Annotated in this window: 36 protein-coding genes and 3 tRNA genes (1 of these 39 running past the window's edge); 22 read left to right on the forward strand and 17 right to left on the reverse strand. The window is 72.6% G+C overall.

The window, feature by feature from the left end; genetic code table 11:
- Positions 1 to 412 carry the final stretch of a glycoside hydrolase family 6 protein gene (locus ABD330_RS15605; RefSeq protein WP_344465232.1) on the forward strand. 563 nt of this gene lie to the left of the window's left edge, so the window shows 412 of its 975 coding nt (coding positions 564–975); its start codon lies beyond the left edge, outside the window; it ends in the stop codon at positions 410 to 412.
- A 185-nt stretch (positions 413 to 597) separates the two neighbouring features.
- On the opposite strand, the gene glxA is transcribed toward ABD330_RS15605, so the two are convergent.
- The 4 genes from glxA to ABD330_RS15625 all read right to left on the reverse strand — a co-directional run bounded on the left by glxA (position 598) and on the right by ABD330_RS15625 (position 6,881).
- Positions 598 to 2,574: a radical copper oxidase GlxA gene (gene glxA / locus ABD330_RS15610; RefSeq protein WP_425555538.1), complete on the reverse strand. Its 1,977-nt coding sequence runs from the start codon at positions 2,572 to 2,574 to the stop codon at positions 598 to 600.
- On the reverse strand, positions 2,571 to 4,385 hold the full coding sequence (locus ABD330_RS15615) for a glycosyltransferase family 2 protein (protein ID WP_344465234.1): 1,815 nt from the start codon (positions 4,383 to 4,385) through the stop codon (positions 2,571 to 2,573). Before ABD330_RS15615 ends, glxA begins: the two co-directional genes overlap by 4 nt.
- Before the next feature lie 372 nt (positions 4,386 to 4,757).
- Positions 4,758 to 6,008, reverse strand: coding sequence for a polysaccharide deacetylase family protein (locus ABD330_RS15620; RefSeq protein ID WP_344465235.1), 1,251 nt, complete (start codon positions 6,006 to 6,008; stop codon positions 4,758 to 4,760).
- Positions 6,009 to 6,284: 276 nt separating this feature from the next.
- Positions 6,285 to 6,881 carry a DedA family protein gene (locus tag ABD330_RS15625; protein ID WP_344465237.1) on the reverse strand — a complete coding sequence of 199 codons (597 nt, stop codon included), beginning with the start codon at positions 6,879 to 6,881 and terminating at the stop codon, positions 6,285 to 6,287.
- 542 nt (positions 6,882 to 7,423) lie between these two features.
- Here ABD330_RS15625 and ABD330_RS15630 point away from each other — a divergent pair.
- A complete protein-coding gene (locus tag ABD330_RS15630) occupies positions 7,424 to 8,494 on the forward strand; it encodes an LLM class flavin-dependent oxidoreductase (protein ID WP_344465239.1) in 1,071 nt (356 codons plus the stop codon).
- A gap of 50 nt (positions 8,495 to 8,544) precedes the next feature.
- Here the strand turns inward: ABD330_RS15630 and ABD330_RS15635 are convergent, their stop codons facing one another.
- Entirely contained in the window at positions 8,545 to 10,629 is a 2,085-nt protein-coding gene (locus tag ABD330_RS15635; RefSeq protein ID WP_344465241.1) for a putative bifunctional diguanylate cyclase/phosphodiesterase, read from the reverse strand.
- Positions 10,630 to 10,936: 307 nt separating this feature from the next.
- Positions 10,937 to 11,362 (reverse strand): OsmC family protein, encoded by a 426-nt coding sequence (locus ABD330_RS15640; RefSeq protein WP_344465243.1) that lies wholly within the window; start codon positions 11,360 to 11,362, stop codon positions 10,937 to 10,939.
- 257 nt (positions 11,363 to 11,619) lie between these two features.
- Here ABD330_RS15640 and ABD330_RS15645 point away from each other — a divergent pair, with 257 nt between their 5' ends.
- The gene (locus tag ABD330_RS15645) at positions 11,620 to 11,967 is read left to right on the forward strand and encodes a chorismate mutase (protein WP_344465245.1); all 348 of its coding nucleotides are present in this window, start codon (positions 11,620 to 11,622) and stop codon (positions 11,965 to 11,967) included.
- Positions 11,968 to 12,367: 400 nt separating this feature from the next.
- A complete protein-coding gene (gene lepB, locus ABD330_RS15650) occupies positions 12,368 to 12,976 on the forward strand; it encodes a signal peptidase I (RefSeq protein ID WP_344465247.1) in 609 nt (202 codons plus the stop codon).
- 44 nt (positions 12,977 to 13,020) lie between these two features.
- On the opposite strand, the gene ABD330_RS15655 is transcribed toward lepB, so the two are convergent.
- The 3 genes from ABD330_RS15655 to ABD330_RS15665 form a co-directional block, all read right to left on the reverse strand.
- Positions 13,021 to 14,013 carry an EamA family transporter gene (locus tag ABD330_RS15655; RefSeq protein WP_344465249.1) on the reverse strand — a complete coding sequence of 331 codons (993 nt, stop codon included), beginning with the start codon at positions 14,011 to 14,013 and terminating at the stop codon, positions 13,021 to 13,023.
- 114 nt (positions 14,014 to 14,127) lie between these two features.
- Positions 14,128 to 16,425 carry a transglycosylase domain-containing protein gene (locus ABD330_RS15660; RefSeq protein ID WP_344465251.1) on the reverse strand — a complete coding sequence of 766 codons (2,298 nt, stop codon included), beginning with the start codon at positions 16,423 to 16,425 and terminating at the stop codon, positions 14,128 to 14,130.
- Between the two features lie 217 nt (positions 16,426 to 16,642).
- Positions 16,643 to 17,278 (reverse strand): TetR/AcrR family transcriptional regulator, encoded by a 636-nt coding sequence (locus tag ABD330_RS15665; protein ID WP_344465253.1) that lies wholly within the window; start codon positions 17,276 to 17,278, stop codon positions 16,643 to 16,645.
- A 104-nt stretch (positions 17,279 to 17,382) separates the two neighbouring features.
- Between ABD330_RS15665 and ABD330_RS15670 the strand changes: the two genes are divergently transcribed.
- The 3 genes from ABD330_RS15670 (at position 17,383) to ABD330_RS15680 (ending at position 19,954) form a co-directional block, all read left to right on the forward strand.
- The gene (locus tag ABD330_RS15670; protein WP_344465255.1) at positions 17,383 to 18,669 is read left to right on the forward strand and encodes an MFS transporter; all 1,287 of its coding nucleotides are present in this window, start codon (positions 17,383 to 17,385) and stop codon (positions 18,667 to 18,669) included.
- A gap of 110 nt (positions 18,670 to 18,779) precedes the next feature.
- The gene (locus tag ABD330_RS15675) at positions 18,780 to 19,175 is read left to right on the forward strand and encodes a nuclear transport factor 2 family protein (RefSeq protein ID WP_344465257.1); all 396 of its coding nucleotides are present in this window, start codon (positions 18,780 to 18,782) and stop codon (positions 19,173 to 19,175) included.
- A 212-nt stretch (positions 19,176 to 19,387) separates the two neighbouring features.
- Positions 19,388 to 19,954, forward strand: coding sequence for a class IV adenylate cyclase (locus ABD330_RS15680; protein WP_344465259.1), 567 nt, complete (start codon positions 19,388 to 19,390; stop codon positions 19,952 to 19,954).
- 157 nt (positions 19,955 to 20,111) lie between these two features.
- On the opposite strand, the gene ABD330_RS15685 is transcribed toward ABD330_RS15680, so the two are convergent.
- Positions 20,112 to 20,185 (reverse strand) — tRNA-Lys (locus ABD330_RS15685).
- A 200-nt stretch (positions 20,186 to 20,385) separates the two neighbouring features.
- On the opposite strand from ABD330_RS15685, the gene ABD330_RS15690 reads away from it, so the two are divergent.
- The 6 genes from ABD330_RS15690 to ABD330_RS15715 all read left to right on the forward strand — a co-directional run bounded on the left by ABD330_RS15690 (position 20,386) and on the right by ABD330_RS15715 (position 25,155).
- Positions 20,386 to 21,240 carry an alpha/beta fold hydrolase gene (locus ABD330_RS15690; RefSeq protein WP_344465261.1) on the forward strand — a complete coding sequence of 285 codons (855 nt, stop codon included), beginning with the start codon at positions 20,386 to 20,388 and terminating at the stop codon, positions 21,238 to 21,240.
- 71 nt (positions 21,241 to 21,311) lie between these two features.
- Positions 21,312 to 22,025: a DedA family protein gene (locus ABD330_RS15695; protein ID WP_344465263.1), complete on the forward strand. Its 714-nt coding sequence runs from the start codon at positions 21,312 to 21,314 to the stop codon at positions 22,023 to 22,025.
- A gap of 218 nt (positions 22,026 to 22,243) precedes the next feature.
- Positions 22,244 to 23,800 (forward strand): ATP-binding protein, encoded by a 1,557-nt coding sequence (locus ABD330_RS15700; RefSeq protein ID WP_425555539.1) that lies wholly within the window; start codon positions 22,244 to 22,246, stop codon positions 23,798 to 23,800.
- On the forward strand, positions 23,797 to 24,204 hold the full coding sequence (locus tag ABD330_RS15705; protein ID WP_344465267.1) for a roadblock/LC7 domain-containing protein: 408 nt from the start codon (positions 23,797 to 23,799) through the stop codon (positions 24,202 to 24,204). The genes ABD330_RS15700 and ABD330_RS15705 overlap by 4 nt, the downstream gene beginning before the upstream one ends.
- The gene (locus ABD330_RS15710) at positions 24,201 to 24,560 is read left to right on the forward strand and encodes a DUF742 domain-containing protein (protein WP_344465269.1); all 360 of its coding nucleotides are present in this window, start codon (positions 24,201 to 24,203) and stop codon (positions 24,558 to 24,560) included. The genes ABD330_RS15705 and ABD330_RS15710 overlap by 4 nt, the downstream gene beginning before the upstream one ends.
- A complete protein-coding gene (locus tag ABD330_RS15715) occupies positions 24,541 to 25,155 on the forward strand; it encodes a GTP-binding protein (protein ID WP_344465271.1) in 615 nt (204 codons plus the stop codon). The genes ABD330_RS15710 and ABD330_RS15715 overlap by 20 nt, the downstream gene beginning before the upstream one ends.
- 190 nt (positions 25,156 to 25,345) lie before the next feature.
- On the opposite strand, the gene ABD330_RS15720 is transcribed toward ABD330_RS15715, so the two are convergent.
- The 4 genes from ABD330_RS15720 to ABD330_RS15735 all read right to left on the reverse strand — a co-directional run bounded on the left by ABD330_RS15720 (position 25,346) and on the right by ABD330_RS15735 (position 29,507).
- A tRNA-Lys gene (locus ABD330_RS15720) sits at positions 25,346 to 25,419 on the reverse strand.
- Positions 25,420 to 25,501: 82 nt separating this feature from the next.
- The gene (locus ABD330_RS15725) at positions 25,502 to 27,571 is read right to left on the reverse strand and encodes a dipeptide ABC transporter ATP-binding protein (protein WP_425555540.1); all 2,070 of its coding nucleotides are present in this window, start codon (positions 27,569 to 27,571) and stop codon (positions 25,502 to 25,504) included.
- Complete coding sequence (locus ABD330_RS15730) at positions 27,568 to 28,497, reverse strand: ABC transporter permease (protein WP_344465324.1); 930 nt, start codon at positions 28,495 to 28,497, stop codon at positions 27,568 to 27,570. Before ABD330_RS15730 ends, ABD330_RS15725 begins: the two co-directional genes overlap by 4 nt.
- Positions 28,498 to 28,523: 26 nt before the next feature.
- Complete coding sequence (locus ABD330_RS15735; RefSeq protein ID WP_344465274.1) at positions 28,524 to 29,507, reverse strand: ABC transporter permease; 984 nt, start codon at positions 29,505 to 29,507, stop codon at positions 28,524 to 28,526.
- 370 nt (positions 29,508 to 29,877) lie between these two features.
- Here ABD330_RS15735 and ABD330_RS15740 point away from each other — a divergent pair, with 370 nt between their 5' ends.
- From ABD330_RS15740 to ABD330_RS15770, 7 genes are all read left to right on the forward strand, one after another.
- Positions 29,878 to 31,578 (forward strand): ABC transporter family substrate-binding protein, encoded by a 1,701-nt coding sequence (locus ABD330_RS15740; RefSeq protein WP_344465276.1) that lies wholly within the window; start codon positions 29,878 to 29,880, stop codon positions 31,576 to 31,578.
- Positions 31,579 to 32,046: 468 nt separating this feature from the next.
- Positions 32,047 to 33,240, forward strand: coding sequence for a low temperature requirement protein A (locus ABD330_RS15745; protein WP_344465278.1), 1,194 nt, complete (start codon positions 32,047 to 32,049; stop codon positions 33,238 to 33,240).
- Between the two features lie 34 nt (positions 33,241 to 33,274).
- A complete protein-coding gene (locus ABD330_RS15750; protein ID WP_344465280.1) occupies positions 33,275 to 33,931 on the forward strand; it encodes a pentapeptide repeat-containing protein in 657 nt (218 codons plus the stop codon).
- 178 nt (positions 33,932 to 34,109) lie between these two features.
- A complete protein-coding gene (locus ABD330_RS15755) occupies positions 34,110 to 36,179 on the forward strand; it encodes a phosphocholine-specific phospholipase C (protein WP_344465282.1) in 2,070 nt (689 codons plus the stop codon).
- A gap of 213 nt (positions 36,180 to 36,392) precedes the next feature.
- Positions 36,393 to 38,000, forward strand: coding sequence for a molybdopterin-dependent oxidoreductase (locus ABD330_RS15760; protein WP_425555542.1), 1,608 nt, complete (start codon positions 36,393 to 36,395; stop codon positions 37,998 to 38,000).
- A gap of 53 nt (positions 38,001 to 38,053) precedes the next feature.
- A complete protein-coding gene (locus ABD330_RS15765; protein ID WP_344465286.1) occupies positions 38,054 to 38,692 on the forward strand; it encodes a fasciclin domain-containing protein in 639 nt (212 codons plus the stop codon).
- 96 nt (positions 38,693 to 38,788) lie between these two features.
- Complete coding sequence (locus ABD330_RS15770; protein WP_344465288.1) at positions 38,789 to 39,025, forward strand: hypothetical protein; 237 nt, start codon at positions 38,789 to 38,791, stop codon at positions 39,023 to 39,025.
- A 75-nt stretch (positions 39,026 to 39,100) separates the two neighbouring features.
- Here ABD330_RS15770 and ABD330_RS15775 read toward each other — a convergent pair whose 3' ends face one another.
- From ABD330_RS15775 to ABD330_RS15785, 3 genes are all read right to left on the reverse strand, one after another.
- Positions 39,101 to 42,322, reverse strand: a complete 3,222-nt coding sequence (locus ABD330_RS15775) for a S41 family peptidase (protein WP_344465290.1) — start codon at positions 42,320 to 42,322, stop codon at positions 39,101 to 39,103.
- Between the two features lie 245 nt (positions 42,323 to 42,567).
- Positions 42,568 to 42,641: transfer RNA gene (locus tag ABD330_RS15780), tRNA-Lys, on the reverse strand.
- 51 nt (positions 42,642 to 42,692) lie between these two features.
- A complete protein-coding gene (locus tag ABD330_RS15785; protein ID WP_344465292.1) occupies positions 42,693 to 43,613 on the reverse strand; it encodes an NADP-dependent oxidoreductase in 921 nt (306 codons plus the stop codon).
- A 140-nt stretch (positions 43,614 to 43,753) separates the two neighbouring features.
- On the opposite strand from ABD330_RS15785, the gene ABD330_RS15790 reads away from it, so the two are divergent.
- Together ABD330_RS15790 and pgi are read left to right on the forward strand one after the other, a co-directional pair.
- Positions 43,754 to 45,334 (forward strand): Na+/H+ antiporter, encoded by a 1,581-nt coding sequence (locus tag ABD330_RS15790; RefSeq protein WP_344465294.1) that lies wholly within the window; start codon positions 43,754 to 43,756, stop codon positions 45,332 to 45,334.
- Between the two features lie 290 nt (positions 45,335 to 45,624).
- Positions 45,625 to 47,292 carry a glucose-6-phosphate isomerase gene (gene pgi, locus ABD330_RS15795; protein WP_344465296.1) on the forward strand — a complete coding sequence of 556 codons (1,668 nt, stop codon included), beginning with the start codon at positions 45,625 to 45,627 and terminating at the stop codon, positions 47,290 to 47,292.
- The last annotated feature ends 64 nt before the right edge of the window (positions 47,293 to 47,356 follow it).

Consider the following 47,356-nt stretch of genomic DNA (forward strand, 5'->3'; position numbering starts at 1 on the left):
GTATCTCGACGCCGGCAACGCCGGGTGGCTCAAGGACCCGGGGCTGCTGGCCGGGGCGCTGCGGAAGTCCGGCGTCGACCAGGCCGACGGCTTCGCCGTCAACGTGTCCAACTTCTACACCACTCAGCAGAGTTCGGAGTTCGGCGGGCGGGTGTCGGCGGCCCTCGGCGGCAAGCACTTCGTGATCGACACCAGCCGCAACGGCAACGGCCCGCTGGGCGACCGGGACTGGTGCAACCCGGCCGGCCGGGCGCTGGGCGAGACCCCCACCACGGACACCGGGCGGCCGGGCGTGGACGCCTACCTGTGGATCAAGGACCCCGGCGAGTCGGACGGCGACTGCGGCCGGGGCGAGCCTGCGGCGGGGCGGTTCTGGCTGCCCTACGCGGTGCGCCTGGCCGGCGGCGGGTGAGGGGCCCCCGGCGGCGCGGGGGGCTGTGCGAGTCGGGAGTGACGGTGGGGGCCTTCCGGTTTCGCGCAGTTCCTCGCGCCCCTGGATAGTGCAGCTTCCGGCGAGCTGCGCAGCGGTTCGGGCCCGGTGCCTTCCGGTTTCGCGCAGTTCCTCGCGCCCCTGGGGATGGTGCGACCTTGGGCGGGCTACCTGGTGATCTGGATCCAGTGGGCCACGGACGGGGTGCCGGTGGCGTCGGTGGCGAAGAGCATGTACCAGCCCGGGGGGAGGAGGTTCGGGTTGGTGGGGAGGGTGAGGTCGAGGCCGCCGGTGCTGCGGGCGGTGATGGTGAGGGCGACGGAGCGCTGTTCGACGTCGGTGGCGTGGGTGACCGAGCTCGGCCGGATCAGCTTCGCGGTGGTGACGGCCTCGGGATGCGGGGAGGCGACGGTCAGGGTGTCGCCGAGAGCGGCGCGGCCGGGGGCGGCGGTGATCTCGGGGCGGGTCCCGTGGAAGAGGTACGGGGGCGTGTAGATCTCGATCCGCTGCTCGAAGGGGGCCGGTTCGGTGTCGGCCTTGTCGGCGAAGAGCGGGTTGGAGCCGAGCACCACGACCCGGCCGTCCGGGAGGAGCAGAGCCTCCGAGTGGTAGTCCCGGCCGACGGTCGGTGCGGCGGCGACGGTGAAGCTGTTGGTGTCCGGGTGGTAGGTCTGGGCCTTGAGCAGGTCGCTGTGGTGCTTGCCCCGGTAGTCGCTGGAGCCGCCCGTGGTGAAGACGGTGTCGTCGGGGAGGATCACGCTATTGAGGTAACGGGTGCCGCCCGCGGGCAGGTCAGGCCCAGGAGTGAAGACCGGTGCGGCGGCCGTCAGGTCGGCGATCCCGGTGCGGGCGGTCGAGGCCGGGGATTCGCCGACCCCGCCGCCGCCCAGCACCATCACCTTCTGTGCCTGCGCGGGTGGCAGCAGGACGGACGAGGAGGTCTCCAGCCGGTCGGTGTCCGGCAGCCCGCCGACGGTCTGGAAGCTGTTGTCCGCCAGGTTCCACAGGCCCGGCGTGCGGCCCCGGTCGGCCGGGCCGTAGCCCGCGTTGGAGCCGGAGTAGAAGAGCTTGCCGGCCGCCGTCAGGAACAGTGACGGGTAGGTCGGGAAGTAGCGGTCCGGCGCCTTGGACCAGGTTTTGGCGGCCGGGTCGAAGAGCTCGTTGTCGTTGCCGCTGAGGATCTGCCCGGTGTCGTCCAGCCCGGACACGGTGACCACGTCCCCGTTGCCGAGCCCGGTGAGCGTCGGGTACCAGCGGGCGTAGGTCATGTCCGGCACCTGCTCGTACTGCTCGGTGTCCGGGTTGAACTCGTAGGCGCTGCGGATGCCTTGGAAGTCCTGCTTGTCGAGCGTCATCGCGTCGCTCATGCCGTAGAGGTTGTGGGCGTCGGGGCCGGTCAGGCCCTTGACGGTGTACTGGGCCGGGTGCTGGTCGACGTAGGCCGCGCCGGGGGCCGCCGCCTCGGCGAAGACGTGCTGCTCGCCGGCGGTGACGGTAACCGTGCGGGCGCCCGTCGCCTTGTCGGTGGTGACGGTCTTCACCGCGGCGGGCACGGTGACGTCGGCGGTGCTGAGGTACTCGCGGCCGTCCGGGGCGGTGAAACCGGTGCCCTTGGGGAAGGTGCGCGGCCCGTCCGGGCTCTCGTTGCGGACCCGCATGGTGCCGGCCGCCTTCTTGACCGTGCCGTCCAGCGCCTCGTAGCGCTGCGTCCCGCCCGCCACCAGGACGTTTCCGTCGGGCAGTGAGGTGTGGCCGCCGCAGAACATGTCCTTCGGGGTGGGGACGAGCTTGTAGGTGTTCTTCACCGGGTCCCACAGCAGGCTCTTGAAGGTGCCCGCGTCGAAGCTGTTCCGGTCGTTGCCGGACCCGGCGATGATCAGGATCTTGCCGGTCCGCAGCAGTGTCGCGTGGACGGCGTCGATCCGGAACCCGGTGGGGAACTCGACGGTCTGCCAGTGGCCGTAGCGGGCCTTGTACCCCGCCTGGTCGATCACGTACCGGTGGTACTGGCTGCCCGCGAAGCCGAGGACGGCCGGGGCGTTCATGCTCGCCACGACCAGGGCGACGGTGCTGCCCATCGCGAAGCGGCGGGTGCGGCGGCCGGCCCCCGGGCCGGCCTCGGGACGACGGCGACGGATCCTCATCGGTGCAGAGCCCCCTGGGTGACGCGACGGTGGCGGATGGCGTCCGCCGCGCGGACGACCATCGGCAGGACACTGAAGAACAGCGCGACGCAGGCCCAGGAGCGCATCGCCACATGGCCGTTGCCGGTGAAGAAGGAGGCCGTCAGCGCGCCGCCGAAGACCGCCGTCCAGGCCAGGTGGATCCGGAAGGTCGCGAGCCGGTCCGGGCTGGCCGAGTCGCCCTTGGGCGTCACGACGAAGCGGCTGCGCCGCCGCAGCAGGGCCTGGACGAGCGAGGCGGCGTAGACCGGCCCGCAGAGCGCGGACATCACCATGCCCGCCACCCCGGAGGAGCCGGCCGGTTCGTGCGGGCTGACGTTGTGCTTGCGGTTCCAGGTGTAGAGCAGGATCTGGAGTGCCGCGGCGTCGCTGTAGAGCATCATCCAGATCTCCGAGGAGACGTGCACGCCCGAGGCCCCGAAGCCGAGGTAGAGCACGCTGGAGAGCCCGCCGAGCAGCCAGGTGAGCCCGGCCGTCGGGTAGAAGCACACCATCAGCGTGTAGTTCAGCAGGCGGCCCGGCGACAGCTGCCGGGCGGCCCGCCAGTACTGGGTGAGGACGGTCTCGTAGGTGCCCCGGCTCCAGCGCAGCTGCTGGGAGAAGAAGTCCGTCCAGGAGGACGGGCCCTCGCCGACGGCGAGCACGTCCGGGGTGTAGACGGACTTCCAGCGGTCGCCGGTGAGCGGGTTGCGGCGGCGGTGGAACTCCAGCCCGGTCGCCATGTCCTCGGTGATCGAGTCGTACAGGCCGCCGATCGACTGCAGCGCCTTGATCCGGACGGCGTTGTTGGTGCCGACGAACATCGGTGCGCCGTAACGGTTCCCGGCCCGCTGGACCAGCGCGTGGAACAGGAACTGCTGGCTCTCGGCGAACTTGGTGACGGCGGACCCGGACGAGGCGTAGTTGCCGTAGACCTGCGGGCCGACCACGAACGCGACGTCCGGGTCGCGGAAGTAGCCGAGCATCCGCTCGCAGAACTCCGGCGAGGGGACGTGGTCGGTGTCGACCGAGACCCAGTAGTCGTAGTCGTCGCCGAACGCCTCCAGCCAGCTGTTGTAGTTGCCGTGCTTGGTCCTGGCGCGGAAGCGGCCGCGCGGCTGGTTCCAGCGCCCGATGCCGTTCCGGCTGAAGTGCCGCACCCCGAGTTCGGCGCAGAGCAGCCGCATGCCGGGGTCGTCCCCCTCGTCCAGCAGCCAGACCTCGTACGGGCCGTCGTGCCGGACGGCCAGCGCCGCCGTCAGGGTGGCCCGGACCATCTCCGGGGGCTCCTTGCCCGGCACGCAGGTGGTGAGGAAGGCGACCCGTGTCCCGCTCTGGGCCACGACGGGGACGGGGTCACGGGCGACCAGGGTCGCGTGGACGTTGGAGACCACGTTGAGCAGGCGGAAGCCCTCGATCAGCGCGATGATCCCGATCATCACCTTGTCGCCGGCCGGCAGCCACGGCTGGGCCTCGCCCACCCGGACGGGCCAGTGCTCCGGGAGCAGCAGCCAGACCAGCAGCGTGGCCTCGACGAGCGGCGCGAGCACCAGCAGCAGGGCGGCGCGCAGCCGGTGCGGCTCGTGGCTCAGCAGTCTCCGGTACCGGACCCGGTAGATTTCCGGCGCCGGCGGCGGCATCCGGAGCGGGCCCGCCAGGCGGCTGAACCCGTGATAGTCGTAGGCGCCTTGATCGTGCCCGTACGGTCCGGGTATTCGCGGGAGCGCGGTGGTGCCGACCGGATTCCCGGCCTCCGGCTCGTGCGTTTTTGCGCATGCCTCTGTCCTGGCCATGGTGACAACTCCCCCCACGGGCCGAGGTGTTCCGGCCCGTTGCTGCTCTGCCCTGTGAGCTGGGGGAACCCGCGGAAGAACCGGCCCTCGTCTGCACGTCACATGCCCCCGCATGTACGGCGACGCGGGGCCGCGCCGGCCATCCCCCTGATGTCACAACTGTCCAGGGCCACCAGGGTGATCGCAACCGATCCGGGTAACTGCCATGGCCGGGGGTGAATATGTGGCGGAATTGCCGCGGGCGTCGACCGATAGCTGCTATCGGAAGGAAACTGGCGTTCGCTCGGTGCACGGACGAACGGCCGGGCACCCCGTCAGGGTGCCCGGCCGTCTCGGCGCGGTGCGTCGGCTCGCGGTGTCGGTTCGCGGGTGTCAGCCCGCGGTGCCGAGGAAGGTCTCCCAGCCGCCGGTGGGTGCCTTGCCGACGTTCAGGGTGCGCAACTTCCGCAGCGTGGACTCGTCCTGGACCTCCAGCCACTCCACCAGCTGGCGGAAGGAGACCAGCCGGACCTCGGGCTTGTTCGCGATGGTCTTCAGGGTCTCCTCGACGGCGTCCATGTAGATGCCGCCGTTCCACTGCTCGAAGTGGTTGCCCACGAAGAACGGCGCCCGGTTGGAGTTGTACGCCCGGTCGAAGCCGGCCAGGTAGGACTGGGTGGCCTGGTTCCGCCAGTCGTTGTACTTGCCGGAGTCGCCGTGGACGTTGTCGCCCGACTGGTTGAACAGGATGTTGTAGTCCATCGAGAGCACCTGGAAGCTGTGCCCGGGGAAGGGGATGCTCTGCAGCGGGAAGTCCCAGATCTTGCCGTCCTGCACCTTCTGCGGCCACATCTGGAGCCCGCCGGGCGAGCTGGCGTCGTACTTCCAGCCCAGCTTCGCGGCCGTCGGCAGCAGGCCCTTCTGCCCTTCCAGGCACGGGGTCCGGCCGCCGATCAGCTCCTTCCGGTAGTCGAAGGGGAAGGGGTCCACGTCGGTGAAGCCGGAGTTGGTCTTCCACTGGGTGACGAAGCCGATCGCCTGCTCGATCTCGCTCTCCCAGTCCTCGGGGGACCACTTGCCGACGCCGTTGGCGCCGCAGAAGTGCCCGTTGAAGTGGGTGCCGATCTCGTGCCCGGCCAGCCAGGCCTGGGTGATCAGCTTGATCGTGCTCTTGACCGCGCCGTCGGAGAGGAAGGGGATGTCGGAGGCGCCGACGGGGTGCTTAGGCGGCGCGTACAGGTGCGACTTGCCCTTCGGCAGGGTGTAGATGCCCGAGAGGAAGAAGGTCATCGTGGCCTTGTACTGCTCGGCCAGCTTGAGGAAGCGCGGGAACTGCCCGTCGCTCGTGCCGCCCGCACCGTCCCAGGAGAACACCACGAACTGCGGCGGACGCTCGCCGGGCTTGAGCTTCTCGGGCTTGGGCTGGTTGGGCTGGGCCCCGGTGTCGGAGGTCGACCCGTCCCCGATCGGCTTGCCCTTCACGCTGCCGGTCGGCGAACCCGAAGCGCCCGGACCGCCGGAACCGCCCGAGTCGGAACCCGGCCTCGTGCTCCCGGCACCCTGACTCCCGCAGGCGGCCACCGCCCCGAGGGCCGCAGTCGCCGCCGTGGCGCTCAGCACCGTCCTGCGCGAGATCCTGCTCATCGTCTCCCCTGCCGGATTGCGCCCGCTCCGCGCGCCGCATCCGGAGACCCCGTCACAGGGGCGTCCGGATGCTCGGCAGAAAACGGACATTTGCTAAGTTTCGTTGCTTCAGCATGTCATGGGCGGCGGCCGCTGTGCAGCCCCCTCCCGCCGCTCACTACGACGCCGGGGAGAGCCGGAAGGCTTCGCGGACCGAACGACTGTTGCAGTCCTGGGACAACCGTGCGGCGGGCCGGGCGGACCACCGGGCGGCGGTCCCGCGAGGGCGGGAACGGGTCAGGCGGCCAGCAGGCGGCGGCGTCTGCGGATCAGGTGCGCGACGGCGGAGCTGACGGCCGTCGCGGCCGTGCAGGAGACCGCGAGGCTCAGCCAGGCGGTGTTGAACCAGTGGCTGTTGAGCCACCCCAGGGTGACGATGTACGCGGCCCAGACGACGGCGGCCAGTGCCGACCAGCGCAGGTAGGTGCGCGGCCGTTCCGGCGCGTGCCCCATCGCGAGGTCCAGCACCGTACGGCCGGCCGGGACGAAGCGGGCGACGATCACCACGGCGGCCGCGGCCCGGCTGGTCTTGCCGGCCAGGTGCCGCTGGACCCGTTCGACGTTCGCGGCCAGCTCCGGACGGCGCGCCAGCCGGCGGTTCACCAGCGGGGCCCCGCGCCGGGCCAGGCTGAGCAGCGCCAGGTCACCGAGGAAGGAGGCTATCGCCACCCCCAGTGCCAGCAGCACCGGCGCACCGTTGAACCGCTCCGTCCGCAGCACCGCCAGCACCACCAGGGTGCCGCTCGGGAGGAAGGGGAGGAAGGCGTCGCCGAGGACGGCGAACAGCGCCAGGCCGCAGATCCATGCCGGACCGATGACCGACGCGGCTTCCATAGCGGTAACTCCCTCCAGGCCGCCCGGGGGGAGAACAGGTGGCTACGGGGAACAACGTATCGGGAGCTTCTTACATGCCGCTTACCGCCCCCGTGTGCCGAGCGTCACAGCATGGCGAAAGCCCCTGGGGCGGGGTGCTGCTCCAGGGGCTCGCGGGGGCCGGGCGACGCTGGTCCAGCGCGCCGGCCTTGCAGGTGAGCGCGGCCCGGGTGTGCGACCGCCACTGGTGGACAAGCGTGCCGGATTCCGGGTGGAGTCCGCGAGGCCTGCGGCTGGCGACTTCCGGTTCTGGCGGCATGTCGCCACCGGGCGCGGGGTTCTGTGACCGGGCCGACCTCTCCGTCCGGGAACACCTCGGGCGTCAGGTGGTTGTCCTACGAGGCGGCTTCGAAGCCGACCAGCAGTACGCCGAGTTGTACCGCCGGGCCCGTCCTGCCCAGCCGTACTCCGAGTCGTACGCACCGAGTCGTACCCCCGACCGCATCCCCGACCGCACAGCCAGCCGCACACCGAGCCGTACGCCGACCAGGAGGAGAGACGGCATGACCAGTAGGGCAGCATCCGCCACCGACCCGATCCGCGGGACCGTCCGTGGCACCGCCCCCGCACCGCTCTCCATCCTCGACCTGTCGCCCATCGGGTCGGGGTACACCCCGGGCGAGGCGCTCGGCGCCACCACCGAACTGGCCCGCAATGCCGAGCGCTGGGGCTACCACCGCTTCTGGGTGGCCGAGCACCACGGCATGCCCGGGGTGGCCAGCTCCAACCCGGCCGTCCTGCTCGCGCACCTGGGCGCGCACACCAGCACGCTGCGGCTCGGCTCGGGCGGTGTGATGCTGCCCAACCACTCCCCGCTGGTGGTGGCCGAGCAGTTCGGCCTGCTGGAGGCGCTGAACCCCGGCCGGATCGACCTGGGCCTCGGGCGCGCGCCCGGCACCGACCCGGCGACGGCCCGCGCGCTGCGCCGGGGGCGGACCGACGGCGCGGACGAGTTCCCGCAGCAGGTGGCCGAGTTGACCCACTTCCTGGACGGCGACTTCCCGGCCGGGCACCCGTACGCCGGTCTCGCCGCCGTGCCCAGGGGCGACAGCCGTCCGCCGGTCTGGCTGCTCGGCTCCTCGGGCTTCAGTGCGCAGCTGGCCGGCCGGCTCGGCCTGCCGTTCGCCTTCGCGCACCACTTCAGCGCGGCCCACACCGAACCCGCGCTGGACCTCTACCGCTCCAGCTTCCGGCCGTCCGCCGTGCTGGACGAGCCGTACGCGCTGATCGGGATCGGCGCGGTCGCCGCCGAGGACGAGCGCGCCGCGCTGCGGCTCGCCCGCACCGCGGCACTGTCCATGCTCCGCCTGCGGCTCGGTTCCCCCACCACCATCCCGAGCCCGGAGGAGGCCGAGGCGTACCCGTACAGCGCGGCGGAGAGCGAGTTCGTCGACTCCTGGCTGGGCAATCTCGTCCTCGGTGCCCCGGGCGACGTGGCCGACGGCCTGGAGGCCGTCCGCAAGCGCACCGGCGCGGACGAACTCATGGTCACCTCGCACATCCACGGCCACGAGCCGCGCCGCCGCTCGTACGGCCTGATAGCCGAGGCCTACGGCCTGACCACCACGTCCTGAACCACCCCGGGCGGGGGGAACCGCGGTTCCCCCCGCCCGGGGTGGCCGGGCTACTTGCGGAGCAGTGCCCCGACGGCCTCGGCCCCGCCCGGGCGGGCGAAGTACCAGCCCTGGGCGGTGTCGCAGCCGGTGAGGCGGAGCCGCTCCGCCTGGGCCGCGTTCTCGATGCCCTCGGCGGTGACGGTCAGGCCGAGCGCGTGGGCGAGTTGGACCATCGCGCCGACGATCTGCTCGTCCGCGTCGGCCCGCCGGAACCGGCTGTCCGGCCGGCCGCCGGTGACCGGGTCGCGGAAGCCCTCGATGAAGCTGCCGTCGAGCTTCAGCACGTGCACGGGCAGCCGGGACAGGTACGCGAGGTTGGAGTACCCGGTGCCGAAGTCGTCGATGGCGATCCGGACGCCCATGTCCGCCAGCGCCTGCAGGGCCTGGACGGGACGGCCGCCCGGCCCGAGCACCGCGCTCTCGGTGATCTCCAGCTGGAGCAGCCGGGGCGGCAGGCCGGTCCGCTCCAGCACCTGGGCGACGTCGGCGACGACGTCCGAGTCCCAGATCTGGCGGGCCGCCAGGTTGACGCTCACGAAGACCTCGGCCTTCGGGAACTCCGTCAGCCAGCACCGGGCCTGACGGCACGATTCCTCCAGCACCCACTTGCCGAGCGGGACGATCGCGCCGGACTCCTCGGCGAGCGGGATGAAGCGGTCCGGTGAGAGCGTCCCGTACCGGGGGTGGCGCCAGCGGACCAGGGCCTCGGCGCCGTGCACCGCCCCGTCGGCCAGCCCGACCAGCGGCTGGTACTCCACGATGAACTCGCCGCGCTCCAGCGCGGGCCGCAGCGCGGTGGTCAGCCGCTGCCGGGTCAGCTGGTGGGCGCCCCGGTCGGGGTCGTAGAGCGTCCAGCGGGCCCGGCCGTCCGCCTTCGACCAGTAGAGCGTGGCGTCGGCGTCCTTGAGCAGGTCGGTCGGGGTGGTGTCGAGCACCGGGCGTTCGACCACGCCGACGCTCGCCGTCACCACCAGCTGCTGGCCGGCGATGTCGAAGGGCTGTTCCAGCGCCTTGATCAGCTCGGTGGCCAGCATCGTCAGCTGGTCGCTGCCGTCGCTGTCGGGGACCAGGACGGCGAACTCGTCCCCGCCCAGCCGGGCCACCAGCCGGTCCTCGCCACGGGCGAAGCCGCACTCCAGCCGGGTCGCCACCGCCACCAGCAGCTGGTCGCCGACGTGGTGCCCCAGCGTCTCGTTGATGGCGGCGAAGCCGTCCAGGTCCACGTAGCAGAGGCCGACCCGCCGGGCCCGCCGGGCCGGGCCGCCCGCCGCCGCCACCCGTACGGGCGCCGTGACCGCCGCCGGGACGGCCGCCGTCGGTACCGCGACCGGCGCGGCGACCGGCGCCCCCGCCGGGACGGCCGCTGTGACCGCCGCCTCGGCCGGGCCGAAGGCCGCGTTGAGCTGTTCGAAGAACAGTGCGCGGTTCGGCAGCAGGGTCAGCGGGTCGTGCATCGCCTGGTACGCCAGCCGGTCGCCGAGCATCCGCCGCTCGGTGACGTCCTCGATCATGGCCAGGGTGTACAGCGGCTCGCCGGCGCCGTCCCGGATCAACGAGATGGTCACGTTGCTCCAGACGTCGTGGCCCTCGCGGTGCTTGAGGCGCTTCTCCAGCCTGATCCGCTCGCGCTCGCCCCGGACCAGCTCCCGGTAGAGCTTGCGGGGGGTGTCCTCGGGGTCGATGATCTCGTGGATGTGGGTCCGGACCAGGTCCGGCACCTCGTGGCCGATCATCGCGGCGAAGGCCGGGTTGGCCTCGATGATCCGGTCGTCGGGGTCGACCAGCAGCATCCCGATGCCGGCGTCGGCGAACGCCGCGCGGAAGCGGGACTCGCTCGCCCGGAGCGCTGCGAGCAGCTCCTCCGTGTTGCCGTCGGCCTGCACCTCCACGGCCGCCACCGCTGCCAGGGCCGGGCCGTCCGCCGACACGTCCGTCAGGCCGTCCGCCGGGACGCTCACCGTGCCGGTCGCGGTGGCGCAGGACGGGCAGCCGGTCCGGGCCGGTCCGGGCCTGCTCCCGTCCGCGTCGGGGTGCGGCTCGCCGTCGCGCGCGCGTCGGCGGTCGGCGTCGGCCCCCTCGTTCCGGCCCGGCACGGCATGCTCCCGTCCGCTGCTGACGCTGATCCGACCGGTCGACCGCTGGTGGGGTGGCCGGCTTCCGCTCACTGGAGGACCCTGGCGACCGGTGCGGCGGCGCCCGGTGGGGGCGCTCGGCACGGATCGGTAAAAACAGGGCACTGCCGCTGATCATAGGACGCGCGCCGAACCGGCCGCGACCGCCGCCAGGGTGATTCGCCGGGTTTCGTGGCAAGCGTGCCGGTACGTGACGAAGCCCCCGGCTCCGTCGCAGGACGGGGCCGGGGGCGTACGCGCTCCGGTGGTGCGGCGGGCCGGGTGACGCTCAGGCGAGCGAGGCGGTCAGCGTGATGGTCGTGCCGGTGAGGGCCTGGCTGACCGGGCAGTTCTTCTTGGCGTCCTCGGCGGCGGCCTGGAAGCCCTCCGCGTCGAGCCCGGGGACCTCGCCGACCACGGTCAGGTGGATGCCGGTGATGCCCTCACCGGGCTGGAAGGTCACGTCCGCCTTGGTGTCCAGCTTGGTGGGCGGGTTGCCGGCGCCGGCCAGGCCGTGCGAGAGCGCCATCGAGAAGCAGGCGGAGTGGGCGGCCGCGATGAGCTCCTCCGGGCTGGTCTTCCCGTTCGCCTGCTCGGCGCGGGACGGCCAGGAGACCGGGTACGTCCCGATGCCCGAGGACGCGAGGGTGACCTCGCCGCTGCCGGTGAGGAGCGGGCCTTCCCAAGCAGTGTGTGCGGTACGGGTGGTTGCCACGATCAGGTACCTCCTGAGATGGGGGGACTGCTGGTTCGTCACGTCCGGACATGCCGGGGCCAGCCTACGTGCCGACCGGGACGGTGGGGCGCAACCCGGAAATGCGGCGCAGCCGCCGTCCACATGGCGGACGGCGGGACGAAACCACGGGAGTTCGCGGGGGCGGTCCTGTTAGATTTCGTGCAGGCCCGAGTCCGACAGCCCGACCGGTGGTTCGCCCGGGTCGCACCCCGCCAGCCAGCACCGGAGCCACCTCGATGACGGACCAGCCCACCAACCCCGCCGCCTCGGCGCTCGACGAGGTCAGCCCGGCCGTCCGGGCCGAGCTGACCTGCCTGCGCGAGAGCATCGACAACATCGACGCCGCCGTCGTCCACATGCTGGCGGAGCGTTTCAAGGCCACCCAGCGGGTCGGCTACCTGAAGGCCGAGCACCGGCTCCCCCCGGCCGACCACGACCGGGAGCGGAACCAGATCGCCCGCCTGCGGGCGCTCGCCGCCGGGGCCCACCTCGACCCGGTGTTCGCGGAGAAGTTCCTCAACTTCATCATCGCCGAGGTGATCCGCCACCACGAGGCGCTCGCGGGCCACGGCACCGAGGACTGACGGAGACCGACGGAGGCCCGACAGGGGCCCTGACAGGGGCCTGGCGGAGGGCTGAGCTGCCCGTCCGGTGTGAGGCGCGGCTAAAAGTCTGATTTCGCGACACTTCCCGCGCGGCGCTAACGTCTGACTTCCTGGATCCTCGGAGAGGTGGCGCAGCGGTGGCACGCAGGCAGCAGTGCGGGCAGTTGTCGGACCCCCAGCGGTGAACCGCTCTGGGCCCGCTCCGACGCCCCGGCACACCGAACACGCGCAACCGGATGTACACGAACCCCGGGCCGGGCACCCGCACCCGCATCAGGACGGGCAGCACGCCGAGCGCCCGCAGCGGGCCGCGCGGTCCGGGCGGCCCCGGGCGGGCGGCGGGCGTCGGCGGTGGCCCTGGTGGGCCGAGATCCCGGCGATGGTGGCGCTCGGGCTGGTGGCGGCGCTGCTGATCAAGACCTGCCTGTTCCAGGTCTTCACCATCCCGTCCGGCTCGATGGAGAACACCCTGCGGATCGGCGACCGGGTGGCCGTCAACAAGCTGGCGCCCCTGCTCGGGTGGGAGCCGCAGCCCGGTGACCCGGTGGTCTTCAAGGACCCGGCCAACTGGCTGCCGGCCCAGCCGGACGACGGCGGGCTGGCCTCCGGGGTGGTCGGGGAGGCGCTGAGCTTCGTCGGCCTGCTGCCGCCCAGGGGTGACAACTACCTGGTCAAGCGGGTGATCGCGACCGGCGGCCAGACCGTCCAGTGCAGCGGGACGACCCTGCGGGTGGACGGCCGTCCGGTCAGTGAGCCGTATCTGCACGCGGGTGACGACTCCTGTGCCGGGCTGCCCTTCGGCCCGGTGACGGTGCCCAAGGGCGACATCTGGGTGGAGGGCGACCACCGCAGCGACTCCGCCGACTCCCGGTACCACCGGGACGAGCCCGGCGGCGGTGCGGTGCCGGTGGCCGACGTGGTCGGCCCGGCGTCGGCGGTGGTCTGGCCCCTGAACCACCTCGGCTGGTTCGGCTGGTCGGGCCGGTAGGGCCGGCCGCCGTTCGGGCAGGTGAGACGGCCGGACCGGCCGGTCTACCGGTGCAGGCCCTCGCCGACCAGGCCCGCCGCCGCCTCCTCGGCGTGGGCGGGCTCCTCGGCCGGTGCGGGCTTGCTGCTCTGGGCGGCGAAGGCGCCGGCCAGCACCAGCAGGCCGCCCAGCAGCTGGGGGGTGCCGAGGTGCTCCCCGAGCAGGACCCAGGCCGCGACGGTGGCGACCACGGCCTCCAGGTTGGCCACCACCCCGGCCACCGGCGGTGACAGGTGCTGGACGGCGACGACCCCGGTCAGGTAGGCCAGGACGGTCGCGACCAGCACCATCCAGAGGGCGGGCAGCAGGGCGGGTACCGCGTGCCCGTTCATGGACACCCGGCCGGCCAGCACGCTCCAGTCGGCGGTCCACGGCCGGGTGAACGCGGTGAGGACGACGGCGCCGATCAGCAGCCCGTACGCGCTGACCGCGATCGGGTCGACCGGGCGGTCCCCCTGGCGGCTCGCGTCGGCCAGGATGAAGTAGCCGACCTGGCAGCAGGCGGCGCCGAGGGCGAAGAGCACCCCGAGGGTGTCGAAGCTCAGGCCGTTCCAGACCTCGACCACGCAGGCCAGGCCGGCCACGGCGACCCCGGCGCCGATCGCCGCGGCGCGGGAGATCGGCCGTCGCTGGACGAACCGCACGTACCCGAGCAGCAGCAGCGGCCCGAGGTACTCGATCAGCAGCGCGACGCCGACCGGGATCCGGGATATCGCGGCGAAGTAGCACGCCTGCACGCCCGCCACCGCGAGCAGCCCGAAGCCGATCAGTACGCCGGGCCGCTGCCGGACGGCGTCCCGGTGCCGCCAGGCGAGCGGCAGGAGGACCAGGGCTGCGCCGGTGACCCGTAGCCAGACGACGTGCAGCGGGGAGAGCCCCGCCTCGATCAGCGGCTTCGCCGCGGTACCGGAGCCGCCGAAGGCGACGGCGGAGGCCAGGGCCAGCGACAGACCGAGGGTCCTGGCCGAGGCCCGGGGGCGGGGCTGAGAGCTGTGCATCGAGGCATTGTGCCAGCCGAAGGCCCGGTCGGGTAAGGCGTCATCTCGCCTTTTGGTCCTGGATTGCCGGCCTTGCTGTCCGTCCCGGAGCTTGCGCGCCCGCTCGGCCGCCGGTCAGTGTGCGACCGTCGCCGGGGTGGCGTTCGGCTGCCCGCCCGTGGTCGGCACGGCCGGGTCGGCCGTGCCGGTCGGCGGGGCCGTCGGCGTGCGGGTCGGCGTGGGCGTCGGGGGCGGGGTCGGGGTGTCCGTGGTGGGGGTCGGCGTCGGCTTCCGGGTGTGGGACGGCGACCGGGTCGGGGAGGGGGTGGCCTGGCCGGACGGGGTCGCGGCCGGGGCCGCCGGGGTGGACGCGGGGGCGGAGGACGGCGCCGACGCGGTAGCACTGGGGGAGGACGAGCGGACCGGCGCCGACGGGGTGTCCGCCGGCGCGGTGAAGCGGGTGACCGGCTGACCGGCCAGCGCCGCCTGCATGTACGCCGTCCAGATCTGCGCCGGGAACCGGCCGCCCGCCGCGCCCGCGACGCCCGCCGTGCCGTCCAGCGTGACCTGGCCGCCGGTCGCCGGGTCCTGGCCGAACATCGCCACGGCCGTCACCAGCTCCGGGGTGTAGCCGACGTACCAGACCGACTTCTGGTCGTCGGTGGTGCCGGTCTTGCCCGCCGAGGGCCGGTCCAGCTGGAGGGCCCGGTACCCGGTGCCGCCCGGGTCGGAGACCACGCCCTGGAGCAGCGAGGTGACCCGCTGGGCGGTCTGCTCGCTGACCGCCTGGGTGACGGCGGGCGCGGGCAGGGCCACCTGCTCGCCCGCGTGCTGCACGCCGGCGACCATCGTCGGGGTGATCCGCTTGCCGCCGTTGTCGAGCGTCGCGTACACCCCGGCCATGTCCAGCACGCTCGGCGTCGAGACCCCGAGCGGGATCGACGGCAGGGCGGCCAGCCCGGGGGTGGTGGCGGGCAGGCCGAGCGCGACAGCGGTCTCCCGGACCTTCTCCAGCCCGGTGTCCTGGGCGAGTTGGGCGAAGGCCGAGTTCACCGACCAGTCGGTGGCCTGCTGGAGGGTCACCCGGCCGTAGCTCCGGTCGCCCTCGTTCGGCGGGTTGTAGGCCTTCCCGGTGCCGCCCACCACGGAGCGCCGGCTGGTGCCGTCGTAGATCGTGTCGGGGGTGATCCGCTCACCGGACTGCGTGCTGGCGCCGCTCTCCAGTGCGGCGGCCAGCGCGATCGCCTTGAAGGTCGAACCGGCCTGGTAGTCGCGCCGGTTGGCATTGTCGATCCAGTGCTTGGTGGCGTCCGTACCGCCGTACAAGGCGACCACCGCGCCGGTCTTCGGGTCGAGCGAGACCGCGCCCGCCTGGGCGGCGGCGTCGTTCTTCCGCTTCCCCGGGTCGAGCTTGTCGGTGAGCTGGCTCTGCACGGAGTCCTGCAGCGCCTGCTGGCGCGCGGCGTCGACGGTCAGCTTCACGGTGTAGCCGCCCTGGGCGAGCGCGGCGTCGCTGACGATCCCGTGCGAGGTCAGGTAGTCCGTCGCGGCCCGCACCAGGTAGCCGGCCTGGCCGGAGAGGCCGGGCGGGCTCTGCGGCTCCTTCACCTGGGGGAAGGCGGTGGCGGCCCGGTCGGCGGCGGACAGCCAGTTCTCCTTGACCATCCCGTCCAGCACGTAGTTCCAGCGGTTGGTGGCGTTCTGCTTGCCGGCCGCCGTCGCGGTGGAGACGTCGTACGCGCTGGGGGCGTTGAGCAGCGCGGCCAGGTAGGCGCCCTGGGCCGCGTTCAGCTTGTCCGCGTCGGTGCCGAAGTACGCCTGCGCGGCGGCCTGGATGCCGTACGCGCCCCGGCCGTAGTACGAGGTGTTGAGGTAGCCGGCGAGCACCTCGTCCTTCGTCTGCGTCGCGTCCACCTTGAGGGCGATGAAGAGTTCCTTCACCTTCCGGCTGATGGTCTGCTTCTGGCTGAGGTAGGCGTTCTTGACGTACTGCTGGGTGATCGTCGAGCCGCCCTGGGTGGTGCCGCCGGTGGCGGTGGCGATGGCGGCCCGGGTCAGGCCCTTCACGTTCACCGCGCCCTCGTGGTAGAAGTTCCGGTCCTCGGCGGCGAGCGCGGCGTGCTGGGCGGCGGGGGAGACCTTGTCGAGCCCGACGCTCTGGCGGTTGGTCTGCCCGGTCCGGGCGATCAGGCTGCCGTCCTGGTAGAGCCAGGTGTTGCTCTGCGCGGTGGCGGTGGCGTGCGCGTCGGGGACCTTGACCAGTGTGACGCCGAGCACGAACAGCCCGACGCCGAGCAGCAGCGAGGTGAACAGCCCGGCCAGCGTCAGCCGCCAGGTGGGTATCAGCCGGCGCCAGCCCGTCCGTCTCGCCCTGGGCGTGCGGGTCCCCGTCCTGGGCGTGCGGATCTTCAGGCCCTTACGGCTGCGGTTCAACGGGGAGGGCCTTTCCTGGGACGCGGGACCGTGCCAGCCTGCCTGAGTGACTTGTCAGATGTTAGGGACCTTTGTCCTGTTTCCTCCGGCGACGGGTCGCGGCCGACGTGTCCGGGCGCCTCCAGGTCCGTCCCGAGGTCTTCCCGCGTTCACCGCCTCCGGTCGGCGGCCCGGTGTTCACGCCCGCGTTCACCGCCTCCGGTCGGCGGCCCGGTGTTCACGCCCGCGCGCTCTCCTGGAAGTAGCGGTCCACCAGCACGACCGCCTCGGCGAGGATGTCCGGATCGCCCTGCGGGTCGGTACGGAACGCCTGGTTGAGCAGGTTCCCCACCAGCACCACGGCCAGCAGTGTCCGGCGCCGGGTCTCGGGGGTGTCGGGTGTGCCGTACCGCCGCACCCGGACCTCGTGCACCAGCTCCGCGAGCTGCCGGTCGTTCGCGTCGCCCTCGTCCTGGAGCGAGGGGAGCCCGGCGCCCTGGAGCCAGACCTGCCGGAAGCCCGGCTCCTGCCGGTAGAACGCGGCGTAGGCGTCGATCAGCGCGGCGTGGAACGCGTGCGGATCCTCGGGCAGCGGTCCGCCGGTGATCTCCTCGCAGATCACCACGAAGCGCTCCAGCCAGTCCCGCATCAGCGATGCGACGATCGCCTCCTTGTCGGGGAAGAACCGGTAGAGCACGCCGACCGACACCCCGGCCTCGGCGGCGATCAGCTTGGTGCCCAGCTCCGCGTACGGGCGGGTCTCCAGCAGCTGCCCGGCGGCGGCGAGGATCCGGGCCACCTTCTCCCGGCTGCGCTGCTGCTGGGGGGCGACCGTGGTCCTTGCCTCTACGGTCCTGCCCTCGGTTTCGGACATGCGGCTCCCTTCCTCTTCCTCTTCTTCGTTCTTCGTTCTTCGGGCGGTGGTTCCTTGACGGGCTTTCCTTGACAGGGCCCAAAACCTGAACCAGAGTCTAGTTCATGTTCACTTCGGGGGAAGCTCTACGGACGGCACCCGCGCCACTCGGCGCCAGGTTCCATTTGGTCTGGACTTCGGTCACCGTCTCCAGCCTCGGCGACGGTATGCGGTTCGTCGCACTGCCGCTGCTCGCGGCGCGCGTCTCGGGCGACCCGAGGCAGGTCGCGCTGGTCGCCCTGGTCGAACAGCTGCCCTGGCTGCTCCTCGGCCTGCCGGCCGGCGCGCTGGCCGACCGGCTGGACCGGCGCCGGATGCTGTGGACCGTCGATGCGGCCAGAACCGTCCTGGTCGGGGCCCTGGCCGTCACCGTCGCGCTCGACGCCACCTCCGTCGCGCTGCTGGCGGTTGCCGGGTTCCTCCTCGGCTGCGGGCAGACCCTCTACAACGGTGCCTGGTCCGGCATCGTCCCGGCGCTGGTCGAGCCGGGCGACCGGATCCGCGCCAACTCCCGGATCCAGGCCGGCGCACTGATCACCGACACCCTCATCGGCACGCCGCTCGGCACCCTGCTCTTCGCCGTGGCCGCCGCCGCGCCCTTCGCGGTCGACACCGCCTCCTTCGCCGTCGCGGCGCTGCTGGTCGCCTTCCTGCCCGGCGACTTCCGGCCCGCCGTCTCCTCTTCCGCCGTCTCCTCTTCCGGCGCTTCCACACTCGGCCTTCCCGCTGCCCCTGCCCGCTCCACGCTGCGCCGCGACATGGCGGAGGGTGTGCGCTGGCTGTGGCGGCACCGGCTGCTGCGGCGACTGTGCGCGGTCTCGGCGGCCTCCAATCTGGTCGGGGCCGGGCTGATCGCGATCCTGGTGCTGTACGCGCGGGAGGCGCTCGGCCTCCGCCCGTTCGGTTTCGGGCTGCTGGTCGCGGCCTTCGCCGTCGGCGGCCTGGCCGGCACGGCGCTCACCCAGGCCCTGGCCGCCCGGCTCGGCACGGGCCGTACGCTCCGGCTGGCCGTGCTCGTCTCGGCCGTCGCGGCGGTCGGCGCGGGCACGGCGCACTCCGGCGTCGCGGCCGGGTGCTTCATCGCCGCGTACGGTTCGGCCTCGCTGATCTGGAACACCACGGCGGTATCGCTGCGTCAGTCCCTGGTCCCCGCCGAACTGCTCGGCCGCGTCGGCATGGCGTACCAGATGGCGAGCAACGGTGCCGGAGCCCTCGGCGCCGCCGTCAGCGGCCTGCTCGCCCACTCCTTCGGCCTCCGTGCGCCCTTCCTGGCCGGCGCGGCCCTGCTCCTGCTGGCTGCCCTGGCCTCCGGGCGCCTCGGCCCGGCCGCCCCCGCCACCCGCACGGCCTGACCGGGGCCGGGCCGCGGGCCCCTGCCCGCCGGGTGGACCGGGGGTCCGCGCGGTGACAGGGTGAAGAGGTCAGCCGATGACCTGTTTGCCCAGGAAGGTGGCGAATTTCCATGGCTGAGCATCCGCATGCCGCACTGGTCCGCACGGGATACGAGGCGTTCTCGCGCGGTGACCTGGAGACGCTCAGGGGGATGATGACGACCGACTGCACCCAGCACGTTCCCGGCACCCACCAGATGTCCGGCGACTTCAAGGGCGTGGACGCCGTCCTCGGCTACTACGGCCGGCTCGCGGCGGAGACGAACGGTACCTTCCGGGCCGAACTCCAGAAGCTCCTCGTCGACGGCCGGGGCCACGTGATGTCCATCCACCGGATCACCGCCGAACGGGCGGGCAGGACCCTCGACCAGGTCGGCGGCATCGTCTTCCGCATCCTCGGCGAGAAGATCACCGACCTCGACGAGTGCCTGGAGGACCCTGCGGCGACGGACGCCTTCTGGGCGTGAAGCCACCGGGACCCGCACCCGCCGAAGGGCGCCCTTCCGAGCGGGAGGGCGCCCTTCGGCTGCCTTGGACCGGGAATCGGTCGCGAGGCGGGGCCGCAAACCCCTGGCCCGGACGGTATCGGCGCGATCCGGTCCGCGATGTCACCCGGACGGGACATGCTTGCCCTGTTCCGTCCCGCCCACGCCGTGACGATCCACCAGGAGAGCAGCGCATGAAGTACATCGAGGTCGAGCAGAAGTACCGACTGCTCAGCCCGCCCGAGGGGTTGAAGGCCGCACTGGCCGCTCGCGGCGCCGAGCCGGGTACGCCCTCCCGCCAGGTCGACACCTACTACAACGCCCCGCACCGCGACTTCCTGTCCGGCGAGATCGTCTCCGAGTGGCTGCGGGTCCGGGTGGAGGACGGGGCCGCCTCGCTCAACTTCAAGCGGTGGTACCCGCTGGAGGCGGCGGTCAAGACGCACTGCGACGAGTTCGAGTCGACGGTCGCCGACGCGGAGGCCGTCACCCGGCTGCTGGGCGCCCTGGACTTCACCCGCCTGACCACGGTCGACAAGGTCCGCGAGGAGTGGCTGACGGACGGCATCGCGGTGGCGTTCGACACGGTGGCCGGGGTCGGCGACTTCGTCGAGTTCGAGTTCAAGGGCGAGGCCGACACCGTCGAGGAGGCGACGGCCCGGATCGAGGCGTTCGTCGCGGGCCTGGACATCGACCTGGGCGACCGCATCCACGCGGGCTACCCCCACATGACGCTCGGGATCACCCCCGCGACCGCCTGACCGGCACCCCGGCCGGGCCGGCTGCCAGGGCACCGACAGCGGACGTGGCCCTGGCAGCCGCAGTCGCGGTCCGCACGGGCGGCCCGTGCCGGTGCGGAGCCCGGGAACGCCAGAGGCCGTCCTCCCCGGAGGGAGGACGGCCTCTGATGTCTCGCTGTGCGCCGCCAGGGACTCGAACCCCGGACCCGCTGATTAAGAGTCAGCTGCTCTAACCAACTGAGCTAGCGGCGCTTGTCCGACCTGGAGAACAATACACGGTCCGGAGGGGTGGCATGTGCGGGTTTGCGCCGGGTGATGTCGGAGTTGTCCGGGTTGTGGCGGTTAGGGTGGGAAGGTGGCCAAGCCCAGGGACCGCCGTCACCCCGGCAGCAGCCCTCGCCCCCGCCGAGGGCGGCGGGCGTGGCCACGGGCCCGTGGCTGGAGTCGAGGACGTGACCGTGACCGTGACCGACACCTTCGTACGGATCGACGGCAGTGCGCTGCACGTGCGCTGCGAGGGGAGCGGGCCGGTCTGCGTGCTCAGCGGGGGGCTCGGCGCCGCCTGGTTCGACTGGGATCCGGTCGTCCCGCTGCTGGTGCCGCACCGCACCGTGGTGCGTTTCGACCGCCCCGGCCTCGGCCTGAGCGAGCCCGGACGCCGCCGCCCGACCGCCGTCGGCGAGGCCGGCCGGATCCGGGGCCTCCTCGACGCCCTCGGGCTGCCCGGTCCCTGCACGCTCGCCGGGCACTCGCTGGCGGGTTTCCACGTCGAGGCGTTCGCCCGGCTGTACCCGGCGCGGACGGCCGGGCTGGTCCTGCTGGACTCCAGCGTGGAGTCCGCGCCCCGCCCGTCCCCGGCCCCCGGGCTGCGCGACCTGGCGACCCGGGCGGTGGCGCGCGCGGCCACCGCGTGCGCCGTGCCGTACCTGTGCGGGCCGGCCGGGCGCCGCCTGGTGGCGCGGCTGAACACCGTACGCGGCGAGGACCTCGCGCCCGCCGGGCTGGTCCGGCGCTGCTACCGGCCGGGGCGGGCGCTGCGGGCGGCGCTGCGCGAGAACACCTGCTACCTGGACGTCGCCGCCGAGCTCGCCGAGCTGCGCGGCCGGGTGCCGCTGCCCCGGGTGCCGGTCACCGTGCTGGCGGCCGACGCGGGCCGCGACACTCCGTCCTCCCGGCGTTGGCTCGCCCGCCAGCGGGCCCTGGCCGAGCTGCTCGGCGGCGAGTTCCGTACGGCGGAGCCGGCCGGGCACCTGCTGATGTCCGACCGCCCGGACGCGGTGGCGGCGGCGGTGCTGGCGAGCGCCTGAGCGGCGACGGGGGCGGGCGGCGACCGCCCGTCCGGTGTCGTCAGGGGCGAGAATGGGTGCGAGGAGGTCGCATGAACTCCATCACCCACTGGCTGGCCGGCCTGTCCGGTCCGGTCGTGTACGCGGTCGTCGCCGGCCTGGTCTTCCTGGAGGACGGGTTCTTCGTCGGTGTCGTCCTGCCGGGCGAGAGTGCGGTGGTGGTCGGCGGCGTCATCGCCCGCCAGGGCGCGGTCTCCGTCTACTGGCTCTGCGCGCTGGTCGTGGTCGCCGCCGTTGCCGGGGATTTCGTCGGGTACGAGATCGGCCGTCGCAGCGGACCCAGGATCACCGGCTCGCGGCTGCTGCGCGGCCGCGCCGAGCGGGTGGCGGCCGCCCGCGAGTTGATGCGGCGGCGTGGTGCGGGGGCGGTCTTCTTCGGGCGGTTCATCGCCTTCGTCCGCACCATGGTCCCCGGGCTGGCCGGGCTCTCCCGGATGCCGTACGGCCGGTTCGTCCGGTACAACGCGCTCGGCGCGCTGTTCTGGGGCGTCGGCTTCACGATGCTCGGCTACTACGCGGGCGACGCGTACACCCGGGTCGAGCAGCTGCTCGGCCGGTTCGTCGCGCTCGGCTTCGCGCTCGTCCTGCTGGCCGTCGCGGTGGGGTGGCAGGTGCGGCGGCGCCGGGCCCGCCGCCGGGAGGCCGCGCCGCCCGCCGGGGACGACCCTGGCGGCCCGGGCGACCCGGATGGCCCGGACGACCCGGAGATCCCGGGCAAACGAAGCGTTAATACTTCGCAAAAATGATCCCATGCCACGTCAGGAGTGATAGACGGAGCAGTTGTTGATGATCAGTCAGGGTGGTCCGAAAAACCGGCTATGCTACTGCGCGGCTCCGCGTACTGGATCAGTTACGCAGTATTCGGCCCTGCCGTGACCGGGCCGCCTACAGCGTCCGGGCGTGGTGTCGTCGGCGTCGAGTCCCGCTCGCCGTTCCACTGACCATTCGATCGTTGAGGACGCTGATGCTTCGTGCTGGATCGTCACCAGGAGGCCGGCGCAGCGCTCCTGTTCTCTCGTGGCTCCTGCCCACGGTGGTGATGGCGGCAGCCGTCGCCGCCGCCGTCGCGCTGGTCGCGCCCGGTGCGCGGACCGCGGTCGCGGCCTGCGGCGTGGTCGCCACGCTGGCCGTGGCCGCCGTCGCGGTCGAGGCGGTACGGCGCGGGCGGGCGCTCACGGCGCAGCGGGAGCGGCACGTACGGCTGGAGGCGGAGCTGCGGCGGCAACTGGCCGAGCAGCAGACCCAGACGGTGCGGCTGGCCGAGCGGCTGCTGCCGCAGGCCGTGTCCCGGCTCCAGCAGGGTGACTTCGTCGAGGACGTGCTGCGCGACGCCGACTCCCAGGAGGGTGCCGTCGCCCCGGAGTTCCAGGCCGCCCGGCAGGCGGTGCTGCGCTCGGTGCTGGAGGCCGTCGACGCGGAGGAGGGCCTGCGTGAGTCCGCACAGCGCGCCTTCGTCAACATCGCGCGCCGGGTGCAGGCGATCGTCCACCGGCAGGCCCAGGACCTGCGCGAGATGGAGGACCGGCACGGCAACGACCCGGCGGTCTTCGACGACCTGCTGCGGCTCGACCACGGGAACGCGCTGGTCGGCCGCCTCGCGGACAGCATCGCCGTCCTCGGCGGCGCGCGCCCCGGCCGCCAGTGGAGCCGGGCGGTTCCGCTGTACAGCGTGCTGCGCGGCGCCGTCTCGCGGATCCTCGACTACCAGCGCGTCGACCTGCACCCGGTCTCCGAGGTGGCCGTCATCGGTTCGGCGGTCGAGCCGCTGATCCACGCGCTGGCCGAACTGCTCGACAACGCCACCCGCTACTCGCCGCCGCAGACCCGGGTGCACCTGACCGCGGTGGAGGTGCAGACCGGCATCGCGATCGAGATCGAGGACGGCGGTCTGAGCCTGAGCGAGGAGGGCCGGGCCCGTGCCGAGCGGATGCTCAAGGAGGCGCAGGCCGGGATCGACCTGAACGACCTCGGCGAGACCCCCCGGCTCGGCCTGGCCGTGGTCGGCCGGCTCTCGCAGGTGTACGGCTTCCAGGTCTCGCTGCGGCCCTCCGCCTACGGCGGTGTGCGTGCGGTGCTGATCGTGCCGCAGGAGCTGATCACCACTGCCCCCGCCTCCGGTCGGGCGCACGGTATCGGCGCCTCCTCCGGCCCCCGGCCGGCCGGTGTGCCCGCTCCGGTGGCGGCCCGCTCGCACGCCGGTCCGCAGAGCCTGACGGTGGGGGAGGACGAGGCGCCGATGGTGAGCGAGCGGACGCCGAACGGGCTGCCGCAGCGGCGCCGCCGCCACGCGGCTCCCTCGGGTGCGGCGCCGCAGGTGCCGCAGCTCAGGGCCGCCGAGCCGAGGGCCGTGGAGCCCCGGGTGGCGGAGCCGGTGGCCGCCGAGCCGTCCCAGGCCCAGGCCCCGGCGCAGCCCGGTATGTGGTTGGCCGCCTTCCAGAGCGGGGTGAACGGCCAGACACCGGCCACCGCCTCGGTCGGTTACAGCAGTGACGAGTCGTCATCAGTTAAGGGTGAGCAGTGATTCAGCAGCGGGGCAACATGGACTGGATGCTCAAGGATCTGGCGGACAGTGTCCCGCAGACCCGTCACGTGGTCGTGCTGTCCTCGGACGGGCTGCGGATGGCCCAGTACGGGACGGACACCGACACCGCCGACCGCCTCGCGGCCGCCTGCGCGGGCCTGCAGAGCCTGGCGGGCGCCGTCGCCACCGAGTTCCCGCACGGTGACGGGCGGATGCGGCTGGTGGTCATCGAGATGGGCGGCGGCTTCTTCTACCTGATGGCGGCCGGCGCGCGGGCCTACCTCGCGGTGCTGGCCGACGAGGGCGTCGACGCCGGCCTGATGGGCCAGCGGATGCGGGACCTGGTGGCCCGGATCGGCGAGCACCTCAGCACACCGCCGCGCAGCGGTGAGCAGGTCGCATGAGTGGAACCGACCAGGCGTGGGACGAGGGCAACCCGGAGCGGCTCTACGTGATCACCCGCGGGCGGAGCGGCTTAGCCGAGCGGACCGTCCTCGACCTGGTCACACTGATCGTCTCCCGCTCCGAGCCGCAGCCGACGATGCAGCCGGAGCACGCCGCGATCCTGCGGCTGTGCCATTCCCCGCTCTCGGTCGCCGAGATCTCCGCGTACCTGCGGCTGCCGATGAGCGTGATCACCGTGCTGCTCGCGGACCTGCTGGCCGACAAGCGGGTGGAGGCGCGGGCACCCGTCCCGCTCGCCCAACTTCCCGACCGTGCCCTGATTGAGGCGGTGATGCATGGACTTCAGAAGCTCTGACACGGTGGTGGGGCCACGGAGCGAGGACACCCTGCCGTCCTCGGCCGCCACGGCGGTCAAGGTGGTGATCGTCGGCGGTTTCGGGGTCGGCAAGACGACCCTGGTCGGCGCGGTGAGCGAGATCAGGCCGCTGACCACCGAGGAGACGATGACGCAGGCCGGTGCCGACGTCGACGACACCGTCGGGGTGGAGCGCAAGACCGCGACCACCGTGGCGATGGACTTCGGCCGGATCAGCGTCAACGACGAACTGGTGCTCTACCTGTTCGGTACCCCCGGGCAGCAGCGGTTCTGGTTCCTCTGGAACGGCCTGTTCGAGGGCGCGCTCGGTGCCGTCGTGCTGGTCGACACCCGGCGGCTCGAAGTCAGCTTCGACGTGATCGGGCGGCTGGAGGAGCGCGGCGTACCGTTCGTGGTCGCGCTCAACAGCTTCCCCGAGTCCCCGTCCTACCCGACGGAGGAGCTGCGGGCGGCGCTGGACCTGCCCGCCGAGGTGCCGATCGTCCACTGCGACGCCCGGACCAAGGAGTCCAGCCGCGACGTGCTGATGGCCCTGATGCGGTACCTGTACTCCCTCACCACCCCGTCGGCCTGACCCACGGGCTCCGTACCCGGGCCCTGGGCCCGGTGGAACGGGGAGTACCGCGAGAACCCGGACGGCCGGGGCGCCCACCGCGCCCCGGCCTTCGCCGTCCCCGGGGCCTTGGGCGGGTGCGCGGACACGACGCGGACACACAACGACCGAGGGCCTCCTCACCGTCGTGAGAAGGCCCTCGGTCTGTCTGTGCGCCGCCAGGGACTCGAACCCCGGACCCGCTGATTAAGAGTCAGCTGCTCTAACCAACTGAGCTAGCGGCGCGTGCTGACCCGGGAAACTGTACGCGACTCGGGCCGGATCTCCGAATCGTGACCGTACGGTCGCACCAGGTCACCGTGCGGCGCTACGCCTCCGGGTAGTGGCAGGCCGCCGCGTGGTCCCGGCCGGGGGCGGCCTCGGCGAGCGGCGGGGACTGCTGCTCGCAGCGTCCGCGCCGCTCGGTGTCCAGCGCCGCGTACACCTGGCAGCGGGTGCGGAAGCGGCAGCCGGGCGGGCGCTCGGTCGGCGAGGGCGGGTCGCCGGCCAGCAGGACGCGGGTCCGGGCCCGTTCGGCGGGCGGGTCGGGCAGCGGGACGGCCGAGAGCAGTGCCCGGGTGTACGGGTGCCGGGGGCGTTCGAAGACGGCCTCGACCGAGCCGGACTCGACGGTGCGGCCCAGGTACATCACGCTCACCCGGTCGGAGAGGTGCCGGATCACCGACAGGTCGTGCGAGACGAACAGGTACGCCAGCCCCAGCTCGGCCTTGAGCTGCTGGAGCAGGTTGAGCACCCCGGCCTGGACGGAGACGTCCAGTGCGGAGACCGGTTCGTCCAGCACCAGCAGCCGGGGCTGGACGGCGAGCGCGCGGGCGATCGAGATCCGCTGGCGCTGGCCGCCCGAGAACTGGTGCGGGTAGCGCACCGCGTGGGCCGGCTCCAGCCCGACCTGCCGCAGCAGCTCCGGCACCCGGCGGTCGATCAGCTCGCGCGGGGCGCGCTGGGCCAGCAGCGGTTCGGCGATCACGTCGCCGATCGGCAGCCGTGGGTCCAGGCTGGCCATCGGGTCCTGGAAGACGATCTGGATGTCGCTGCGGAGGCGGTGCGCGCCGGCCCGGTCCAGCCCGGCGGTGTCCTGCCCGAGCAGCTCGATCCGGCCGGCCTCCGGCCTGCCGAGCCGCAGCAGTTCGAACAACGTGGTGGACTTGCCGGAGCCGGACTCGCCGACCAGCCCGAGCGTCTCGCCGTGCCGGATGTCCAGCTCGACCCCGTCCACGGCGTACACGTCGCCGACCCGGCGTTTGAAGACCGTCCCCTTGAGCACCGGGAAGGTCTTGGTCAGGCCGGTCACCCGGAGCACCTGCTCGCGCTCCGCGCGCGGCACCGAGACGGCGGGCGGCGGCACGGCTGGTACCGGGTAGACCTCGCTCGGGGCCGGTCCGCGTTCGGCCAGCTCGTCCGCCCGGACGCAGGCGGCGAGGTGGCCGTCGGTGCCGGTGAGCGGGGGTTCCGCCGTGCGGCAGCGGTCCTCCACCAGCGGGCAGCGGGCGGCGAACGGGCAGCCGGGCGGCAGGTCGTTCAGCGGCGCCGGGTTGCCGGGGATCGGTACGAGTGGTCCGCCGCCGGTGTCCAGCCGGGGGACGGCGCCGATCAGGCCGAGGGTGTACGGGTGCCGGGGGCGCGCGAACAGCTCGTCCACGCCCGCCGTCTCGACCACACGCCCGGCGTACATCACCGCGACCCGGTCGGCCATCCCGGCGATCACGCCGAGGTCGTGGCTGACCAGGACGAGTGCCGCGCCGGTCTCCCGCTGGGCCTTGCGCAGCACGTCCAGCACCTGGGCCTGGATGGTGACGTCCAGCGCGGTGGTCGGCTCGTCGGCGAGCAGGATGTCGGGGTCGTTGGCGATCGCCATCGCGATCATCGCGCGCTGGCGCATCCCGCCGGAGAACTCGTGCGGGAAGCTGTCGAGTGCCCGCTCCGGCTCGGGGATACCGACCAGGTCGAGCAGTTCGGCCGCGCGCGTGCGGGCGGCGGCCCGGTCCAGCGGCTGGTGGATCCGCAGCGCCTCGACGATCTGGTCGCCGATCCGGTAGACGGGGGTGAAGGCGGAGAGCGGGTCCTGGAAGACCATCGCGACCTTGCTGCCGCGGATCTTCGCCAGCTCCTTGTTCGGCAGCCCGACCAGCTCCCGGCCCTCCAGCCGGACGGAGCCGCGCACCGCGGCCGAGCCGGGCAGCAGCCCGAGCACGGCGAGCGCCGTCACCGACTTGCCGGAACCGGACTCGCCGACGATGCCGAGCGTCTCGCCGCGCCGCAGCCGCAGGTCCACGCCGCGTACCGCCGGGGCGTCGCCGAAGTCGACTGCGAGTTCGCGGACTTCGAGCAGTTCGCCGCCCTCGGCAGGGGTGCCGGCCTCAAGGAGATCCGTGGTCACTTGCTTCTCCGGGAGGTACGGGCGGGGCGAGCCGCCTCGGTCGTGGGGTCGAGCGCGTCGCGCAGCCCGTCCCCGATCAGGTTGATGGCGAGGACGAAGAGCACCAGCAGCCCGGCGGCGAAGTAGAACAGCCAGGGGAAGATCGGCGCCTGGTCCGTCCCGGCGGCGAGCAGGGTGCCGAGCGAGACGTCCGGTGCGCGCACGCCGAAGCCGAAGTAGGAGAGCGCGGTCTCGCTCATCACGGCTCCGCCGACCGCGACGGTGGCGTCGGTGATCAGGAAGGAGGCGACGTTCGGCAGGATGTGCCGCAGGATGATCCGCAGCGGGTGGACGCCCATGAACTGGGCGGCGCGGACGAACTCGCGCTCCCGCAGTGAGCGGGTCATCGAGCGGACCACCCGGGCGGTGATCATCCAGTTGAAGGCCGCCAGCAGGAAGACGAAGGCGATCCAGCCGGCGCCCTTCAGCTTGGGCGAGATGATCGTGATGATCAGGAAGCTCGGGAAGACCAGCAGCAGGTCGACCAGGAAGGTCAGCGCGCGGTCCGTCCAGCCGCCGAAGTACCCGGCGCAGGCGCCGACCAGCGAGGCCACCACGGTGGAGAAGAGCGCCACCAGCAGCCCGATGATCAGCGACTTCTGCAACCCGCGCACGGTCTGCGCGAAGACGTCCTGGCCCAGCCCGTTGGTGCCGAACCAGTGGGCACCGGAGGGTGGTTGGCGCAGCGCCGCGTAGTCCGGGGTGGCGTAGTCCCAGTGCGTGACGAACGGGCCGCCGAAGGCGAGCAGGAAGAGCAGCAGCACGATCGCGGCGCCGGCCAGCACGCCCTTGGCCGCCGTCAGCCGGGCCAGCACCAGCCGGAACCGCCCGGCGGGGGCGGGGTCCTGGGCGGCGGGGAGGGCGGCCTCGGTCCGGCCCGACTCCATCGGTACAGCAGTCATGGTCGTGCCCCTCAGTACCGCACGCGCGGGTCCAGCGCGGCGGTCAGCACGTCGGCCAGGAAGCCCGAGGCCAGCACCACCACCGCGGCGAACAGATTGACCGCGACCACCGAGTTGATGTCCTGCTCGTTGATCGCCTGGATGAACCACTCGCCCATGCCGTGCCAGCCGAAGATGGTCTCGGTGAAGGCCGCGCCGGTGAAGATGCCCAGGAAGCTGTAGGCGAACATCGTCGACATCGGGATGATCGCCGTCCGCAGCCCGTGCTTGATCAGCGCCTGGTTGCGGGTCAGCCCCTTGGCCTCGGCGGTGCGCAGGTAGTCGGAGCCGAGTACGTCCAGCATGGTGCCGCGCTGGTAGCGGCTGTACATCGCCAGCCCGCCGAGTGCCAGCGAGAGCGTGGGCAGCAGCAGGTGCAGCGACCAGTCGGCCAGGTGGGCGCCGATGCCGCCGGCCAGCCCGGGTGTCTCGTACCCGGTGAAGGGGATCACGTCGTGCCCGGCGGCGTCCTTGGCGGCGATCGCGCCGTTCTTCAGCAGCAGCGCCAGCAGGAAGACCGGCGTGGAGAGCAGCACGAAGGAGAACAGCGTGAGCGCCCGGTCGGAGATCCGGTACTGCCTGACCGCGCTCCAGGCCCCGCCCGCCACCCCGAGCACCATCCCGAGCAGGCTGCCGATCAGCAGCAGCCGCAGTGACACCCAGATCCGCCGGCCGAAGTCGTCGTTGACGGAGGTGTCGTGGATGGTCCGGCCGAGGTCGCCGTGCAGCACCAGGTCCTTGGCCCAGACGCCGAAACGTTCCACCACGGGGGTGTGGTCGTTGATGTTCAGCGCCGTCAGCTGCCGGTCCACCGAGGCGGCGGACGGGCGGGGCTGCTTGGCCTCGAAGTACGAGCGCGGCCCGAGCGCCGAGGAGGACAGCGCGAAGGCGAGGAAGATCGCGACGATCAGCAGCGCGGCGTAGTAGCCGAACCGCTTGGCCAGGTACCTGATCACCGCCCACCGCCGGGTAGGCGGTCCGTGAACCTGGTCGACATGATCATTTGCCTTCGTTCAAGGGGTGGTTGGCGCAGCTTCGCGCAGCAGTTCTACGGTACCGACCGGTCGGTCGTCCAGAGGTCTCACCGGAGCGGCTTCGGCGCCCGGCGAGAAGTCCCAGGTCAGAGTGTTCCAGTCGGGTACTGACGGAGTATTGCCGCAATATTGCCGACTGTTTCGTTTCGATCAGAAGTGAACACAGACCCCTGGTGGAGCTGCTGATGCGCTGTTACGTTCTGCTCGCTGGACACCGAATTGGCTGCCCATGCTCAAGTGCTGCCACACCTGACGGCACCTCACTCTTCGAAAACTCTTGGGGGCACCCCTCATGGACACATCCCGCACAGCCCGCGGCCTCGGCCGCGCCGCTGTCCTCGCCATCGCCCTGGCGCTGACCGTCACCGGTTGCAGCTCCGGCGGTTCGGGCTCCGGTGATGTAGCGAAGAACGTGGTGCCGGCCCAGGGCGTCCAGGACGACAACCCGCAGCCGCTGGACAACATCAAGGACGGCGGCGAGCTGCGTTCGCCGCTCCAGCAGTGGGTCACCCAGTGGAACCCGTACCAGGTGGACGGCAACTACGGTGACGCGGTCGAGATCATGACCTACGTCGAGGCGAAGATCTTCCACACCGATGCCACGGGCGTGTTCCACCCCGCGCCCGAGTACCTGACCTCCGCCGAGGTCACCTCGACCTCGCCCGAGGTGATCACGTACAAGATCAACCCGAAGGCCAAGTGGTCCGACGGCAAGCAGCTCAGCTACCTGGACTTCAAGGCGGTCTGGCAGGCGTCCAACGGCAAGAACCCGGCCTACAACCTCAACTCCTCCACCGGGTACGAGCAGATCTCCTCGGTGGAGCAGGGCGCGGACGCGCAGGAGGTGAAGGTCACCTTCGCCAAGCCGTACGCCGACTGGCAGAACCTCTTCAACCCGCTGCTCCCGGCGGCCGGCATCTCGACCCCGGACGACTTCAACAAGGGCTGGATCGAGAAGGTTCCGATCACCGGCGGGCCGTTCAAGATCGGCACGATCGACAAGACCGCCCAGACCGTCACCCTCGTCCCGGACCCGGCCTGGTGGGGCCCGAAGCCGAAGCTCGACAAGCTCACCTACCGGGTCCTGGACGCCTCGGCGATCACCCAGGCCTTCCTGAACAACGAGGTGGACTACGCCTCGGCCGGCTCGGCGACCTCGTACGGGCAGCTCAAGGACGCCAAGGACGGCGTGATCCGGACGGGCACCCCGTGGGACGAGGTGCACATCTCCTTCGGCGGCAACGGCGCGCTCGCCGACCAGGCCGTCCGGCAGGCGATCGGCCACGCGATCGACCGGTCCGCGCTGATCAAGATCGTGAACCAGGGCGTCCCGGTGACGTTCAAGCCGCTCGACAACCACCTCTTCATGACCAACCAGGCCGGGTACCAGGCCAACGCCGGCGACTGGGTCAAGTTCGAGCCGGACGTCGCCAACCAGGCGCTGGAGAAGGAGGGTTGGAAGAGCCCGGGCGCCGGGCAGACCCGGACGAAGGACGGTGCGCCGCTGGAGCTGCACTTCGTGGTCAGCGACGGCTCCGCGCAGGCGCAGCTGGACATGGCCACGGCCGTGCAGAACATGCTGCAGCAGATCGGCATCAAGCTCGACGTCGACAAGGTGTCCAGCAAGGACTACTTCACCAAGTACATCAACGAGGGCAAGTTCGACCTGGCCAGCTGGCGCAACACCGGCTCCTTCCCGCTCTCGGTGGGCGTCGCCAACTTCCAGATGCCGCAGGGCGACAACGTGTTCGGCAACTACTCCAAGCTGAGCACCCCGGAGATCGACTCGCTGCTCAAGCAGGCCGCCGGGACGCTCGACCCCGTCGCCGCCGCCAAGCTCTACAACCAGGCGGACACCAAGATCTGGGAGCTCGGCCACACCATCGAGCTCTACCAGCGGCCGAGCATCGTCGCCGTCCGCAAGGGGCTGGCCAACTTCGGGGCGAGCAGCCTCGCCGACACGGACATCCTCAAGGTGGGCTGGCAGAAGTAGCACCCGGACCGGCGGCAGTACCCCGGCACCGCAGTACCCCGGCGCCGCAGGGGGCCGGGCCGCCGGGCGGCGTGCCGCCCCGGCGCGGGCGCGGCCGGCGAACAGCAGGCGGCGCTGGTGAGCAGCACGGTGATCACGAGACCGGTGGCACGGACGAGGGTGGCGCGGCGAACCCGCCCCCCGTGTCCGGCCACCGGCCTTGACCTTCCGCGCCGCTCGCAGACCGCCCGCTCGCCGGCTCCGACGGGGAGGAATCTAGCCGCCCGGAGGGCCGGCACCGGACGCCTGCCCGCGGGCACGCCGGGGGGAGGCGGAGCTGTCACCCGGTTCGCGCACTACGCCGTCAACTCTCGCTGACGAAGGCCCGGAACACGCCGAACCGACCCGAACGCCCCGCTCGAAATCCGGGCAACGGCCGTTGCCCGGTGCCAGGATCACGGGTACCCGACACCCCGTGAAGGCGGCACCATGACCAGCGAAGCAGCCCTGCCGGACCCGCACCGGACGGGGACCGGACCGCTGAGGCGGATGACGGCGCGCAGCCGGGACGAGGCCCACCGCACCGCCACCCCGCTGGAGTTGTTCTTCGACCTGTGCTTCGTGGTCGCGGTGGCCCAGGCCGGCGGCCAGCTCGCCCTGAACCTCGCGGAGGGGCACCTGGCCCACGGGATCTCCGGCTATGCGTTCGCGTTCTTCGGGATCTGGTGGGCCTGGATGAACTTCAGCTGGTTCGCCTCGGCCTACGACGTGGACGACGTGGCGTACCGCGTCACCACCCTGGTCCAGATCACCGGTGTGCTGATCCTCGCGGCCGGGGTCCCCAGGGTCTTCGCCGACAACGACCTCACGCTCGCCGTCGTCGGGTACGTGGTGATGCGCCTGGCGATGGTCACCCAGTGGCTGCGGGCGGCCGCCGCCGAGACGGGCGGCGCCCGTACCATGGCCTACCGCTACGCCGCCGGCATCACCGTCTGCCAGGCCGGCTGGGTGCTCGCCCTGCAACTGCCGCACGACGTGCTGCCGTACGTGCTGCCGCTCGGCATCCTGGCCGAGCTCTCGCTGCCCGCGCTGGCCGAGCGGCACACGCAGAGCGCCTGGCACCCGCACCACATCGCCGAGCGGTACGGGCTGTTCACGCTGATCGTGCTCGGCGAGACGGTCTCCGCCGCCACCGTCGCGATGCAGACGGCGCTCGACGAGCACGAGGCGGTCGGCGAGCTGCTGCCGATCGCGGGCGGCGGCCTGCTGATCTGCTTCGCCGCCTGGTGGATCTACTTCGCCCGCCCGGTCCACGACCACCTCGCCTCCAACCGGCAGGCCTTCCTCTGGGGCTACGGGCACTACCTGGTGCTGGGCTCGGCGGCCGCGATCGGCGCCGGACTGGAGGTCGCGGTGGAGCACGCCGTCGGCAAGTCCCACGTCTCCGCCGCCGCCGCGACCGCCGCCGTGACGGTGCCGACGGCGCTCTACCTGGTCACCGTCTGGGCGCTGCACGCCCGCTACAGCAAGACCGGCGCGTCCCAGTGGGTGCTGCCGGTCGCCGCCGTCGCGACCCTCGCCTGTACGGCCGCCGGGCAGAGCGGCGTGCTGCTCGCGGGCCTGGTCTCCGCCGCCGCCATCGCCGTCGGCGTCGTCCTGCACGCCCGTCAGAGCCCCGTGTGAGGATGGGCGGACCGTCCAGCCGAGGAGCCAGCAGATGCCGTCCGTCGTCCCCGACCAGCTCGCCGACCTGCCGTACGCGCACCTGCTCCGCCCGCACACCGGCCCGCTCCGCCGGGACGAGCGCTACGACACGGTGCACTTCGCCGGCGGCCCGTACGAGGGGCCGGCGGGTGGCGCGAGCTTCCTGGAGTGCGCGTTCACCGCGGTCGAGCTGAGCGGGGCGAAGCTGCGGCAGGCCCGGTTCAACGAGGTCTGGGTGCAGGGCAGCCGCTGGGTGGCGACGGAGCTGGCGGAGAGCGAGTGGCAGGACGCGGCCTTCGTCTCCAGCGTGCTGGCGGGCATCTCCGCGTACGGGGCGGCGCTGCGCCGGGTGGTCTTCCGCCAGTGCAAGCTGGAGTCGGTGAACCTGCGCGGCGCGGTGCTGCGGGACGTGGTGTTCGAGGACTGCCTGCTGCGCGACGTCGACCTGGGCGGCGCCAAACTGACCGAGGTCTCGGTGCCCGGCAGCACACTGGAGGAGGTCCGGCTGAACGGCGCCGAGTTGAAGAAGGTCGACCTGCGCGGCGCCGTCCGGCTCGGGCTGCCCGACGGCCATCAGGGTCTGCGCGGCGCGATCATCGGGACGGCTCAACTCTTCGACCTGGCGCCTCAGTTCGCACACGCTCTGGGGATCACTGTGAAGGATTCCTGAGCGCCGGTCCACCCTTGCGTTCATCTCGCCGTCGTTCGGCAAAGTGCTGACTAACAGTCCGACAAGCCTTGCCGGAACCATGGCCTACCGCCCGGAGCTGCGTAAAGATGCTCCGCGACCGGTGTCGTGAGCACAACGTGTGTGCACAACATCGCTAGCGAAGGGACGGGCGGCCCAGATGGCTGACCTCAGTCGTAGGAAGTTCATGGCGCTGTCGGCGACCGCGGCGGCGGGCGCGGCAGCGGTGGGTTCGACGGTCGCAGGCGCTGCCCCGGCCTCGGCTGCCCCGGCCTCGACGACGACGCTGAGCACGACCGGCACCATCGCGGACGCCCAGCACATCGTGATCCTGATGCAGGAGAACCGGAGCTTCGACCACTACTTCGGCACCCTCAAGGGCGTCCGTGGCTTCGCCGACCGCAGCGCGATCCAGATCGCGAACGGCTACAGCGTCTTCAACCAGCCGAACGGCCTGTTCAGCCGCCAGTACCCGTGGGCGTTCAACCCCACCGGCGCGTCCGGCAGCACCGAGACCACCGCCCAGTGCAACGGCGACCTCTCGCACGCCTGGTCGGACCAGCACAAGGCCTGGAACGGCGGGAGGATGGACTCCTGGGTGTCCGCCAAGGGCACCGTCCGCACCCTGGGCTACCTCCAGCGCGGCGACATCCCGTTCCACTACGCGCTGGCCGACAACTGGACCATCTGCGACGCGTACCACTGCTCCACCCTGAGCGCGACCGGCCCGAACCGCACCTTCCACTGGTCCGGCATGATCGACCCGAACGGCACGGCGGGCGGCCCGGCGTACGACGGCGGCGACGAGAAGGGCCTGCGCTGGGAGACCTACGCCGAGGCGCTGGAGAACGCCGGTGTCAGCTGGAAGGTCTACCAGAACGCCGCCGACAACTTCGGCGACAACGCCCTCGCCTACTTCACCCAGTTCTCCGGCGCCCCGGCCGGCAGCGACCTGGCCGTCAAGGGCATGGGCTCCGTCCCGAAGGTCACCGGCCGCACCCCGGACGACATCGCCGCCGCGATCCGCGCCGACGTCCTGGGCGGCACGCTCCCGCAGGTCTCCTGGGTCGTCGCCGACCAGCAGTCCTCCGAGCACCCGTACGCCACGCCCGAGGACGGCGCGCACTTCGTGCACATGGTGATGGACGCCCTGAACGCGGACGCCAACGTGTTCAACTCCACCATCATGCTGCTCAACTACGACGAGAACGACGGCTTCTTCGACCACGTCCCGCCGCCGTCGCCGCCGGCCGGCACGGCGGGCGAGTTCTACAACAGCACCGCGATCGGCCTCGGCTTCCGCGTCCCGCTGATCGCGATATCCCCCTGGAGCCGGGGCGGCTGGGTCAACTCCGAGACCTTCGACCACACGTCGGTGCTGCGCTTCCTGGAGCAGTGGACGGCCGCGATCGGCTCGCCCGCCACCTGCCCCAACATCAGCGCCTGGCGCCGCAAGGTCTGCGGCGACCTGACCGGCGTCTTCGACTTCGGCAACCCGGTGTACGGGATGCCGAGCCTGCCGGACACCTCGCAGACCATCGGCCTGTCCACCTGCGGTCCGATGTCCAACCCGTCCCCGGCCGACAACAAGTTGCCGGCCCAGGAGCCGGGCACCCGCCCGGCCCGCGCCCTGCCGTACCAGCCGAACGCCAACCTCGACCACCTGGAGTTCGGCTCCGGCGGGGTCATGAAGGTCTGGCTCAAGATGGCGAACACCGGTGCGACGGGCACCAGTTCGGCGCACTTCGCGGCGTACGCCAACGCCTACCGCAGTGGCGGCCCGTGGCAGTACACGGTGGACCCGGGCGGCAGCACCAGCGACTTCTTCAACTGCGGCACCAACTACGGCAACGGCGCGTACGACCTGAGCGTGACCGGCCCGAACCGCTTCCTGCGCCGCTTCAAGGGCGACGCGACCAAGCCCGGCAAGCTGGTCTCGGCCACCGCCTCGTACGCGGTGGAGCCGGGCACCGGGCAGCTGGCGGTCTACTTCGCGCTGGCCAACACCGGCACCTCGCAGGTGACGTTCACCATCACCTCGAACAACTACCGCACCGACGGCCCGTGGAAGTACACCGTCCCGGCGGGCGGCGGCACCAGCGACTTCTTCAACGCCGTCGCCTACAACAACGGCTGGTACGACTTCACGGTGACGGTCGACTCCGACTCCACCTGGTCCCAGCGCTTCTCCGGCCACCTGGAGACGGGCAGCGCCAGCGTCAGCGGCTGACAGCCAACAGCTCAGAGCAACCATCACAGGGGCGCGGGGACCGCACGACCGGCCGGGCACGTACGCCGTGCCCCGGTCGCGCGGGCCCCGCGCCCTTCGGCGTACCCGGCGGCGCACTCCGTGCCGGGGTGAACGGGCCGGTCGGAGGGGGTGCGTTCACTCGTCCGGGCGATGGTCGCAAGATTGACCCATCTGGGGGGCCGTCGGCCACGAATGACCCGTGTGAGACGACAGCGACCCACCGAATCCCCGGGCCTCGCGGCCCGGGCCGCCCGAGCGGCCGCCGCCGCCCTGGCCGGCCTGGCCGCCGCGGCGGCCGCGATCGGTGCGGGCGAGCTGGTGGCGGCCTTCACCGGCCCCGCCACCTCGCCCGTGATCGCCGTCGGGAGTTCGGCGATCGACCTGACGCCCACTCCGCTCAAGGAGTACGCCGTCCGGCAGTTCGGGACGAACGACAAGCCCGTACTGCTGGCCGGCATCTACGCCGTGCTGGTCCTGCTGGCCCTGCTCGCGGGGCTGGTCGCCGTCCGCCGCCCCCGGGCCGGCGCGGCGGTCTTCCTCGCGTTCGGCGGGGTCGGCGCCTGGGCGGCCCTGTCCCGCTCCACCGCCACCACCGCCTCGGCGCTGCCCTCGCTGGCCGCCGGAGTGGTCGGCGCGGTGGTCGTGCTCCAGCTGGCCGCCCGCTACCGCGCGGCGGTCACCGCCGCCCGGACACCCGAACCGGAGGGCGGCGGCCCGCTCGCGGTGCGGACCGCCCGGCGGCAGTTCCTGATCATCAGCGGCGGCACCGTCGCGGTCGCGGCGGTGGCCGGGTTCGGCGGCCGGGCGCTGTCCGCCGCCCGCACCGACATCACCGCCGCCCGCAACGCCGTCCGGCTCCCGCCGCCCGCGCTGCCCGCCCCCGCCGTACCCGCCTCCGCGCACCCGGCCGTGCCCGGCCTGTCGTCGTTCCGCACCCCGAACGCCGACTTCTACCGGGTCGACACCGCGCTCACCCTGCCGAAGATCGACCCGAACGACTGGGCACTGCGGATCCACGGGATGGTCGACCACCCGGTGACCATCAGCTTCGACGAGCTGCTGCGGCGCCCGCTGGAGGAGCTCGACCACACCCTCTCCTGCGTCTCCAACGAGGTCGGCGGCCCGTACGTGGGCACCGCCCGCTGGCTCGGCGCCTCGCTCCCCGCGCTGCTGCGCGAGGCCGGGATCCGGTCCGGCGCCGACCAGCTGGTCGGCCGTTCGAAGGACGGCATGACCATCGGCACCCCGCTGGAGGCGCTGCTCGACGGCCGCCGGGCCCTGCTCGCCGTCGCCATGAACGGCGAGACGCTGCCGGTGGCGCACGGCTTCCCGTGCCGCAGCGTGGTACCCGGCCTCTACGGCTACACCTCGGCCACCAAGTGGCTGGTCGACCTCGAAGTGACCACCTTCGCCTCCTACGACCCGTACTGGGTGCAGCGCGGCTGGGGCCGCGAGGGCGTGGTGAAGACGGCCTCCCGGATCGAGGTCCCGGCCGGCTTCGCCAAGGTCCCGCCCGGCACCGTGACGGTGGCCGGCACGGCCTGGGCCACCCACCGGGGCATCGCCGCCGTCGAGGTCCGGGTGGACGACGGCCCGTGGGCCGAGGCCCGGCTGGCCACCGCGGTCAGCCCCGACCTCTGGCGCCAGTGGAGCTACGACTGGCCGGACGCCCGGACGGGCTCGCACACCCTCCAGGTGCGTGCCACCGACGGCACCGGCGCCGTCCAGCCCTCGGACCGCGTCCCGCCCTTCCCCGACGGCGCCACCGGCTGGCACTCCGTGGTGGTCAACGTCACCTGACCGTCCATCAGTTCTTCCTTTCCGCCCTTCACCCTCCCTAGGAGCGATCCACCATGTCCGCAACCCTGTCCCGCACCACCAAGATCGGCACACTGATGGTGACCGGAGCCCTGGCGATCAGCCTGGCCGCCTGCTCCAGCAGCACCAAGTCCGGCTCGGCCTCCTCCTCCAGCGCCCCGGCCTCCTCCGCCCCGGCCACCCCCGCCGCCGCGGACGCGCCGTTCGGCACCGCCTGCGCCGCCGTACCGGCCTCCGGCGCCGGCAGCTTCAGCGGGATGGCGCAGGACCCGGTCGCCACCGCCGCCTCGAACAACCCGCTGCTCTCCACCCTGGTCACGGCGGTCAAGGCGGCCGGCCTGGTCGACACCCTGAACTCGGCGAAGGACATCACCGTCTTCGCGCCCACCAACGACGCCTTCGCCAAGATCCCGAAGGCCCAGCTGGACGCGCTGCTCGCCGACAAGGCCATGCTGACCAAGGTCCTGACCTACCACGTCGAGGCCGGCCGGATCGCCCCGGCCGCGCTGGCCGGCTCCCACAAGAGCCTTGAGGGTTCCAGCGTGACGGTCGACGGCACCACCCCGGACTTCACCGCGAACGGGAACTCCAAGGTCCTCTGCGGCAACGTCCAGACCGCCAACGCGACGGTCTACATCGTCGACACCGTCCTGATGCCCCCGGCCGGCGGCTGACCTCGCACTCCTCCCGGGCGCGGGTCCCGGTGGCAGGTCGGGCGACGTAGTGTGACAGTGAGGGCAGCCCGTCGTCCGACCACCTGAGGAGGAGACATGGGCATCTTCGACAGGTTCCGGCACAAGGCGCACGAAGAGGCCGACCCGGCCCAGCGCGCCGCCCTGGCCCACGATGAGGCGGCGGACGCGTTCGCCGTCGACGTGGAGCGGTCGGCCGCACCGGCCCCGGCGGCACCCGCGCCGGTGAGCGAGCCGATGAGCGGCCGGACGATGAGTGAGCAGGACCGCCTCGCCGCCGAGAACATGACCGCCGAGGGCGACCCCTGGGACTGAGCCGGTTCTCCTTCCAGGGGCGCGTGGGGCACCTCCCGGCCTTCGGGCGGGAGGTACCCCACGCGCCCCTGACCGCTATCCGGCGGGGTCCCGGGGCGGCAGCGGCGGCCGCCGCAGGTCCGGGCGCGGGGTGTCCGGCGGCGGGGGGGCGGCCGGCGGGGTCTGCTCCGCCAGCTCCAGGGCCAGCCGGACGGCGGCCGCCAGGTCGGTGTGCTCGCCCCGGGCCCAGTCGTGCGGGGTGCGCAGCACGTGGACGTCCGGTTCGACCCCGTGGTTCTCGACCGTCCAGCCGACGCCGCCGGTGAACCAGGAGGCGTTCTTCGGCACCGAGATCTGCGTCCCGTCGCCGAGCGTGTGCCGCCCGGTCATGCCGACCACGCCGCCCCAGGTGCGGCTGCCGACCACCGGTCCGAGGCCGAGCAGCTTGATGGCGGTGATGATCACGTCGCCGTCCGAGCTGGTCGCCTGGTCGGCGAGCGCCACCACCGGGCCGCGCGGCGCGTCCCTCGGGTAGCGGACGGGCCGCCGGCCCCGGGCGAAGTCCCAGGACAGCACCCGGCGGGTGAGCTTCTCCAGTACGAGCTCCGAGACGTTCCCGCCGGCGTTCCCCCGGACGTCCAACACCAGGGCGGAGTAGTCGAGTTCACGTCGCAGATCGCGGTTGAACTGGGCCCAGCCGGAGCCGCCGAGATCCGGGATGTGCAGGTAGCCGCACCGGCCGTCGCTGAACTCCCGTACCAGGTGCCGCCGTTTGACCACCCAGTCCTGGTAGCGGATCGGCCGCTCGTCGGTCAGCGGTGTCACCGCGATCCGCCGCACCGGGCCCTCCGCGCCGCGCCGGAAGGCGAGTTCGACGGTGGTGCCGCCGGTGCCCGCGAGCAGCGGGTACGGGCCGCGCACCCGGTCCGGCGGGCGGCCGGAGACGGCGACCAGCTCGTCGCCGTCGCGCAGCCCGTACCCGGCGAGCGGGGCGCGGGCCCGGGGGTCGGAGGATTCGCCGGGCAGGATGCGGTCCACCAGCCACCGGCCGTCCGGGTCCCGGTGGACGTTGGCGCCGAGCAGGCCGAGCGGCTGCTGCACCGGCGCGGGGCCCTCGCCGCGCCGGGCGGGGGTGACGTACGCGTGCGAGGTGCCCAGCTCGCCGAGGAGTTCGCGCAGCAGGTCGGCGAAGTCGTCCGGCCCGGCGACCCGTTGCAGCAGCGGTTCGTACTGCGCGACCAGCGCGGGCCAGTCCAGGCCGCACATCCCGGCGTCCCAGAACTGGTCCCGGACGATCCGGGCCGCCTCGTGGTACGACTGCCGCCACTCCTCGCCCGGGTGGACGGTGTGGGTGATCCGGCGCAGGTCGATGGCGAGCGGCGAGCCGGGGGAGGAGACCTGGTAGAGCTTGAGTGTGCCGCCCGAGAAGACCGCCACCGCGCTGCCGTCGCCGGAGACCGAGAAGCCGTCCAGCCGGTCCACCAGGGTGGTGCGGGTGCCCTGCGCCAGGTCGAAGTACTCCAGCGAGGGGTGGCCGGAGGTGTCGGCCGGGTTGGCGAAGGTCTGGCCCAGCGCGCCGGAGATCGGCCAGCGCAGCCAGAGCACCCCGCCGCGCACGGCGGCCGTCGCCGAGTACTTGGAGGCGATCACCGGGAAGGGCACCAGCCGGCCGGCGAGCCCCTGCGGGTCGACGGTGACGGTGCCGTCGCCGCCCGCCTCGTGCGGGTCCAGGCCGACCGGCGGCCGCCCCTCGGCCGGCGAGGCGAACGGGGACGGCGTGTCGGCGGAGAGCGGCACCAGGTAGGGGCGGCAGCCGAGCGGGAAGGACAGGTCACCAGTGTGCACGTCGTGCACCGGGTCGAAGCCGCGCCAGGAGAGGAAGACCAGGAAGCGGCCGTCCCGGCTGAAGACCGGGTGCTCGTCCTCGAACCGCCCGCCGGTCACCTCGATGTGCAGCCCGGGCGTGTCCACCCGGGCCAGCTTGATGCCGCGCAGCGAACGCCCGGCCACCGGCTGGGACCAGGCCAGCCAGTGCGAGTCCGGCGCGAAGGACGGGCTGCTCACCGGCCCGTACGGGGAGGACGCCACCTCGCGGACCTCGCCGTCGGCGGTGGTGACCAGCAGCAGCCGCCCGTCGGAGGTGGCGGCGGCGAGGGTGTGCCCGTCCGGGGCGGCGGCCAGCTCCAGCACCCGGCCGAGCCGTCCGGCGGCGATCCGCCGGACGGGGGTCTCGGGGCCGCCCCGGGCGGGCAGGGGGACCAGCTCGATCGCGTCCTCGCCCTCCGCGTCGGTGACCCAGGCGAGCTGCCCGGTGTGGCCGAGCAGGACGGGCAGCCTGGTCCGCACCCCGGGGGTGTCGGCGAGCACCCGGGCCGGGCCGTCCCGGTGGGTGAGCCAGTACTGGCTGCCGCGCACCGTGATCGCGCTGGCCCGGCCGGTGTAGTCGCAGATCAGGTCCTTGACCTGGGTGGCGGCCGTGACCTGGTACGGGCGCCGTCCGGCCCGCGCGCCGCCGAGCGGGACGTGCAGGCGGCGCGGCGCGGGCGCGTCCAGTCCGTCCAGCAGCCAGACGTCGCCCGCGTGCTGGTAGACGATCCGGCTGCCGTCGCTGGCGGCCTCGCGGGCGTAGTAGGAGGCGTGGTCGGTGTGCCGGCGCAGGCCGGTGCCGTCCGGGCGGCAGGAGTAGAGGTTGCCGACGCCCTCGTGGTCGGAGAGGAAGGCGATCCGGCCGCCCACCGGCATCGGCGAGGAGAGGTGGCCGGGGTGGCCGGGCAGCAGTTCGTCGGCGTCGAGCCAGAGCCGGCCGGTGGCGCCGCCCCGGTAGCGCTTCCAGGCGGCGGGTTCGTGCGGGGCGGCGGCGGTGAGCAGCACGGTGTGCTCGGCGCCGACCTGGGCGTCGTCCACCGGGCCCCAGGGCATCCGACGGCCGGGCGAGCCGTCCGGCGGCAGCGCGTAAGCCCAGGTGTAGTGGGCGAAGGGCTCGTGGTACGAGGTGACGGCGAGCACCTGGCCGTTCGGCAGCCAGCCGCGCACCCGGGTGTCCTGGCTGCCCCAGTACGTCAGCCGGACGGCCTCGCCGCCTGCCGTGGGGGCCGTCCAGACCTCGGGGGTGAGCGCCTGCCAACTCGTCCAGGCGATGGCGGCGCCGTCGGGGGACAGGCGGGGGTGGCTGACCCGGGTGCGGTCGCAGCTGACCCGCCAGGCCCGGCCGACCGTGCCGTCGGTGTGCAGCGGGGCGGCCCAGACGTCGTCCTCGGCGGTGCAGGTCAGCAGTCCGCCGCGCAGGTGGGGGTACCTCAGATAGCCGGGCGCGGTCACCTCTCCATGGTTCGGCCGCGGCGGACGGCCCGCAACCCGGGCTCACGGTGCGTCAGCCGATGCGGCGGCCGGATCCATTGGCACGCGGCGGGCCGGTTCGCTTCAGTGGTCTGGTCCAATGGCCGCTGTTCGGCCGGCCGGCTCGTACGCGGGCAACGGCACCTTCGGCCGGCCGGTCGGCCGAAGGTGCCGGAAAAGACTTCAGGGCCTCCCCACCGTCGTGGGAAGGCCCTGAAGTCCGTCTGTGCGCCGCCAGGGACTCGAACCCCGGACCCGCTGATTAAGAGTCAGCTGCTCTAACCAACTGAGCTAGCGGCGCCTGCTGACGAAGAGAACATTACCTGGTCAGCGGCCGAAACTCACAATCGGCTCAGCCGACGGCCCACGGGGTGATGACGGCCTTGCCCCGGACGTGGCCCGCCTCGACCAGGCGGTGGGCGTCGGCCGCCCGGGCCAGCGGGAAGGCCGCCGCGATCTCCAGCCGGAGCGAGCCGGCCTCCCACAGCTCGACCAGCTCGGCGAGCCGGGCGGCCGTCCGGGGGCCGCGCAGGCCGCGTACGCCCAGCCGCTGGGCGGCCGGGTAGTCGACGACGGTGCCGATCCGGTCGCGGTCGGCGACCAGCTCCACCGAGGCGTCCAGCGCGCCGCGCCCGGCCGCGTCCAGGGCCGCGTCCACCCCGCCGGGGGCGAGCGCGCGCACCCGCTCGGCCAGCCCCGGGCCGTACGCCACCGGGACGGCGCCCAGGCCGCGCAGGTAGTCGTGGTTGCGCTCGCTCGCGGTACCGATCACCGTGGCGCCCCAGGCGCGGGCCAGCTGGACGGCGACGGTCCCCACCCCGCCGGACGCGCCGTGGACCAGCACGGTGTCGCCCGCCCCGACCCCCAGCTCGCGCAGCGCCAGGTGCGCGGTCTGCCCGGAGGCGGAGAGCGAACCCGCCTCCGCCCACCCCATCGCCCCGGGCTTGGCGACCAGCTGGGATTCCTGCACCGCGACGTACTGGGCATGCCCGCCGAGCAGCCGGAAGCCGAGCACCTCGTCACCGGTCTCCCAGCCGAAGCTGCCCGCCCCCAGCTGCTCGACCACCCCGGCGAACTCGTTCCCCGGGATCGCGGGCAGCGTGACGGCCGCCCCCGGCGGGGTCCACCCCGAACGGATCGCGGTGTCGGCGGGCTGAATGCCGGCGGCGAGCACCCGGACCAGCACCTCACCGGGGCCGGGCTTCGGCGCGGGCAGCTCGGTGACCCGCAGGACGTCGGGGCCGCCCGGCTCGGAGAATGTCGATGCCAGCATGGGTGGGGCTCCTCTGCGTCAGTTCGCCGGTTCCTTCCGCCATCGTGCAAGTTGAAGCCGACTTGAAGTCAAGGAAGATCCGGCGAGCCGCAGCCGGTCGGTCTTATGCTGCTCCGGGGGTAGCGGAGAGGAACCGGTTCGTGGCCCAGCTGTCGCTGCTCTTCCTGGTGCTGCTCGCCTCGGTCGTGACGATGCCGTTGGCCCGGCGGACCGGAGTCCCGCAGCCCGTCCTGATGACGGTGCTCGGGCTGGTCATGGCGGTGCTGCCGCAGATCCCGGACATCACGATCGAGCCCGAGCTGATCCTGCCGCTGGTGCTGCCGCCGCTGATCTTCGCGGTGGCCCGGCGCTCGTCCGTCCGGTACTTCCGGGCCAACATCCGCTCGATCCTGCTGCTCGCCGTGGCCCTGGTGGTCGTCACCACCACGCTGGTGGCCGGCGTCTTCCACTGGCTGGTACCGGCCGTGCCGCTGGCCGCCGCCGTCGCGCTCGGCGCCCTGGTGTCACCGCCCGACCCGGTCGCCGCCGTCGCGGTGGCGGGCAGCATCGGGCTGCCGCGCCGGCTGGTCGCGGTGCTGGAGAGCGAAGGGCTGTTCAACGACGTCACCGCGATCGTGATCTACTCGCTGGCCGTCGAGGCGGTGGTCGGCGGCGACTTCTCGGTGCCGCACGCGGTGCTGCGCTTCGTGCTCTCCGCCGTGCTCGCCGTGGTCATCGGCATCGCCCTCGGCTGGCTCAACGCCAGGCTGGCCGGGATGCTGGACGACCCCACCCAGCAGGTCGCGCTCAACCTGCTGGTGCCGTTCGCCGCCTACACCCTGGCCGAGGAGGCGCACGGCTCGGGCGTGCTGGCGGTGGTCGTCTGCGCGCTCTACCTGGCGGACCGGGCCGCCGACGCCGACGAGGTCTCGTACCGGCTGGTCGGCAATGCCTTCTGGGAGATCGTCGAGATCCTGATCACCGGTATCGCCTTCGGCCTGATCGGCCTGGAGCTGGCCACCGTGCTGCGGGACGTCGGGGACAGCTGGCGGAACATGCTCGGCGACGCCGCCTGGGTGATCGCGGCGGTGGTGCTGGTCCGGCTGGTCTGGCTGCTGCCCGCCGCCTGGCTGTCCCGCCGGGTCGCCCGGGACGAGGAGGACACCCCGCTCGGCTGGCGCGAGACGCTGATCCTCTGGTGGGCCGGGATGCGCGGGGTGGCGACCGTCGCCCTCGCGCTCGGCATCCCGAACACCGTGCACACCGGCGAGCCCTTCGCAGGGCGGAGCGAGATCGTCTTCGTGGCGTTCTGCGTGGTGCTGTTCACCCTCCTGGTGCAGGGGCTGACACTGCCTTGGCTGGCGCGGATGCTCGGCCTGGACAGCGGTCGCGACCGGCACGAGGAGGCCGTCAAACAGCTCTGGTGGCGGGCGGCGAAGGCCGGGCTGGAACGGCTCGCGGAGCTGGAGGAGGAGCAGCGGCTCCCGCCCGAGCTGGTCGAACGGCTGCGCGAGCGCCAGCACGACCGGCTGGCCCGGCTCTGCCCCGAGCGCTACGAGGAGGAGGAGGCCGCCGAGGCCAGGCAGCGCTTCGGGAAGTGGCGCGCCGCCGCCGAGCTCGAACAGGAGATGATCGCCGCCTCCCGCCGCGAGATCCTGACGGCCCGTGGAGAGGCCGGCGCCGACCCCGAGATCGCCGACCAGGTCATGCGCGGGCTCGACCTCCGCTCCACCCGCCGGTAGCTGATCCGGCGTCCGCGTCGGGCTCCGCGTCGGCGTCCGCGTCGGGGCCGCCGAGGGGTGCGGGACCGCGTGGGACGGGAAGTGACGGCGCCGCACCTTCCGGCCGCGCGAAGCCACCCGCGCCCGTGGACGGTGCCTGGCGGGCACAGGGGGAGCCTCCGCGTAGGCTGGCTCCGGGCAGGCCGCCAACGGAGCCGGCGCACATACCCCCGTACCCGCCGGGCCTGGCGCAACCCTCCCGCTGGGCCCTGCCGGTAACCCTGATCCGGATGACTCACAAGGAGAAACCGATGTCGGAGCACGCTGCTGGCGGCCGTACCCCGCTGGACCGGCTGCCGGAGTGGGCGGCGCTGCGCAAGCACCGGGAGGAGGGCGACCTTCAGCTGCGCGGTCTGTTCCAGTCCGACCCGTACCGGGGGGAGAACTTCCGCCTGTCGGTGGGCGATCTGCTGGTCGACTACTCGAAGCACCTGGTGACGGAGGAGACGCTCGCGCTGCTGCGCGACCTGGCGGCGGCGACCGGTGTGGCCGAGCTGCGGGACGCGATGTTCCGCGGCGCGAAGATCAACATCACCGAGGACCGCGCCGTCCTGCACACCGCCCTGCGCGCCCCCCGCGACGCGGTGGTCGAGGTCGACGGCGAGAACGTCGTCCCCGCCGTCCACGCGGTGCTGGACAAGATGGCCGGCTTCGCCGACCGGGTCCGCTCGGGCGAGTGGACCGGCCACACCGGCAAGCGGATCAAGACCGTGGTGAACATCGGCATCGGCGGCTCGGACCTCGGCCCGGCGATGGCGTACGAGGCGCTCCGCTCCTACAGCGACCGCGGCATCGCCGTGCGCTTCGTCTCCAACGTGGACGGCGCCGACCTGCACGAGGCGGTCCGCGACCTGGACGCCGCCGAGACGCTGTTCATCGTCGCCTCGAAGACCTTCACCACCATCGAGACCATCACCAACGCCACCTCCGCCCGGAACTGGCTGCTCACCGAACTGCGCGCCGACAAGGAGGCGGTGGCCAAGCACTTCGTGGCGCTGTCCACCAACGCCCCGGGCGTCGCCGACTTCGGCATCGACGTGGCGAACATGTTCGAGTTCTGGGACTGGGTCGGCGGCCGCTACTCCTACGACTCGGCGATCGGCCTGTCGCTGATGATCGCGATCGGCCCGGACGCCTTCCGGCAGATGCTGGACGGCTTCCACCTGGTCGACGAGCACTTCCGCACCGCGCCCGCCGAGGAGAACGTGCCGCTGCTGCTGGGCCTGCTCGGGGTCTGGTACGGCGCGTTCTTCGACGCGCAGGCGCACGCGGTGCTGCCGTACTCGCACTACCTCTCGAAGTTCACCGCCTACCTCCAGCAGCTGGACATGGAGTCCAACGGCAAGTCGGTGGACCGCGACGGCAACCCCGTCCGGTGGCAGACCGGCCCGGTGGTCTGGGGCACCCCGGGCACCAACGGGCAGCACGCCTACTACCAGCTGCTGCACCAGGGCACGAAGATGATCCCGGCCGACTTCATCGGCTTCGCCAAGCCGGTCGCCGACCTCCAGCCCGGCCTGGTGGCGCAGCACGACCTGCTGATGGCCAACTTCTTCGCCCAGACGCAGGCGCTCGCCTTCGGCAAGACGCCGGAGGAGGTCGCCGCCGAGGGTGTGCCGGCCCACCTGGTGGCGCACAAGACCTTCAAGGGCAACCACCCGACCACCACCATCCTGGCCACCGAGCTCACCCCGTCGGTGCTGGGCCAGCTGATCGCGCTGTACGAGCACAAGGTGTTCGTCCAGGGCGCGGTGTGGAACATCGACTCCTTCGACCAGTGGGGCGTCGAGCTCGGCAAGGTGCTGGCCAAGCGGATCGAGCCCGTCCTGCTGACCGGTGAGGACACCGGGAACCACCTCGACAGCTCCACCGCCGCGCTGGTCGCGAGCTACCGCGCGCTGCTCGGCCGCGACCAGTAGGCAAGCGGGTCGGTACACGAGGGGCGTGTGGGGGTACCTCCCGGCCTTCGGCCGGGAGGTACCC

Source organism: Kitasatospora kazusensis (genome assembly GCF_039529945.1).
GTDB classification, from domain to species: Bacteria; Actinomycetota; Actinomycetes; order Streptomycetales; family Streptomycetaceae; genus Kitasatospora; species Kitasatospora kazusensis.

What these genes read in the sequence shown, in the direction of transcription:
- glxA (WP_425555538.1), bottom strand. Translation starts at nt 2,574, where the DNA reads ATGAGGATCCGTCGCCGTCGTCCCGAGGCCGGCCCGGGGGCCGGCCGC.
- ABD330_RS15615 (WP_344465234.1), bottom strand. Translation starts at nt 4,385, where the DNA reads ATGGCCAGGACAGAGGCATGCGCAAAAACGCACGAGCCGGAGGCCGGG.
- ABD330_RS15620 (WP_344465235.1), bottom strand. Translation starts at nt 6,008, where the DNA reads ATGAGCAGGATCTCGCGCAGGACGGTGCTGAGCGCCACGGCGGCGACT.
- ABD330_RS15625 (WP_344465237.1), bottom strand. Translation starts at nt 6,881, where the DNA reads ATGGAAGCCGCGTCGGTCATCGGTCCGGCATGGATCTGCGGCCTGGCG.
- ABD330_RS15630 (WP_344465239.1), top strand. Translation starts at nt 7,424, where the DNA reads ATGACCAGTAGGGCAGCATCCGCCACCGACCCGATCCGCGGGACCGTC.
- ABD330_RS15645 (WP_344465245.1), top strand. Translation starts at nt 11,620, where the DNA reads ATGACGGACCAGCCCACCAACCCCGCCGCCTCGGCGCTCGACGAGGTC.
- lepB (WP_344465247.1), top strand. Translation starts at nt 12,368, where the DNA reads ATGGTGGCGCTCGGGCTGGTGGCGGCGCTGCTGATCAAGACCTGCCTG.
- ABD330_RS15655 (WP_344465249.1), bottom strand. Translation starts at nt 14,013, where the DNA reads ATGCACAGCTCTCAGCCCCGCCCCCGGGCCTCGGCCAGGACCCTCGGT.
- ABD330_RS15665 (WP_344465253.1), bottom strand. Translation starts at nt 17,278, where the DNA reads ATGTCCGAAACCGAGGGCAGGACCGTAGAGGCAAGGACCACGGTCGCC.
- ABD330_RS15670 (WP_344465255.1), top strand. Translation starts at nt 17,383, where the DNA reads ATGTTCACTTCGGGGGAAGCTCTACGGACGGCACCCGCGCCACTCGGC.
- ABD330_RS15675 (WP_344465257.1), top strand. Translation starts at nt 18,780, where the DNA reads ATGGCTGAGCATCCGCATGCCGCACTGGTCCGCACGGGATACGAGGCG.
- ABD330_RS15680 (WP_344465259.1), top strand. Translation starts at nt 19,388, where the DNA reads ATGAAGTACATCGAGGTCGAGCAGAAGTACCGACTGCTCAGCCCGCCC.
- ABD330_RS15695 (WP_344465263.1), top strand. Translation starts at nt 21,312, where the DNA reads ATGAACTCCATCACCCACTGGCTGGCCGGCCTGTCCGGTCCGGTCGTG.
- ABD330_RS15700 (WP_425555539.1), top strand. Translation starts at nt 22,244, where the DNA reads ATGCTTCGTGCTGGATCGTCACCAGGAGGCCGGCGCAGCGCTCCTGTT.
- ABD330_RS15710 (WP_344465269.1), top strand. Translation starts at nt 24,201, where the DNA reads ATGAGTGGAACCGACCAGGCGTGGGACGAGGGCAACCCGGAGCGGCTC.
- ABD330_RS15715 (WP_344465271.1), top strand. Translation starts at nt 24,541, where the DNA reads ATGGACTTCAGAAGCTCTGACACGGTGGTGGGGCCACGGAGCGAGGAC.
- ABD330_RS15730 (WP_344465324.1), bottom strand. Translation starts at nt 28,497, where the DNA reads ATGGAGTCGGGCCGGACCGAGGCCGCCCTCCCCGCCGCCCAGGACCCC.
- ABD330_RS15740 (WP_344465276.1), top strand. Translation starts at nt 29,878, where the DNA reads ATGGACACATCCCGCACAGCCCGCGGCCTCGGCCGCGCCGCTGTCCTC.
- ABD330_RS15745 (WP_344465278.1), top strand. Translation starts at nt 32,047, where the DNA reads ATGACCAGCGAAGCAGCCCTGCCGGACCCGCACCGGACGGGGACCGGA.
- ABD330_RS15750 (WP_344465280.1), top strand. Translation starts at nt 33,275, where the DNA reads ATGCCGTCCGTCGTCCCCGACCAGCTCGCCGACCTGCCGTACGCGCAC.
- ABD330_RS15755 (WP_344465282.1), top strand. Translation starts at nt 34,110, where the DNA reads ATGGCTGACCTCAGTCGTAGGAAGTTCATGGCGCTGTCGGCGACCGCG.
- ABD330_RS15760 (WP_425555542.1), top strand. Translation starts at nt 36,393, where the DNA reads ATGACCCGTGTGAGACGACAGCGACCCACCGAATCCCCGGGCCTCGCG.
- ABD330_RS15765 (WP_344465286.1), top strand. Translation starts at nt 38,054, where the DNA reads ATGTCCGCAACCCTGTCCCGCACCACCAAGATCGGCACACTGATGGTG.
- ABD330_RS15770 (WP_344465288.1), top strand. Translation starts at nt 38,789, where the DNA reads ATGGGCATCTTCGACAGGTTCCGGCACAAGGCGCACGAAGAGGCCGAC.
- ABD330_RS15785 (WP_344465292.1), bottom strand. Translation starts at nt 43,613, where the DNA reads ATGCTGGCATCGACATTCTCCGAGCCGGGCGGCCCCGACGTCCTGCGG.
- pgi (WP_344465296.1), top strand. Translation starts at nt 45,625, where the DNA reads ATGTCGGAGCACGCTGCTGGCGGCCGTACCCCGCTGGACCGGCTGCCG.